Annotated in this window: 51 protein-coding genes (2 of these 51 running past the window's edge); 42 read left to right on the top strand and 9 right to left on the bottom strand. The window is 64.6% G+C overall.

What is annotated here, in order from left to right:
- The 7 genes from JSO19_RS06245 to JSO19_RS06215 form a co-directional block, all read left to right on the top strand.
- Window positions 1–783, top strand: partial view of an ABC transporter substrate-binding protein gene (locus JSO19_RS06245; RefSeq protein ID WP_270910460.1) — the 3' portion only. The gene continues 228 nt to the left of window position 1, outside the view; the window shows 783 of its 1,011 coding nt (coding positions 229–1,011); its start codon lies off the left edge, out of view; its stop codon occupies window positions 781–783.
- Window positions 784–815: 32 nt separating this feature from the next.
- The gene (locus JSO19_RS06240) at window positions 816–2,576 is read left to right on the top strand and encodes a siderophore-interacting protein (protein ID WP_270910458.1); all 1,761 of its coding nucleotides are present in this window, start codon (window positions 816–818) and stop codon (window positions 2,574–2,576) included.
- A gap of 8 nt (window positions 2,577–2,584) precedes the next feature.
- Entirely contained in the window at window positions 2,585–3,595 is a 1,011-nt protein-coding gene (locus JSO19_RS06235; RefSeq protein WP_270912106.1) for an iron chelate uptake ABC transporter family permease subunit, read from the top strand.
- Window positions 3,592–4,623, top strand: a complete 1,032-nt coding sequence (locus JSO19_RS06230) for a FecCD family ABC transporter permease (protein ID WP_217133062.1) — start codon at window positions 3,592–3,594, stop codon at window positions 4,621–4,623. Before JSO19_RS06235 ends, JSO19_RS06230 begins: the two co-directional genes overlap by 4 nt.
- Window positions 4,620–5,435, top strand: coding sequence for an ABC transporter ATP-binding protein (locus tag JSO19_RS06225; RefSeq protein ID WP_270910456.1), 816 nt, complete (start codon window positions 4,620–4,622; stop codon window positions 5,433–5,435). The genes JSO19_RS06230 and JSO19_RS06225 overlap by 4 nt, the downstream gene beginning before the upstream one ends.
- Window positions 5,436–5,680: 245 nt before the next feature.
- A complete protein-coding gene (locus tag JSO19_RS06220; RefSeq protein WP_270910455.1) occupies window positions 5,681–6,073 on the top strand; it encodes a hypothetical protein in 393 nt (130 codons plus the stop codon).
- A gap of 241 nt (window positions 6,074–6,314) precedes the next feature.
- A complete protein-coding gene (locus JSO19_RS06215; RefSeq protein WP_442915703.1) occupies window positions 6,315–7,466 on the top strand; it encodes an IS30 family transposase in 1,152 nt (383 codons plus the stop codon).
- Window positions 7,467–7,597: 131 nt separating this feature from the next.
- Here JSO19_RS06215 and JSO19_RS06210 read toward each other — a convergent pair whose 3' ends face one another.
- Window positions 7,598–8,503 (bottom strand): Lrp/AsnC family transcriptional regulator, encoded by a 906-nt coding sequence (locus JSO19_RS06210; RefSeq protein WP_270910454.1) that lies wholly within the window; start codon window positions 8,501–8,503, stop codon window positions 7,598–7,600.
- A gap of 231 nt (window positions 8,504–8,734) precedes the next feature.
- Between JSO19_RS06210 and JSO19_RS06205 the strand changes: the two genes are divergently transcribed.
- The 13 genes from JSO19_RS06205 (at window position 8,735) to JSO19_RS06145 (ending at window position 23,303) form a co-directional block, all read left to right on the top strand.
- Window positions 8,735–9,595 (top strand): ABC transporter substrate-binding protein, encoded by an 861-nt coding sequence (locus tag JSO19_RS06205; protein ID WP_270910452.1) that lies wholly within the window; start codon window positions 8,735–8,737, stop codon window positions 9,593–9,595.
- Window positions 9,596–9,681: 86 nt separating this feature from the next.
- Entirely contained in the window at window positions 9,682–10,407 is a 726-nt protein-coding gene (locus JSO19_RS06200) for an amino acid ABC transporter permease (protein WP_270910450.1), read from the top strand.
- Window positions 10,404–11,219: an amino acid ABC transporter ATP-binding protein gene (locus JSO19_RS06195; protein ID WP_270910449.1), complete on the top strand. Its 816-nt coding sequence runs from the start codon at window positions 10,404–10,406 to the stop codon at window positions 11,217–11,219. Before JSO19_RS06200 ends, JSO19_RS06195 begins: the two co-directional genes overlap by 4 nt.
- Before the next feature lie 131 nt (window positions 11,220–11,350).
- Entirely contained in the window at window positions 11,351–12,364 is a 1,014-nt protein-coding gene (locus JSO19_RS06190) for a C-terminal binding protein (protein WP_270910447.1), read from the top strand.
- A 9-nt stretch (window positions 12,365–12,373) separates the two neighbouring features.
- Window positions 12,374–14,047, top strand: coding sequence for an amidohydrolase (locus JSO19_RS06185; protein WP_270910446.1), 1,674 nt, complete (start codon window positions 12,374–12,376; stop codon window positions 14,045–14,047).
- A 41-nt stretch (window positions 14,048–14,088) separates the two neighbouring features.
- Window positions 14,089–15,765, top strand: a complete 1,677-nt coding sequence (locus JSO19_RS06180) for a thiamine pyrophosphate-binding protein (RefSeq protein WP_333735042.1) — start codon at window positions 14,089–14,091, stop codon at window positions 15,763–15,765.
- 67 nt (window positions 15,766–15,832) lie between these two features.
- Window positions 15,833–17,407: an amidohydrolase gene (locus JSO19_RS06175; protein WP_270910444.1), complete on the top strand. Its 1,575-nt coding sequence runs from the start codon at window positions 15,833–15,835 to the stop codon at window positions 17,405–17,407.
- A 134-nt stretch (window positions 17,408–17,541) separates the two neighbouring features.
- Window positions 17,542–18,300, top strand: a complete 759-nt coding sequence (locus tag JSO19_RS06170) for a DUF1684 domain-containing protein (RefSeq protein ID WP_270910443.1) — start codon at window positions 17,542–17,544, stop codon at window positions 18,298–18,300.
- Between the two features lie 53 nt (window positions 18,301–18,353).
- Entirely contained in the window at window positions 18,354–19,871 is a 1,518-nt protein-coding gene (locus tag JSO19_RS06165; RefSeq protein ID WP_270910442.1) for an ABC transporter substrate-binding protein, read from the top strand.
- Between the two features lie 24 nt (window positions 19,872–19,895).
- On the top strand, window positions 19,896–20,858 hold the full coding sequence (locus JSO19_RS06160) for an ABC transporter permease (protein ID WP_270910441.1): 963 nt from the start codon (window positions 19,896–19,898) through the stop codon (window positions 20,856–20,858).
- A gap of 20 nt (window positions 20,859–20,878) precedes the next feature.
- Window positions 20,879–21,685 (top strand): ABC transporter permease, encoded by an 807-nt coding sequence (locus JSO19_RS06155; RefSeq protein ID WP_270910440.1) that lies wholly within the window; start codon window positions 20,879–20,881, stop codon window positions 21,683–21,685.
- Window positions 21,682–22,527 (top strand): ATP-binding cassette domain-containing protein, encoded by an 846-nt coding sequence (locus tag JSO19_RS06150; protein ID WP_270910439.1) that lies wholly within the window; start codon window positions 21,682–21,684, stop codon window positions 22,525–22,527. The genes JSO19_RS06155 and JSO19_RS06150 overlap by 4 nt, the downstream gene beginning before the upstream one ends.
- Entirely contained in the window at window positions 22,527–23,303 is a 777-nt protein-coding gene (locus JSO19_RS06145; protein ID WP_270910438.1) for an ABC transporter ATP-binding protein, read from the top strand. The genes JSO19_RS06150 and JSO19_RS06145 overlap by 1 nt, the downstream gene beginning before the upstream one ends.
- Here JSO19_RS06145 and pepE read toward each other — a convergent pair.
- Together pepE and JSO19_RS06135 are read right to left on the bottom strand one after the other, a co-directional pair.
- Entirely contained in the window at window positions 23,300–24,001 is a 702-nt protein-coding gene (gene pepE, locus JSO19_RS06140; RefSeq protein WP_270910437.1) for a dipeptidase PepE, read from the bottom strand. The two genes, JSO19_RS06145 and pepE, sit on opposite strands and share 4 nt — an antisense overlap.
- Window positions 23,998–24,762: an IclR family transcriptional regulator gene (locus JSO19_RS06135; RefSeq protein ID WP_270912104.1), complete on the bottom strand. Its 765-nt coding sequence runs from the start codon at window positions 24,760–24,762 to the stop codon at window positions 23,998–24,000. The genes pepE and JSO19_RS06135 overlap by 4 nt, the downstream gene beginning before the upstream one ends.
- Window positions 24,763–24,989: 227 nt before the next feature.
- On the opposite strand from JSO19_RS06135, the gene JSO19_RS06130 reads away from it, so the two are divergent.
- From JSO19_RS06130 to JSO19_RS06055, 16 genes are all read left to right on the top strand, one after another.
- On the top strand, window positions 24,990–25,997 hold the full coding sequence (locus JSO19_RS06130) for an ABC transporter permease (RefSeq protein WP_217133033.1): 1,008 nt from the start codon (window positions 24,990–24,992) through the stop codon (window positions 25,995–25,997).
- Window positions 25,990–26,895 (top strand): ABC transporter permease, encoded by a 906-nt coding sequence (locus JSO19_RS06125; RefSeq protein WP_217133032.1) that lies wholly within the window; start codon window positions 25,990–25,992, stop codon window positions 26,893–26,895. Before JSO19_RS06130 ends, JSO19_RS06125 begins: the two co-directional genes overlap by 8 nt.
- A gap of 55 nt (window positions 26,896–26,950) precedes the next feature.
- On the top strand, window positions 26,951–28,534 hold the full coding sequence (locus tag JSO19_RS06120; protein ID WP_270910435.1) for an ABC transporter substrate-binding protein: 1,584 nt from the start codon (window positions 26,951–26,953) through the stop codon (window positions 28,532–28,534).
- Window positions 28,535–28,589: 55 nt separating this feature from the next.
- Window positions 28,590–29,870 carry a M20 family metallopeptidase gene (locus JSO19_RS06115; RefSeq protein ID WP_270910433.1) on the top strand — a complete coding sequence of 427 codons (1,281 nt, stop codon included), beginning with the start codon at window positions 28,590–28,592 and terminating at the stop codon, window positions 29,868–29,870.
- Window positions 29,871–29,907: 37 nt separating this feature from the next.
- Window positions 29,908–30,852, top strand: a complete 945-nt coding sequence (locus tag JSO19_RS06110; RefSeq protein WP_270910431.1) for a DUF1177 domain-containing protein — start codon at window positions 29,908–29,910, stop codon at window positions 30,850–30,852.
- A 14-nt stretch (window positions 30,853–30,866) separates the two neighbouring features.
- Complete coding sequence (locus tag JSO19_RS06105) at window positions 30,867–31,703, top strand: ABC transporter ATP-binding protein (protein WP_270910430.1); 837 nt, start codon at window positions 30,867–30,869, stop codon at window positions 31,701–31,703.
- A complete protein-coding gene (locus JSO19_RS06100) occupies window positions 31,703–32,557 on the top strand; it encodes an ABC transporter ATP-binding protein (RefSeq protein ID WP_270910428.1) in 855 nt (284 codons plus the stop codon). The genes JSO19_RS06105 and JSO19_RS06100 overlap by 1 nt, the downstream gene beginning before the upstream one ends.
- Window positions 32,547–33,224: an AroM family protein gene (locus JSO19_RS06095; RefSeq protein ID WP_270910426.1), complete on the top strand. Its 678-nt coding sequence runs from the start codon at window positions 32,547–32,549 to the stop codon at window positions 33,222–33,224. Before JSO19_RS06100 ends, JSO19_RS06095 begins: the two co-directional genes overlap by 11 nt.
- Window positions 33,225–33,303: 79 nt before the next feature.
- The gene (locus JSO19_RS06090; protein WP_270910424.1) at window positions 33,304–34,629 is read left to right on the top strand and encodes a PucR family transcriptional regulator; all 1,326 of its coding nucleotides are present in this window, start codon (window positions 33,304–33,306) and stop codon (window positions 34,627–34,629) included.
- A 154-nt stretch (window positions 34,630–34,783) separates the two neighbouring features.
- A complete protein-coding gene (locus JSO19_RS06085) occupies window positions 34,784–35,422 on the top strand; it encodes an aspartate/glutamate racemase family protein (protein WP_270910422.1) in 639 nt (212 codons plus the stop codon).
- Window positions 35,423–35,426: 4 nt separating this feature from the next.
- On the top strand, window positions 35,427–37,094 hold the full coding sequence (locus JSO19_RS06080; RefSeq protein ID WP_270910420.1) for an OPT/YSL family transporter: 1,668 nt from the start codon (window positions 35,427–35,429) through the stop codon (window positions 37,092–37,094).
- A gap of 3 nt (window positions 37,095–37,097) precedes the next feature.
- Complete coding sequence (locus tag JSO19_RS06075) at window positions 37,098–38,156, top strand: DUF917 domain-containing protein (protein ID WP_217133012.1); 1,059 nt, start codon at window positions 37,098–37,100, stop codon at window positions 38,154–38,156.
- A 17-nt stretch (window positions 38,157–38,173) separates the two neighbouring features.
- Window positions 38,174–39,109, top strand: a complete 936-nt coding sequence (locus tag JSO19_RS06070; RefSeq protein WP_270910417.1) for a DUF1177 domain-containing protein — start codon at window positions 38,174–38,176, stop codon at window positions 39,107–39,109.
- A gap of 10 nt (window positions 39,110–39,119) precedes the next feature.
- The gene (locus JSO19_RS06065) at window positions 39,120–39,965 is read left to right on the top strand and encodes an AroM family protein (RefSeq protein ID WP_270910415.1); all 846 of its coding nucleotides are present in this window, start codon (window positions 39,120–39,122) and stop codon (window positions 39,963–39,965) included.
- 2 nt (window positions 39,966–39,967) lie between these two features.
- Window positions 39,968–40,882 carry an aminopeptidase gene (locus JSO19_RS06060; RefSeq protein WP_270910413.1) on the top strand — a complete coding sequence of 305 codons (915 nt, stop codon included), beginning with the start codon at window positions 39,968–39,970 and terminating at the stop codon, window positions 40,880–40,882.
- Between the two features lie 2 nt (window positions 40,883–40,884).
- Window positions 40,885–41,865 (top strand): nitroreductase family protein, encoded by a 981-nt coding sequence (locus tag JSO19_RS06055; RefSeq protein ID WP_270910412.1) that lies wholly within the window; start codon window positions 40,885–40,887, stop codon window positions 41,863–41,865.
- Between the two features lie 527 nt (window positions 41,866–42,392).
- Here JSO19_RS06055 and JSO19_RS06050 read toward each other — a convergent pair.
- Entirely contained in the window at window positions 42,393–43,397 is a 1,005-nt protein-coding gene (locus JSO19_RS06050; protein WP_270910411.1) for an Lrp/AsnC family transcriptional regulator, read from the bottom strand.
- Between the two features lie 167 nt (window positions 43,398–43,564).
- Between JSO19_RS06050 and JSO19_RS06045 the strand changes: the two genes are divergently transcribed.
- The 3 genes from JSO19_RS06045 (at window position 43,565) to JSO19_RS06035 (ending at window position 46,888) form a co-directional block, all read left to right on the top strand.
- Complete coding sequence (locus tag JSO19_RS06045; protein WP_270910410.1) at window positions 43,565–44,794, top strand: M20 metallopeptidase family protein; 1,230 nt, start codon at window positions 43,565–43,567, stop codon at window positions 44,792–44,794.
- A gap of 30 nt (window positions 44,795–44,824) precedes the next feature.
- On the top strand, window positions 44,825–46,132 hold the full coding sequence (locus JSO19_RS06040; RefSeq protein WP_270912103.1) for an MFS transporter: 1,308 nt from the start codon (window positions 44,825–44,827) through the stop codon (window positions 46,130–46,132).
- 138 nt (window positions 46,133–46,270) lie between these two features.
- Window positions 46,271–46,888: a hypothetical protein gene (locus JSO19_RS06035; protein ID WP_270910409.1), complete on the top strand. Its 618-nt coding sequence runs from the start codon at window positions 46,271–46,273 to the stop codon at window positions 46,886–46,888.
- Window positions 46,889–46,933: 45 nt separating this feature from the next.
- On the opposite strand, the gene JSO19_RS06030 is transcribed toward JSO19_RS06035, so the two are convergent.
- From JSO19_RS06030 to JSO19_RS06020, 3 genes are all read right to left on the bottom strand, one after another.
- Window positions 46,934–47,602: an FMN-binding negative transcriptional regulator gene (locus tag JSO19_RS06030; protein WP_270910408.1), complete on the bottom strand. Its 669-nt coding sequence runs from the start codon at window positions 47,600–47,602 to the stop codon at window positions 46,934–46,936.
- 95 nt (window positions 47,603–47,697) lie between these two features.
- Window positions 47,698–48,321: a class I SAM-dependent methyltransferase gene (locus tag JSO19_RS06025; protein WP_270910406.1), complete on the bottom strand. Its 624-nt coding sequence runs from the start codon at window positions 48,319–48,321 to the stop codon at window positions 47,698–47,700.
- Window positions 48,318–49,271 carry an NAD(P)/FAD-dependent oxidoreductase gene (locus JSO19_RS06020; protein ID WP_270910405.1) on the bottom strand — a complete coding sequence of 318 codons (954 nt, stop codon included), beginning with the start codon at window positions 49,269–49,271 and terminating at the stop codon, window positions 48,318–48,320. Before JSO19_RS06020 ends, JSO19_RS06025 begins: the two co-directional genes overlap by 4 nt.
- Window positions 49,272–49,392: 121 nt before the next feature.
- Here JSO19_RS06020 and JSO19_RS06015 point away from each other — a divergent pair, with 121 nt between their 5' ends.
- The 3 genes from JSO19_RS06015 to JSO19_RS06005 all read left to right on the top strand — a co-directional run bounded on the left by JSO19_RS06015 (window position 49,393) and on the right by JSO19_RS06005 (window position 55,378).
- Window positions 49,393–50,034, top strand: a complete 642-nt coding sequence (locus tag JSO19_RS06015; protein WP_270910403.1) for a helix-turn-helix domain-containing protein — start codon at window positions 49,393–49,395, stop codon at window positions 50,032–50,034.
- A 465-nt stretch (window positions 50,035–50,499) separates the two neighbouring features.
- Complete coding sequence (locus JSO19_RS06010; RefSeq protein ID WP_270910402.1) at window positions 50,500–54,495, top strand: Ig-like domain-containing protein; 3,996 nt, start codon at window positions 50,500–50,502, stop codon at window positions 54,493–54,495.
- Between the two features lie 595 nt (window positions 54,496–55,090).
- On the top strand, window positions 55,091–55,378 hold the full coding sequence (locus JSO19_RS06005) for a hypothetical protein (protein ID WP_270910401.1): 288 nt from the start codon (window positions 55,091–55,093) through the stop codon (window positions 55,376–55,378).
- Here the strand turns inward: JSO19_RS06005 and JSO19_RS06000 are convergent.
- Together JSO19_RS06000 and JSO19_RS05995 are read right to left on the bottom strand one after the other, a co-directional pair.
- A complete protein-coding gene (locus JSO19_RS06000) occupies window positions 55,375–56,877 on the bottom strand; it encodes an SHIRT domain-containing protein (protein WP_270910400.1) in 1,503 nt (500 codons plus the stop codon). The genes JSO19_RS06005 and JSO19_RS06000 overlap by 4 nt on opposite strands.
- Before the next feature lie 107 nt (window positions 56,878–56,984).
- Window positions 56,985–57,671: the 3' portion of a glutathione S-transferase family protein gene (locus JSO19_RS05995; RefSeq protein ID WP_270910399.1), read on the bottom strand. It continues 411 nt past the right edge of the window; only the last 687 of its 1,098 coding nucleotides appear in the window; its start codon lies beyond the right edge, outside the window; the stop codon is at window positions 56,985–56,987.

The raw sequence follows: 57,671 nt of genomic DNA, 5'->3' as shown, positions 1-57,671 counted from the left end.
GACCTTGACGTGCCCGTCGTCGGCACCACCTCAGAAGACTTCGACCACGAGGCCGGTTTCTCTGAGATGTGGGGCGACGGCCCGAAGAAGAACGACACCGAGTTCATCACCTGGGGTATGGACGGCTTCGACCTCGAGGCCATTCTTGAGCTCGAGCCCGACCTCATTGTCGCCGGCGGCATGGGGCTGCCCGGCGGCCTCGCTTCGAAGGGCTACGACCAGCTCTCGCAAATCGCGCCGACCGTCATCGTGAACAAAGACCTCACGACCTGGCAGGAGCAGTTCGAGTTCATCGCCGACGACCTCTTCGGTCGCGCCGACGACTACGCCGATCGACTCAAGGCCTACGAAGATCGCGTCGCCGAGGTGAAGGCGGCGATTGACGTGCCCGCCTCGCCAGCGTCGGTGCTCACGATTACCTCTGACGGCACCCCGTACCTCCTCTTCGAAGACACCGGCCTGCCGCAGGAGCTTGAGGCGCTCGGCTTCACCGCAGCACCGCTCGTCGAAGAGCACGGCCTCGAGCCCTACAACCCGGGTGGCGACATGGCGACGCTCTCGACCGAACAGGTTGGCCAGCTGCTCGCAGACGTTCCAACCCTCTTCATCACGGGCTTCAACACCGACACAACCGATGTCGCGACGCTCGCGAAGCAGCCCGTCTGGGCCGGCACCAAGGCCTTCTCAGACGATCACGCCTACGACCTGCCGTACTGGACCGTGCGCGGTGACTACGACAAGGCGCTCGCTCTGCTCGACATCATCGAAGAGCAGTTCTCGTAGCGAGCACTCGGGGCACCTGAAGGAATATCGCCATGGCACATCACGATCTCATCATTCACCCGCTCGTTCTGCGGTGCGTACACGTCACCCGCATCGTCGACGTGACACCGCGCATGCGCAGGGTCACGCTCTCGGGTGAGCAACTCGCGGCGTTCTCGAACGGGCAGCACGACCTGCCCGCCTTCGCGAGCCCCGGTTTCGATGACCACGTGAAGCTCATTTTTGCGAGTGATAGCGATATTGCTCAGGTGCTGCCCGAGCAGCTCCCGAACGGGATCGAGTGGGCGCCGGCCGAGACAAGGCAGGGCCGCGACTACACCCCGCGCCGCTTCGACGCGGCCACGGGCGAGCTCGATCTCGATTTCGTGATGCACGGCGACGGGCCGGCAGCGAGCTGGGCGCAACGTGCCACCGTGGGCGCTGCGCTCTGGTTCGCCGGCCCCAAGTCGTCGACCGTCGTTCCTGACGACGCTGACTGGGTGCTGCTCGCGGGCGACGAGACGGCGCTTCCCGCGATCGGTCGCTACTTCGACGAGCGGCCGAGCGCTGCCCCAGTGCGCGCGGTGATCACGATTGCCGATGCCCGCGCCAAGCAAGAGTTTTCGCTCGGCCCGAACGATCAGGTCGAGTGGGTGATCGCCCCTGAGCACGATGAGCGGGCGCTCGCCGAGGCGGTTGCGAAGCTGCAGGTGCCCGGCGGAACCCCGTACGTCTGGGCCGCTGCCGAGAGCCGCGCGCTCCTGCCCGTGCGCAAGCTCGCGAAGGCGCTCGGCGCGGCCAAATCGCACACCAACATCACCGGTTACTGGCACAAGACGCCAGAGGCCGACGCCCCCGGCCAGCTCGCGCACGAGCCCACGCTGCCAGAGATGCCCATTACCTGGTTCGCCGTGCGTGCGGCCCTCAGCATCGGCTTGCTCGACGCGCTCGCCGCAGAACCGATCTCGCTCGAGACGCTCGCCGCCAGGCTACGTGCCACCGCGGGCGAGCTCGACGCGCTCACCGAGTTGCTCGTTCAGGCGGGTCTCGTCACGCGCGACGACCAGGGGCTCCTGAGCCTCGACCGCCTGGGCGAAGAGCTCTGCGAAGACGAGCACGAGCAGGAGCATTACGTGGGCTGCGAGGCCGACCAGGTGCTCGCGCTTCAGGCACTGCCCGAGGCGCTCGGCAGCGACCGCTCGGCCTGGGAACACGTGAGCGGATCATCGCTGCGCACCTCGGTCGAAACGAACACCGAATACTACGAAGAGCTCGTCGACGAGGCCCGCGGCCTGCCGCACGTGCTCACGGGCCTCACGCGCCAGGCCGTGTGGGGCGAGGCGCCGAAGGTCGCGGTGACGGGGCCGGGGGCGCTCGAGGTCAGCGAGGTGCTGCAGGCCGAGGTTGGCGCGAGCATCACGGTGTTCGAGTCGGCTGGCCCGCTCGCGGTTCTGCGTCAGGTCGCTCACGAGGCTCCGTGGGCGTTTGCCCAGGGCGTGCCCGAGGGTGCCGATCTCGTGGCGACGGCCCTTGCCTTCGGCCACCGCAGCGACGCCGAGGTCGTTTCGCTCCTGCGCTCGCTCGCGGGTGCTGCCGAGCGACTCGTGCTCATCGAGCGGCTAAGCCCAGACGGGCTGAGCCCCGCGGCGAGTGCCGCGCAGGCCCTCGTCGATTACGCGGTGCTCGGCGTGCCGACCCGCACTCCCGAGGCGACCCTCGCACTCGTGGAGGCTGCCGGCTGGTCACTGGTTTCACGTGAAAAGCTTGGCTGGGGCATCGAGAGCCTCGAAGTGATTGCGACGGCCGGGCGCTAGTGCCCGCTATGACGCCGGTGCCGAAGTCGCGGCACCGTATCGCTTGGCTGTGCGTTTCGCTCGTTGTGCTCGCTTGCGTGTGCGCAGCGAGCATCGCGATTGGGTCGGCGAAGTTGCCGCTCAGTACGGTGTGGGCCGCGCTCACCGACCCCGATGGCAGCATCGACCACGCCACGGTGCTCACGCTCCGGGTGCCCCGCACGCTGCTTGGCCTGCTCGTGGGGGCGGCGCTCGCAGTCTCGGGCGCACTCATGCAGGGCCTCACGCGCAACCCGCTCGCCGACCCCGGCATTCTCGGGGTGAACGCGGGCGCCGGTTTCGCGATCGTGCTCGGTGTTTCGCTCTTCGGGGTGACTCGCATCTCGCAGTACCTCTGGTTCGGGTTTATCGGTGCTGTTGCCGCTGGCATGCTCGTCTACTTCGTGGCCGCCAGGGGCGGGGGCGGCGCGACGCCGCTGCGCCTCACGCTCGTCGGTGTTGCGCTGAGCGCCGTGCTTACGGGCTTCTCGCACACCCTCGCGATGCTCAATACGCGCACCTTCGACCGCATGCGCTTCTGGGGCGCTGGCAGTCTCGCCGACCGTCCCGAGGGCACGATGCAGGTCGTCTTGCCCTTCATCGCGATCGGCCTCGTGCTCGCCTTCACGACCGCGCGAGGCATGAACGCCCTCGCCCTCGGCGACGACCTTGCGCGCTCGGTCGGCTCACGCGTGGGCTTCACGCGCGCCCGCGGAATGATCGCGGTCACCCTCATGTGTGGTGCCGCAACCGCGGCCGTCGGCCCCATCGGCTTCGTGGGCCTCATGGTGCCGCACGCCGTGCGCTTCATGGTCGGGCCAGACCAGCGGTGGATCCTCCCTTTCTCTCTCGTCTTGGGCCCCACGTTAGTGCTGACCTCTGACATTCTTGGGCGCGTGATCGTCTCGCCAGCCGAGCTGCAGGTCGGCGTCGTCACCGCCTTTCTCGGTGCCCCCGTGCTCATCGCGCTCGTGCGCCGTACGAAGGTGGCTGCCCTATGAGCGCAACGGTTGTTCTTCGCGCCGGTCGCTTCAGCCGCCGCACGACACGACGCGCGATCGTCGTGCAGGTGCTGCTCGTCATCGCCGTCGTCGCCTGCTCGCTTGCGGCGCTCACCCTCGGGTCGCGCTCGCTCTCCATCGAGCAGGTGTTTAACGCGCTCTCACCCGGCGCAACAGGAATCGACCGCATGGTCGTCGTTGAGTGGCGCGCCCCGAGAGCCCTCGCGGCCGTGCTCTTTGGGGCCTGCCTCGGCGTGAGCGGTGCGATGTTCCAGTCGCTCACCCGCAACCCACTGGGTAGCCCAGACATCGTGGGGCTGAACACCGGTGCCTACACGGGCGTCGTCGTCATGCTCATGATGGGCAACACCGGCTACGGTTCGCAGGCCGTTGGCGCAATAGTCGGCGGAATCGGCGCTGCCATGATCATCTACCTGCTCGCCTACCGCCGCGGCATGGGCGGATTCAGACTCGTGATCGTGGGAATCGCGGTCTCTGCGATGCTCGCCTCGGTCAACGTGTGGTTCTCAGTGAACGTCGATCTCGAGCTGGCCGCCGAAGCCGCGGTGTGGGGTGCGGGCAGCATTAACGGCGTCGAGTGGCCGGTCGTCATCGCCTCGGCGGCCGTCGCCGTGCCGCTCGTCGTGATGCTGCCGATGCTCGCCCGAAGGCTCAGGCAGTTGCAACTCGGCGACGACACCGCGGCGGCGCTCGGCGTGCCGCTCGAGCGTAGCAAGGCCCTCATCGTCATTGTCGGCGTTGCGCTCACCGCCCTCGTGACCGCGGTCGCGGGCCCTGTCGCCTTCATCTCGCTCGCGGCGCCGCCCATCGCAACCCGCATCACGGGGCGCAAGGGAACCCTCGATCTCGTGGGTGCGGCCCTCGTCGGCGCGCTCTTGCTCTCGGCCTCCGATCTCATCGCCCAGCACGCGATTCCGGGCGCGACGCTGCCCGTCGGCGCCGTGACGGTGTGCCTCGGCGGTCTGTACCTCATCTGGCTCCTCTTTCGTGAAAGTGCACGCTCATGACCGATCTCGCACCACCCGCCGCAGCCGCCGCCGAGGCGCGCCTGACAACCGAGCACGTTTCGGGCGGCTACGAGCGCACCGTCGTTTTGCACGATGTCACCGTGCGGGTGCCAACGGGCTCGTTCACCGCGATCATTGGCCCGAACGCCTGCGGAAAGTCGACGCTGTTGCGCATGCTCTCGCGCCTGCTCAAGCCGAGCGAGGGCAAAGTGCTGCTCGACGGCGCAGACATTCGCCGCACCTCGGTCAAGCAATTCGCGCGCCAGCTCGGCCTGCTCCCGCAAACGCCGATCGCCCCCGAGGGCATCACCGTCTCAGAGCTCATCGCGAGGGGCCGCCACCCGCACCAGGGCGTGCTCGCCCAGTGGAGCCGAGACGACGAGGCCACCGTCGAGCGTGCCATGCAAGACACCGGCGTCACCGAGCTCGCCGAACGACACATCGATGAGCTCTCCGGCGGCCAGCGGCAGCGGGTGTGGATTGCGATGTCGCTCGCCCAAGAAACCCCGATTCTCTTGCTCGACGAGCCCACCACCTACCTCGATATCGCCCACCAACTCGAGGTGCTCGAACTCGTCGTTCGCCTGCGCGATGCCGGCCGAACGGTCGTCGCCGTGCTGCACGACCTCAACCAGGCCGCGCGGTACGCCGACCACCTCATTGCGATGCGCGACGGCGAGGTCGTGGCGCAGGGCTCACCTCGCGAACTCATGACCGAGGCCACCGTCGAGCGGGTCTTCGGGCTCGTCTCGCGCGTCATCACCGACCCCGATACGGGCTCGCCGATCGTGCTCCCGCGCGCGAAGGTCTGACGCGTCGCTGGGCGCCCGCACGCCCGGGAGGCGCTAGGGCGGCCGGGCGCTGGGGGATGATCCGCCGTCTCGCCCTCGCCCTCGCCTTCGCCCTCGCCCTCGTGTGGTCACTTCTCGCCCTCGTGTGGTCAAAAAGTGTCGAAAATCTCGCCGAAATCGACACTTTTTGACCACACGGCGAGCGGCGACGAGCGCCCACACAGAAACCCGTGCGCAGGCGGGCGAACCTGTGCAAAAATGAGGGCATGAACCGCATCAACGGCAGAGCGCTCGGCCTCTGGAGCCTGCGTTTCGACGCCATCTACTGCGCGCTGCTCGGCGCCGCCGTCGCGGTGGCCTCGGCGCAGATCGCCCGCACGATCGCGCTGCCGGCGTGGCTGCTCGCAGTCGCCGGCATCGTCGTCGTGGTGTGGGCCGGACTCGTGATGGTCATGGTCGCGAAGCTGCGGTTGCGCATCGCGCTGCGCCTCGTCATGGGCGTGAACATCGTGGCGGCGCTGCTCGTGGCCGCGTGCTCGATGACGGCCGGGTCGATGCTGGCCGCGCTCATCGTGGTGGCGATCGCCATCGACATTCTGCTCTTCGCGGTGAGCCAGGCCCTGGCCCTGCGCACCTTACCGGCGCCCGCGGGGGTTTAGCGAGGGGCACCCGGGGCGGATCTTCCCGGTGCTCACCATTTTCGTGCGGATCACCTCGGTGCGCGCTATTCCCGTGCGGATCCTCGTCGGCGCGCGCCAATCCCGTGCGGATCCTCCTCGTGTGGTCACTTTTCGCGCTCGTGTGGTCAAAAAGTGTCGAAAATCCCGCGCGGGTTCTAACGGTGGTTGCAACACCCGAGACAATACAAGGGTGGACACTGACATGAAGTTCTCAAGGAACATGCTTGCTGAGCATGTGAACACGATCTGGGATATGCGAGCTGCTGGCTTCACCGCACGAGAGATTGGTGAACGGGTAGACAAGAGCGAAGCCGCGATCTTGTCACATATTCATTCGCAGGGCGGGGTGAGACCCCGAAGAGTAGCCCGGGTGTCGTCGTTATCGTTCGAGGAGCGTATCGAGATTCAGGCGTTATGGACGGCAAAGGCTGGGATTCGTGAGATCGCGAGGAAGTTGGGGCGTGCCCCGTCAACAGTGAGTCGTGAGATTCGGCGGAACGCGTTCTTTTCTTCTGAACGGGCTCGTAGGCCGAGGTATCGGGCAACACAGGCACAATCGCAAACGTTTCAGCGCGCCCGCAGACCGAAACCGTCGAAGCTGGTAACGAATCCGCGGTTACGGCGTTTTGTGGAGGCTGAACTATCGTTGAAGCGGTCACCGGAACAGGTTGTGGGCAGGCTACAGCGCGAGTTTCCGGATCAGCCGGAGATGCGAGTGTCACACGAAACGATCTATCAAGCGATCTATCTCCTTGCCAGGGGTGGGCTCAAACGCGAGCTTGAGGTTCGGGTTCGTACGGGGAGGAAGATCCGACACAGTCACCGTTCTGGCCAGTCTAGGCAGGGCCGAATTGCTGGGATGGTGAACATTGTTGACCGTCCCGCAGAAGCACTTGATCGGGCTGTTCCTGGGCATTGGGAAGGTGACTTAATTATCGGGAAAGATGGCAAGAGCGCTATCGGGACGGTCGTTGAACGCCACTCGAACTATCTATTCCTTGTTTGGTTAGACCCCTCGTTACCGCGGGTAGAAGCAGTCACTGAGGGGCTTATCGCGAAGATGAAAGAGTTACCTGATGTGCTTCGTCGGACTCTCACCTGGGACCAGGGCAAAGAGATGAGTAAGCATCAAGAAGTCGCTATGGGAGCTGATATTGATGTGTTCTTTTGCGACCCGCACTCGCCCTGGCAGCGGCCGACGAATGAGAACACGAATGGGTTACTGCGGGAGTATTTCCCCAAGGGCACTGATCTGAGTGTGTTCAGTCAGGCAGATCTCGATTATGTTGAGTGGGAGATGAACGACCGGCCCCGGAAACGGTTAGCGTTCGCGAAGCCGGCCGAGGTCATCGAAGAGATACTGTTGCGCTGACCGCTAGAAACCGCCCGCCGAAATCGACACTTTTTGACCACACGGCGAGCGAAGCGGGGGGGGGGGGGGGGGGGGCTCGCGGCCGACCAGCCGGCAGGCAGACGCCCAGCCAGCCCAGCCAGACCGCCCGACTACTCGTGCGTGACCCAGGAACCGCTGTGCACGTACCGCTCCATGTGAATGCGGGTGTGCAGCCACGTTTCGACCGTGCGCACCTCGTCGATCGTGCGAATGGCCTGCAGTAGGGTCGCGAACTGGGGCAGGGAGTTGAACGAGATGGTGGTGACGAGGTCGTAGCGGCCGACGGTGCTCGAGAGAAACTCGAGGCCGGGTTGGGCACGCAAGAGCTCGAGCAGCTGGGGGTGCGGCGTCGCGGTAGTGAAGCCGAAGCCGAAGACGAGCTCTGAACCGGCAGAGTTGCGGCCGCGCACGACGCCAATTTGCATGGCGCCGGAGTCGAGCAGGCGGGCGACCCGGTCGCGGGTGGCGCTGATCGAGAGGCCGGTGTGCTCGGCGAGTTCGGCGTAGCTCTTGCGGCCGTCGATTTGTAGCTGTTGGGCGAGCAGCTGGTTCGTCTCGTCGAGCTGGAAGCCCTGCAGGTCGGGCTCCTCGCCGAGGAAGAAGCTTGAGTAGACATGCTCGTACTGCAGAATGTGGCCCTCGATGACGCCGTCGAGCGCGCGAATCTCGCCGATGTCCCGGTGCAGGTCGGTGAGGCTCGGCGAGTGCAGCTCGACGATGACCTGGTACGAGCCGGTTGCCTCAGAGAGGTACACCGCCGAGGGCAGCTGCGTGAGGTGCTCGATGATGTGGGCGGGCGATCCGTACACCCGCAGGCTCACGTGGGCGAGCACCTCGAGGCCGAGAATGCGGGGGTGAATGGCGGCGATGACGCGCAGCGAGCCCGACTGGAAGAGCGGCGAGAGGCGGCTCGAGACGTTGGCCCTCGTGGTGTCGAGCTCTTTGGCAATGGTGCTGTACGAGGCGCGGCCGTCGCGCCTCAGGTACGTGATTGCTCGTTCGGTGAGGAAGTCCATGCTCCCCATCATAACCAGAGATGAGTGAGGCAAAAAGTGCAACTTGTCGGTCAATAATGGCAAGATAAAAAAATCGTCAAGAAAATCGGTGCCGAACGGCACGCTTTTTTGGTTTGTCGTGAGTCACGCCGAAAATATGTTTTGACAAAGTGGCTTCAGTGGCCGTACAGTCACACTTACGAACACTTGAGTCGTAACCCACCCCATCATTTCGGCATCAACGGAGAAGTCATGAAAAAGATTATGCTCGCGACCGCTAGCGTCGCCTCAGCGGTGTTACTGCTTGCCGGTTGTGCAAGCTCGAGCGATTCGAACGAGGCGAAGCCCAAGCCGGCCGCCAACGAAAACGCTCCCGAGGGCCTCGTCAAAGAGGGCTCACTCACCGTGTGCATCGACCCCGAGTACCCGCCGCTCGAGTACTACGCTGACGGCTCAGGCGGCGACATCGTAGGCTTCGACGCTGATTCGGTGCGGGCGCTCGCTGATCACTGGGGTCTCGAGGCCAACTTCGAGGTCACCTCGTTTGACGGCCTCATGCCCGGCGTGCAGAGCGGCAAGTGCGACATGATCTTCGGCGGCCTCTACGAGAGCGCCGAGCGCGCAGAGATTGCTGACTCGGTGACCATCATGGCGGCGGGCCCCGCGGTACTTGCGGCACCCGAATCGGCCGACAAGATCTCAGACGGGATGTCGCTGTGCGGCATGCGCGTGGTTTCGCAGGCGGCTTCAAGCAACTCGATGAGCGTGCAGAAGCTCAGCGAAGAGTGCGAGGCTGCAGGCAAGTCAGCGATCACCCACACCGAGTACCCGAAGACGGCCGAGACCGTGCTCGCCGTCATCAATGGCAAGGCCGACGCGCTCGTCGAGACGAACGTTGCCGCGAGCTACATGGCCACCCAGAACGAGGGTCAGCTTGAGATGGTCAACACCGTGTTCGATCCCGACACCACCTTCGGCGCGTTTACAAAGCCGGGCAGCACGCTCATCGATCCGCTCACTGAGGCACTCAACGCGCTGCAGGAAGACGGCACGCTCGCGAAGATCGCTGCCGAGTACAACCTCGACGAGTCAATTCTCGACGTCACCCGCTAGGGCCGAAGACGTTACCCGTTCACCCGATTCGGGGCGGGGCTTAGGCTCCGCCCCGCTTTCACCCCGGTACACCGATAGAGGCACCCATGCTTTTTGATCCCGAAATTTTCTTCGAGCAGCTGAAGAGTAGCGCTTACCTGTACGGCGCGCTGCTCTCGATCGGCGTCGCGATCGTGTCGCTCATCATCGCGACCCTGCTCGGCTTCTTCGTCGCCCTCGGCCGCACCTCTGACAAGTGGGCGCTCAAGGGCCCCGCGAACGTTTACACCTGGTTCTTCAGGGCGTTGCCTGCACTGCTCGTGCTGCTCATCATGTGGAACGCGCTGCCGCAGGTTATCCCAGCGCTCAAGTCAGACTGGTACACCCCGTTCATTGCGGCCTCGGTGGGCCTTGGCCTCGTCGAGTCGGCGTTCATGGCCGAGATTATTCGCTCGGCGCTGCAGAGCGTCGACGAGGGCCAGGCACTCGCGGGCCGCGCGCTCGGCATGAAGCCGGCCGCCGTCATGATGAAGATCACCCTGCCCCAGGCGTTGCGCGTCGCGCTGCCGCCAACCGGCAACGAGTTCATCGGCCTCATTAAGTACTCATCGCTCGCGTCGGTCATCTCGCTCAGGGAGCTGCTCACGACCGCGCAGGTCGGCGTGAACATTACCTTTCGCTACGCCGAGTACTACCTCGTGGCCATCATTTACTACCTCATCATCGTCTCGGTGATCACGCTCATTCAGAGCCAGATTGAGAAGAAGTTCGCGTGGACTTCACGGCAGACCGTGAAGAGCGCGAAGAAGCAGGAAGCAGAGGCAGTCGCATGAGTGACGATGCAATCACCCGAAGCGTTATCGTGGGCGAAGACCTGCCCTATGCAGGCCCCACCCTCACGGTACAGAACTTGCACAAGAGCTACGGTGACAACCAGGTGCTTGCGGGCGTCGAGTTCGAGGTCAACAAGGGCGAGGTGAAGGCCGTGCTCGGCCCCTCGGGCTCTGGAAAGTCAACGATGCTGCGCCTCATGGCGCTGCTCGAGCCGGCCGATCAGGGCGCGATCCTCTTGCACGGCGAGCGGATCGGCGCCGAAGACCGCGGCGGCAAGCTACACTACTTGCCAGAGCGCAAGCTCGCGATTCAGCGCCGCGAGATTGGCATGGTGTTTCAGCGCTTCAACCTGTTCCCGCACATGACCGCGCAGCAGAACGTGATGATCGCGTTGCAGTCGGTGCAGGGCGTCTCGAAGGCTGAGGCGAGGGAGCGCGCGTTTGAGATGCTGAGCCGCGTTGGCATGAAGGATCGCGCGGGCCACTACCCCTCAGAGCTCTCTGGCGGCCAGCAGCAGCGCGTTGCCATCGCGCGGGCCCTCGTGCTCGGGCCGCAGGTCATGCTGTTTGACGAGCCGACCTCGGCACTTGACCCGGAGCTCGTGGGCGAGGTGCTCGAGGTGATGGAGCAGCTCGCTGAGTCGGGCATGACGATGATCGTCGTCACGCACGAGGTGCGCTTTGCGAGGCGCGTTGCCGACGAGGTCACGCTGTTTGACAGCGGCGTCATCGTCGAGCAGGCAGCCCCTGAGGAGTTCTTCGAGAACCCGCAGCACGAGCGCACGAAGCGCTTCCTGAGCCACGTGCACTAGGCACGAGAGCCTCGATCGTCCCGTGAGCCCGCAGCAGCGCCCTCGCTGCTGCGGGTCTCACAGGTGATGAACAAAGCTGGCGCACGAGCGCCGGCGAACGAACCCCAACCACCCTCGAAGGAGTGAGCAGCATGGCCCCAGAGCCCCACCAGAACCGCCCCGTCGCGGTGTATACCGACATCGAAGACACCGATGTTTCGGCGGGCGTTGCCCTGCTCGAGGCCGCTGGCTTCGAGGTGCGGGTGCTCGAGACCATGGACCCGGAGCGCATCATCGAGGGCGCGGCAGACGCCACGGCGCTGCTCGTCGGCTACGCCGAGATTGACCGTGCGACGCTCGAGCGGCTCCCGTCGGTGCGCATCGTGTCGCTCATGTCGATGGGCTTCAACAACGTCGACATCGACGCCGCGAGTGAGCTCGGCAAATGGGTCACGAACGTTCCAGGCGTCGCGACCGAGGAGGTCGCGGCCCACGCGCTTGCCCTCGCGCTCGGTGCGCTTCGGGGTGTCAAAGAATATGCCGAAGCGGTGACGGCTGGCGAGTGGAACAGTCGCTCTGAGATCGTGCAGCCCCGCGTGAGCGGCCTCACCCTCGGGCTCGTCGGCCTCGGCAAGATCGGAGCGCAGCTCGCAGCGTACGCGAGGCCGCTCTTTGCCCGCGTGCTCGCCTACGACCCCTTTGTGCCCCGCGACGAAGAGACGCTCGCCGGGCTTGAAGCCCGCGGTATCACTCTCGAAACGCTTGAGACGGTGCGGCGCGAGTCGCACGTGCTCTCGATCCACACCCCTCTTACGGCCGAGACCGAGCGCATGGTCGACGAGGCCTTCATCGCCAAGATGCCGCGCGGCTCGTACCTCGTGAACGTGAGCCGGGGGCAGCTCATCGACTCGCACGCCGTGCGCGCCGCAGTCGAGTCGGGCCACCTCGCGGGGGTCGGGCTCGACGTGCTCGACGAAGAACCGCCCACAGCAGATCACCCGCTGCTTGGCCACCCGCGCATCACGGTCACGCCACACATTGCTTATTTCTCAGCCTTCACCGCAGCCGAATACGTGCGCGTGCAGGCACAAAACCCCGTGACGCTTATGCTCACGGGCACCCCAGACTCGCCGGTTGCCGGCCCGAACACCGATCACACGCGTTAGGAGAACGTCATGCGCAAGCTCTCAGGGCTCAAGCCCGCACCAGAAGCAGCACCACGAATTGTGGTGGCCGACACGATCTATACCCTCTCGAGCGCGGGCGAACGAGCGACCGCGATGCTCGTGATCGGTGGCCGCATCGAGCACGTGGGCGATCTCGCGGGCTGCGAGGCTCGCGCCGCCGAGCTGAGCCCCGTCACCCCAGAGGTGGCCGAGTTCGCCGGCCACACGATTGTGCCCGGATTCATCGACGCGCACGCGCACCCGCTCATGCTGGGCCAGATGATGAGCTGGATCGACTGTGGTCCAGAACAGGCCACCTCAATTCCCGAGATCGTCGCGCTGCTCAAGAAGGGCGCCGAGGCATTGCCTGCGGGTGCGCCGATTCGTGGCTATGGCTACGAGCAGCGCAACCTTGTCGAGCAGCGTCACCCAACCCGCTTCGAGCTCGACGAGGTCTCGACCGAGCGCGAAGTGTACCTCATGAACGCCTCGGGCCACGGCGGTGTCGTCAACAGCCTCACGCTCGACTCAAACGGCATTACGCGTGACACCCCGAACCCCGATGGCGGCGAGTTCTTTCGCGATGCCGAGGGCGAGCTCACGGGCGAGCTCTCAGACGCTGCGTGCAACATTCTCACGGGCGTGCACGGTGTGAAGATCGGGCACCACGGCCCCAACTTTCACCTGGGCGACGAGCCTGAAGAGCATCGCAAGCAGATGCTCGCAGCTCAAGACAACTTCTTGCAGGGCGGGGTCACGACCATCGGCGACGCCCAGGTGTCAAAGCGTGAGTTCGAGGCCTACCTGCGCATGCACGAGGCCGGCGAGCTGAAGATGCGCGCGAACATGTACCTGCTCTCGCACCTGCTCGACGACGTGCTCGAGATGGGCATGAACGGGCAGTTTGGCAACGAGCAGCTGAACTTCGCTGGCATCAAGTTCTACTCTGACGGCACGCTCGGCGGCTGGACGGCATACTTTCCCGACGGCTACCTCGGCGACCCCTGCCGTAAGGGCCAGCTGTACCACGACCCGCGCGACTACACCGAGATGATCGTGAAGGCGCACCTCGCTGGCCTGCAAACCGCAACGCACTCGCAGTCGCCCACCGCGCTCGAGATGGTCATTAGCGCGATCGAAGAGGCGCTCAGGCAGCGCCCCGACAGCGACGCGCGTCACCGCATCGAGCACTGCGGCCTGCCCACCCCCGAGCAGATCACGCGCATGAAGGTCGCGGGCATCTACCCCGTGAACCAGCCGCAACACCACTTCAACTGGGGCGAGGGCGTCGAGCAGGCTATCGGGACGCCGGGCGAGCGCTTCAACCCGCTCGGTGAGTTCGAACGGGCCGGGGTGCCGGTGACGATCTCGTCAGACGCTCCCGTGGCCGATCCGCGCCCCCTCGAGGCGATCCAGGCAGCCGTCAGCCGGGTGACCCGCCGCGGCACCCAGCTCGGCCCCGACTCGCTCGCCGTTTCGGTCGACACCGCGCTTCGCGGCCACACGATCACGGCGGCACACGCGCTCGGTCGCGAAGACGATCTCGGCTCGCTTGAGCCGGGCAAGCGCGCTGATTTCGCGGTGCTCTCGGCCGATCCGCACGAGACGCCGGTGCACGACATCGCCCAGATCACTGTCGCTGAGACGTGGATCGGCGGCACCCGAGCCTACGCGAACGCCTAAGCACCGCCAACCGCACCGACCGAGAACGAAGGGAAGACACCGTGACACAGGGAGCAAGTGCAATGATTCCGCAGGCTGAGAGTGAGGCGGCGCTCGCCGCTGGCGTGACCGCCGACAACGTGGGGCTCGCGATGCTGAAGGCCATTCGCGGCTACGGGGTCGACACCGTGTTCGGCATTCCGGGCACGCACAACCTCGAGTTTTACCGGCACTTCGAGCGGCTCGGCTTTCACGCCGTGACCACTCGCCACGAGCAGGGCGCGGGCTACGCGGCCGACGCGTGGAGCCAGCGCACGGGGCTTCCCGGCGTCGTCATCACGACCTCTGGCCCGGGGCTCTTGAACGCGCTCTCGGCCGCTGGTACGGCCTACTGCGAGTCGCGCCCGATGATCATCGTCTCGCCCGGCGTGCCACAGGGCGAGGAGTTTGCCGACATCGGCTCGCTGCACGAGACGAAAGATCAGGTGGCCGCGGCCGCCGCGATCGTCGAGTGGGCACGCCGTGTGCAGACCGCCGAAGAGGCCATCGAGGCCGTGCACGACGCGTTCCAGCTCTTTCACACGTCGAGGCCGCGCCCCGTCTACATCGAGGTGCCGCTCAACCTGCTCGAGGGTCCCTGCGACGTGCCCGCCGAGGCGCTCGAGGCGCGCGTGTTCGAGTCGGGCCAGGCGCTCGACCCCGAACTCGTGCGAGCCGCTGCCGCGACGCTGCGCGACGCGAAGCGTCCCGCGATTCTTGCCGGCGGCGGATCAGTCTCTGCCCACACCGAACTCAGGGCGCTTGCCGAGCGACTCGGTGCTCCCGTGGCCACGAGCCTGAACGGCAAGGGCGCACTGCCCGAGGCGCACCCGCTCTCGCTTGGCTCAGACCTCAGGCTCGAGAGCGTTCGTGCGGTGCTGAATGAGGCCGATGCGCTGCTCGTCGTCGGGTCGAAGATCGGCCAGTCTGAGCTCTGGGGCGGCGAGATCGCACCGTCTGGCGAGCTCATTCGCGTCGACATTCTCGAGAGCCAGCGGCACAAGAATGCACGCTCGACGCAGGCGCTCATCGGTGATGCGACCGAGGCGCTCGAAGCCCTGCTCGCCGAGCTCGGGGCGGCCGAAACCTCACCCGAACCGGTCATCGACGTCGCTCGCGTCAAGCAGCGTTCGTTCGACGAGTCGGCGGCCTTCGCCCCGCTCGAAGACGGGCTCGCGAAGCGCATCGCGGCGATTCTGCCCGAAGACGCGATCGTCACGGGCGACTCGTCGCAGATCACCTACTACGGCATGTCGACGCACGTGCGCTCGGCCGAGCCAGGGGCCTTCATGTACATGGCCGCCTACGCGACTCTGGGCTACGGCCTTCCCGCCGCAATCGGCGCCAAGGTGGCCTCGCCCGAGCAGCCCGTCATCGGGGTCATCGGCGACGGCGCCCTCATGTTCTCGATTCAGGAGCTCATGACCGCCGTCGAGCAGGGGCTCGACATCACGATCGTGTGCGTCGACAACGGCGGCTACGGCGAGATTCAGCAAAACGAAGCCGACCGTGGCATCGCCCCCGTCGGGGTGCAGCTCGCGCAGCCGAACTGGCCCGCCCTCGTCGAGGCCTTCGGCGGCAAGGGCTTCGCGGTCACCACCGAGGCCGATCTCGAACCGGTCATTCGTGAGGCCATTGCGGTCACGGGTGTGACGCTCGTGCACGTGCCGCTCGCGCTCTTCGCGGCCGAACTGGCGTAGGTCGAACCCTCTTCAGCGCTCGCCCCCAGGGGCTCACCTTTTTCTAGCAACCACCAAGGAGAACACCGTGGCTCACACCACCACGACGCTCGGCGTCGAAGCGAAAGCAACCGCACAGGCCTGGATCGACGAGAACCTCGACCGACTCACCGACTGGCACACGCACATTTGGGAGCTCGCAGAGCCCGCATGGCGCGAGTACCGCTCGGTTGCCTGGTACGTCGAGCGCCTCACCGAAGAGGGCTTCACGGTCGAGGCTGGCTCGGCCGGCATGCCAACCGCCTTCAGCGCTGAGTGGAGCCAAGGCGAGGGGCCGACCCTGCTCACCTATGCCGAATATGACGCCGTGCCGGGCAACAGCCAGGCCGCCTCGACGAGCGAGCAGCCCAAAGAGGGGCTCAGCCGTTTCGCGCCCGGCCACACCGATCCGCACTCGGTTCTTGGTATCTCTACCCTCGCAGGCCTGCTCGGCACGAAGCACGCAATGCAGCAGCACGGCATCGCAGGCACCCTCAAGTACACGGGTGAGCCCGCCGAAAAGATGCACGGCTCGAAGGTCATTCACGGCCTGCGCGGCTACTACGACGACGTCGACGCGATCGTGAGTTTTCACCCCTTCTACATGCTGCCCTTGTGCAACACGGCTCGCTGGGACACGCAGTGCGGCGCCTACTACAGCAAGGTCTACACCTTCACGTGTGACAACCCAGAGCAGTGGCAAATCTCGGCCGACCCAAACTCGCCCATTCCGGCGTCGCACTCTGCGGCCAGGGCGCCGGGCGCAAACGTTGCCCTCATGCAGATGTACACCGCGTCGCGGGTCATGCACGACGCCATGCTGCCGAGCGTTGGCGGGTGGAGCCTCTCTGACGCGATTCTGACCGACGGCCAGGCGACCGCCGACAACCTGCCCGCCCGCGTTGCCCGCATTCAGTACTCGTGGCGCACCCCCGACATCGAGATGGCCGAGCACGTGCTCGCGGTGCTCGACCGGAACGCCGAGCACGCCGCGGCAATGGCCCACTGCGAGGTCGAAGAGCGGTGGATCGCCCGCAGCCGCCCCGGCATCACGAACCACGTGATGACCGACGTGCTCTACGACAACCTCTCGGCCGTCGGCGCCCCGCGGTACGGCGACGCCGCGATCAAGATTGCCCAGGAGATTCAGGAAAACCTCGGCATCGAGCCGATGGAGAAGCCGTTCTTGCGCGAGACCGAGCAGCTCATCGAGCCGCGCGAGGCCGAGCGCCTGCTGCGCGAAGAGATGCCCGCATGGCAGCAGAACTGGACGAGCGACGACTACGTCGAGATGACGCACTACGCACCGACCGTGCGCTTCTACGTCTCGCGCCCCGCGCTGCAGCCGGTGCCGGGCAAGGGTGCGTACCCGGCCTGGGTCATGAACGCCCTCGGCGGTTTTCCCGAGACCATCAGCCCCACGATCGACGTGGCGGGCAAGACCGTCGCCGGCACCTTCATCGACCTGCTCACGCAGCCCGAGCGCCTCGCCGAGGCGAAGGAGGAATTCGCCTCGCGACGCGAAGCCTTCGGGCGCGGGCCGCTGCTGCCCACCGACTTCGAGCCACCGATCGACCTGCCGTGGCCTGATTACCACGCCGAAGAGGGCGAGCGCCGCTGGTAGCTCGCGAGACGTCATGAAGCGCCAGGGGGCGGGGTCTGTAAGGGCCTCGCCCCCTGGTGCTAAGGCGCCGACACCTGTCACTCTTCGCAATGAATTGGCATTCGCTTTACTTATGTAAAATAATAGACAGTATTATGAGTGATTCTGTTTTGAGTGCCGCGATCGAGCAGTCGCGAGAAGGCCACGACGCGTGGCATTCCGAGCGCGCCGCCGCGGTGACCGGGCCAACCGGCAACCTTGCTCTCGTCGAGACGCGCTGGTTTGGTGCTGGCGAAACCGTCGATGTCGAGGCTGAGCAGGCATCGGCGCCAGAGGGCGTGACGGTGACCTCGCTCGCGCGTCGCTCGCTGAGCACCGGCGAAGCCGAACACGGCCTGCGTCGCTGGGATGCGAACTCTGCCGCGATCCGCGCGTTCAACGGCATCAGTGCCTTCGCGTTTAACCCCGACTGGGTGATCGCCGCGAACTTCACGCCGGTCTCAGCCGACCGCACCGTGCCCTTCGAGCACATTCGCGACAACGGCGGCACGCGAGAGCTCGTGGTGCCGGGAGACATCACCTTCACGCTGAACGACGTCGAGTACCGCTTCGCGGCCTTTGACGACGGCGGTGTGTTGCTGCTCGTGTTCGGTGATGCGACGAACGGCGCCGAGGGCGCCGACGCAACCTATGGCGCCGGCCGCTTCCTGTTCGTCGAGCGCCCAGACGGCGGCAGCGACGCCGAGGCGGGCACCGTGATTCTTGACTTTAACCGGGCCTTCGTGCCCCCGTGCGGCTTCTCGGCGCAGTACAACTGCCCGATGCCGCCCGCCCAAAACCGCTTCGCCCTGCCCGTTCACGCCGGTGAAAAGCAGGTTCTCTTCGCTGAGGGTTTCGACCTGTACGCCGCCTAAGGCGCACCGAACGCTCTTCTTCTCACTCACCACTTCACCCACTGGAGGCTACTGTGGCCAATGTATCTCGTGGCGCCCGCAAACACCGCGGCGCTTTCTTCCTCGCGGCCGGCACCGCGCTCGCCCTGCTCGTGACGGGCTGCTCGTCGCAGGCCGCCTCGGAGGGCGGGGCTGACGCCGTCATCGCGGTTGGCTCGCTCTACGAACCCGTGAACCTTTCGAATACGGCTGGCGGCGGCCAGGGCGTGACCGAAGCACTCACCGGTAACGTCTACGAGGGCCTTTTCAAGCTCACCGACGACGGCGAGGTTGAGAACCTGCTCGCCGAGGGCTTTGAGGTGAGCGAAGACGGCCTCGTGTACACCGTGACCCTGCGCGAGGGCGTGACCTTCCACTCGGGCAAGGCGCTGACCTCGCAAGACGTGAAGGCGAGCGTCGAGGCGGTCACCGCTGAAGATTCGCAGTCGGCGCGCAAGTCGAGCTTCGCCGTGATCGACGCCATCGAGACCCCCGACGACCACACCGTCGTCTTCACGCTCTCACAGCGCGCCATCTCGTTCATCTACAACCTCAGCTACGTGTGGATCGTGAACGCCGACGCGACCGACCTCAACACGAGCGAAGACGGCACCGGCCCGTACGTGCTCGACGAGTGGAAGCGCGGCAGCTCGCTCGCGCTCACGCGGTGGGACGATTACTGGGGCGAGCCAGCGAAGAACGCGGGCGTCGAGTTCAGCTACTTCACCGATGCCACGGCGCAGAACAACGCCCTGCAAACCGGGCAGCTTGACCTCATCACGAGCGTGCAGAGCCCTGACCTGCTCGAGCAGTTCGAGGGCAACGACGACTACACGATTAGCGCCGGCGACTCGACGACCAAGGAGCTGCTCGCGTTCAACGACCGGGTTGCGCCCTTCACCGACGCTAAGGTGCGCAAAGCGATCTACTCGGCAATCGATACCGAGAAGCTGCTCACCTCGATCTGGGGCGAGTACGGCACGCAGATTGGCTCGATGGTGCCCCCGACCGACCCCTGGTACACAGATCTCACGAACATGAACCCCTACGACCCTGAGCTGTCGCGCTCGCTGCTCGCCGACGCGGGCTTCGCCGATGGCTTCAGCTTCACGCTCGACACCCCGAGCTACGACCCGCACCCCGTTGTGGCCGAGTTCGTCCAGTCTGAGCTCGCCAAGGTGGGCATCACGGTGAACATCAACACGATTAGCGCCGATGAGTGGTACTCGAAGGTGTTCCAGGACCGCGACTTCGAGGCGACGCTGCAGGAGCATGTGAACGACCGCGACGTGGTCTGGTACGGCAACCCCGACTTCTACTGGGGCTACGAGAACGACGATGTCGTGCAGTGGGTCGCTGAGGCCGAGCAGGCGCTCACCGAAGACGAGCAGACCGAACTGCTCACGAAGGTGAACGAGCAGATTGCCGAAGACGCGGCGAGCGTGTGGCTCTACCTCTACCCACAAATCGTGGTCTCAGCGAAAGAGGTCAGCGGTTACCCCGTCAACGGGCTGAACTCGCAGTTCTTCGCCTACGACATTGTGAAAGAGTAGTTCGCGAGGAGAACCCGCACCCGCATGCTTCGATACTTAACACGCCGCTTCGGCTTTCTGCTGCTCTCGTTTGCGGCAGCGATGGTTGTGATCTTCGTGCTGCTCAGGCTCCTGCCTGGCGACCCGGCAAACGCGCTGCTCTCGGTCAACGCGACCCCAGAGCAGATCGCCGCCGCGCAGCGCCAGGTGGGGTCAGACCTGCCGGTGCTCACGCAGTTCGGAGCATGGGTGGGGGCGATCGCCCGGCTCGACTTCGGCACCTCGTTCATCAGCGGGTTGCCGGTCGGGCCCGAGATCGTCTCGCGGCTCTCGGTCACCCTGCCGCTCACGCTCCTGTCGTTTGCGCTCGCCGTCGTGCTCGCGCTCGTCATTGGCGTGACCGCGGCGGTGAAGGCCGACCGCTGGTATGGCGTGCTGCTCTCTGGCTTCTCGCAGCTCGGCATCGCGGTGCCGACATTCTGGGTAGGCATCTTGCTCGTCTGGCTGTTCGCGCTCTCGCTCGGCTGGCTTCCCTCGGGCGGGTTTCCGCGGGCGAGCTGGTCAAACCCGGGTGCCGCCTTCACGGCGCTCGCCCTGCCCGTTCTCACGATCGCGATCGTCATGAGCGCGTCGCTTGCCCGGTACGTGCGCACGGCCACGCTCGACGTGCTCGGCAGCGGCTACCTGCGCACGGCCCGCGCCCACGGTTCAGGAGGCGCCGAGGCCTTTCTGCGGCACGGCCTGCGCAACGCATCGGTGCCCGTCATCTCGATTCTTGGCATCGAGCTCTCGACGGCGCTCATTGGCGCGGTGGTCGTCGAGAGCGTGTTCACGCTGCCCGGTCTCGGCAGCCTCCTGCTCGGTGGCATTAACCAGCACGACTACATCACCATTCAGGGGGTTCTCGTGGTCAGCACCTTCTTCGTCTTGTTTGTTGGCTTTGTCGCCGACGTGCTGCAACGCATCGTCGACCCGCGGCTGCGTCAGACGGTTTCGGGCAACCGATGAGCGGCCAGCGTCGCGCTCGCGTGAGCGCCACCCTCGTGATCGGCGTCGTGCTCGTGAGTATCGTGGTGCTCGTGGCTGTGGTCTCGCTCTTCTGGCTCCCGTTTGCGCAGGGCGATACGAGCGGATCGCGTCTCGAGGGGCCGGGCGCCGAGCACTGGCTCGGAACCGATAAACTCGGCCGCGATCTCTTCACCCAGCTCATGGTCGGTGCGCGCATTGCCCTGCTTGTGGGAACCGGTTCGGTGCTCATCGCCGCGGTGCTCGGCATCGCGGTGGGGCTCGTGGCCGCGTTTTCAAGGCCGTGGATCGACGACACCGTCTCTGCCTGGCTTGACGTCGTCATCGCCTTTCCCGTGTTGTTGCTCGCGATGCTCATCGTCGCGGTGCAGGGCTCATCGATCTGGTCGGTCATTCTCGCGATCGGGCTCGGAATGTCGGCCGTCGTCGCGAGGCTCACCCGCATTCTCACGAAGCGCGTCTTGCAACAGCAGTTCATTACGGCCGCGCGCACGAGCGGAACGGGCCTTTGGGGCATCGTCTTTGGCCACGTGCTCCCAAACATCACCCCGATGCTCAGCTCGGCGCTCGCCCTGCAGTTCGGCATCGCCGTGCTCGCCGAGGCGAGCCTCTCGTACCTCGGCTTCGGTGCGCCGCCGCCCAACGCCTCGTGGGGGCGGCTCTTGCAGGAGGCGCAGGGAACCGTGATGACGGCCCCCGCCGGTGCGATCGCGCCGGGCATCGCCCTCGTCGTGCTCGTGCTCGGCGTGAACTTTATTGCCGACGGCATCGGCGACGTAACCGACCCGAAGCGAAAGGTGCGGCGATGAACGACGTGACCTCTGAGCGGCCTGCACGCGAGCAGGCGCTGCTCGACGTGCGCGGCCTGACGGTTCTGGCGCCCTCGGGCGCGACCCTCGTGAGCGACGTCACCTTTTCGGTTGGCCGTGGCGAGCGGGTCGGCCTCATCGGCGAGTCGGGCTCTGGCAAGTCGGTGACGAGCCTCGCCCTGACGCGCCTGTTGGCTCCCGGCTTTTCGACCAGCGGCAGTGTGCTGCTCGACGGGGTCGCGACGCTCGATGCCGATGAGGCGAGCCTCAGGAAGCTTCGCGGGCCGGGCGCATCAATGGTGTTTCAGGAGTCGCTGAGCGCGCTCGATCCGCTCATGCGCGTCGGCAAGCAAATTGCCGAACCGCTCAAGCGCCACCGGGGCCTGCGTGGCGACGAGCTCGCCGCGGCCGTGAGCGATGCGCTCGCGGAGATGCGACTCACCGATTCGCGTATCGCACGAGCCTTCCCGCACGAGCTCTCGGGCGGCCAGCGCCAGCGCGTCGCGATCGCGATTGCACTCGCCTCGCGCCCGGCGCTGCTCATCGCTGACGAGCCGACGACGGCGCTCGACGTGACGGTACAGCGCGAGGTGCTCGCGCTGCTCGACCGGCTCGTGGCCGAGCGGGGCATGTCGCTGCTGTTCATTAGCCACGATCTCGCGGTCGTGGCGCGCATGGTCGACCACATCGTGGTTATGCAGCAGGGTGGGGTGGTTGAGCAGGGAGCCGCGGCCGACGTGATTGACGCGCCCCAGCACGCCTACACCGAGCAGCTCATCGCGAGTGCCCGTGCGTTTGACGACGCCCTGGGCGACGCGTTCGAAGGGGAGGGTGAGGTCTGATGACGGTTCTTGAACTGAGCGATGCGAGCTTCGCATACGGCTCGCACCAGATTCTTCACGGGGTGTCGCTCGCGCTTAGCGAGGGCGAGTCGGTGGGGCTCGTCGGTGAGTCTGGCTCGGGCAAATCGACGATGCTTTCGTTGCTGCTCGGCCTAAACTCGCCCCAAACGGGCGAGGTGCGCTTTGAGGGGCAGCGCCTCGAGCGGCGCAACCGCGAGCAGATGCGGGCCTTTCGCGCGGCCGTGCAGGCGGTGTTTCAAGACCCCGCATCGTCGCTCAACCCCAGGCAGCGCGTGGGCCGCATCGTTGGCGAGCCGCTGCGCTCACTCGGGCTCGCGACGGGGGCCGATGCCGAACAGCGGGTGCGCGAGGCGCTCACCTCGGTTGGCCTTCCCGCTGATGCGGCCCTGCGCTACCCGCACGAGTTCTCTGGAGGGCAGCAGCAGCGCATCGCGATCGCTCGCGCCACCGTCTCGTCGCCGCGCGTACTCCTCGCCGACGAGCCAGTGAGCGCCCTCGACGTGACGACCCGCATTCACATCATTGACCTGCTCGCAGAGCTCAGAGAATCGCAGGGTCTCGCGCTGCTCATGGTCTCCCACGACCTCGGGAGTGTCGCGGCGCTGTGCGAGCGAACGGTGGTGCTGCGTGATGGCCGGGTGGTCGAAGAGGGCGCAACGCGAGAGCTCTTGCGCGCACCCCAGAGCGAGTACGCGCGCGAGCTCATCGCGGCGGTGCCGAGGCTGCCGGCCGGTGGCCAGCAACCGGCTCGTTAGCCGAGCACCCCAGAAATCTCACGCGGCGCCTCGCCGGGCGTGAAGAGCAGTGCCGGGCCGTACTGCGTGTTGACCGCGGCTCCGCCGATCTCGGTGACGCCGCCGTGAACCCTGATCCACACGCCCTCACGAATAGCGACGACGGGCGTCGTGTTCTCTTCGTGAAACTCGGTGAGGCGCAGCTCGCGGGTCTCGCCGGCGTGGGTCGAGTTCGGGTCGGCGTCGAGGTAGTGGCAGTTGATCTGGAAGGGCACGAGGCCGAGCGCGTCGAAGCCCTCGGGAAAGATGATGGGCATGTCATTCGTCGTGCGGATCGTGGGGGCCGCGACGTTCGTTCCCGCGCTCGCGCCCATGTAGAGCTTGCCTGCTGCGACGTGGTTGTGCAGCTCGACGATGAGGCGCTCCTGCTTGAGCCGGTCGAGCAGGCGGAAGGTGTTGCCGCCGCCGACGAAGATCGCTTGCGCCTGGCGCACCGTCGCGACCGGGTCGCCGTCTTCGTGAACGCCCTTCACCGTGATGCCGTGCGGTGCGAAAGCCTCGCGCACCTTCTGCGTGTAGGCGTCGTGGTCAGCGAGCGAGTAGGGCACGAAGACGAGCTCGGTGACGCCATCGAGTGCTGGCAGAACAGCCTGCCACGCGTGTTCGAGGTAGCCCATGCCGGCGTTCGTCGAGTTTGAAAGGAGCAGAAGGTTGTTCATGATGACCTCGCATCGGGGGTTTGGGTTGACAGGAGTGCGCCGATCTTGGCGGCGGTATGCAGGAGCGGATCGACGTGCTCGCGAATGTCGCCTCGGTCTTCACGCTTGGCTTCACCGAGGCTCACGGTGCCAACGGGGCGGCCAAGCACGAAGACGGGGGCCGAGATGGCTCGCGTGTTGCTGTCGTATTCGCCCTCTGAGTAGGCCCAGCCCTTCTCGGCAACGAGCAGCATTTCTTGCTCGATCTCGTGGGCATCTTGCGAGGTCAGGTCACTGAACTTCGCGAGGGGCCGATGGTACATGAGCGCCTGCCGCTGCGACGACGAGAGGAAGGCGAAGTAGGCGCGTGAGGTGGCCCCGGCGTGCGCGGGGTAGAGCTCGCCCACGAGGGGGTGGTCGCGCATGGGGGCGTTGCCGCCATCGACCGCGGCGACGCAGCGCACGTACGAGCCGTCGGCGAGGTTGAATGAGGCGGTGCGGCTCGAGCGGTCGGCGAACTCTGAGAGCAGGGGCTCGACGAGCAGGGCCATGCCACCGCGTCGCTCCCAGGTGCCCGCGATGCGCCACATTGCGGGGCCCATGCGGTAGCGTCTCGTCACCGGGTCGGCGTACAGGAAGCCGCGGTGTGCCAGAGTGCTGAGCAGTCTCTGGGCCGCCGATTTGTCGAGGTCGAACTCTTCTGCGAGTTCCATGACGCCCCACTCGGTGCGTCTCGTTGAGAACGAGAGCAGTACGGCGAGGGCGCGGTCGACGGTCTGCAGCGCTGGGCGACGCGATCGTGAAGCAGAGGTGTGAGTGTCGATGTTGACGCTCCTTTCTGCTTTGAATCATAACCACCGTGAGAAAACCGTGCACCACTGTCTCATATAGTGAGAATGAGTTGTGCATCTCGCAACCCTCCCTCGATAATCGGTTTTATTCCACCTCTGGGACCCGTGTAAGGGCGCTCAGGGGCGACCTGACCCAGGCGAACTCAAAGAGGAGAGAAGTGCAGACCATAGTTCGGCGCATACTTGCGATGATCCCCACGCTGCTGGGTGTCATCGTCAGTATCTTCGTGATCACGCGCGTATTGCCCGGTGATCCTGCCCGCACGCTCGCCGGTGAAAATGCCGCAGACAGCGTGGTTGAAAAGCTCCGGGTGCAGATGGGGCTCGACAAGTCGGTATGGCAACAGTTCGTTGATTACTTCACCGGACTCTTCCGTGGCGACCTCGGCTTTGCCTGGCACACCGGAAGGCCCGTCGCTGAAGACTTCGCGACGCGCTTCCCGGCCACCGTCGAGCTCGCCCTCATGGCGCTCGCGATCGGCATCATCGTCGGCATCCCGCTCGGCATCCTCGGCGCGACGCAGCGTGACCGCATCGCCGATCACGCGACGCGCATCATCTCGCTGCTCGGCGCCTCGATGCCGTTGTTCTGGCTCGGTCTGCTCGTCATCTCGGTCTTCTACGGCACGCTCGGCTGGGAGCCAGCGCCGGTTGGCCGCATCGATGACGCGATCAACCCGCCGACGCACATCACGGGGCTCTACCTCATCGATAGCGCACTCACGGGCGACATGATCGCCTTCAAGAGCGCCTTCTCGCACCTCATCTGGCCCGCCATGGTGCTCTCGGTGGGAGCCCTCGCGATCATCTCGCGTATGACGCGCTCGGCCATGCTCGAGGTGCTCGGGCAGGACTACATTCGCACGGCGCAGGCCAAGGGCATGAGCCAGACCCGAGTGATCGGTGGCCACGCGCTCAAGAATGCTTCGCCCTCAATCGTGACGGTCGTCGGCCTCGAGCTCGGCCAGCTGCTCGGCGGTGCCGTGATCACCGAGACGATCTTCAACTGGCCCGGTATCGGTGGCTACGTCGTCGAGTCGATTGAGGCGACCGACTACGCGCCGGTGCAGGCGATGACGTTGCTCGCTGCCGTCATCTTCCTCGTCGTGAACCTCATCGTCGACCTCTCGCAGGGAATTTTTGATCCGAAGGTGCGCAATGCCTAATACATCAACGGTTGCCATTCACACTCGCAAGCTTGAGGCCAAGCCAGAGCAGAAGGCGGTGAGCGCCTTCTCGCTGCTCATTCGCAACCCATCGGCCATGGTGGGCGCCGCGGTGATTCTCTTCTGGACCCTGGGCGGCATCATGACGTCGTTCTGGAGCCCATACCCGCCGAACCTCACGGGCGCGGGGCCGCTGCTTGAGCCACCGAGCTTCGAGCACCTCTTCGGCACCGACAACTTTGGCCGCGACATCTTCTCCCGCGTGCTCGCGGGGGCGAGGGTTTCGCTCTGGACGGGGCTGCTCGCGGTCGCCCTCTCGCTCGTCATCGGTGTTCCGATCGGCGCGATTGCCGGCTACTTCCGCGGAGCCGTGGGCATGGTGCTCATGCGCCTCATGGACATGCTGCTCGCCTTCCCGTCGCTGCTGCTCGCCATGACGCTCGCCGTCGCACTCGGCCCCGGCCTCTCGTCGGCCATGATCGCCGTCGGCATCGTGGGCATTCCCGAGTTCGCCCGCATTATGTACGGGCAGACGGTCTCGCTCCGAGAAAAAGACTACGTTGAGGCCTCGCACGCGATCGGCCTGAAAAACACGGTCATTCTCTTCCGCCACATTCTGCCCAACGGCATCGTGCCAATCATCGTGCGCTGCGCGCTCGGCATGGGCTACGCGATTCTCACCGCTGCGGCGCTGAGCTTCATCGGCCTCGGCGCTCAGCCGCCGCTCGCCGAGTGGGGCGTCATGATCTCAGACGGTCGCGGCTACATCATCTCGGGTGAGTGGTGGATGACCTTCTTCCCGGGCCTCGCGATCGCCTCGTCGATTCTCGGCTTCAACCTCTTCGGTGACGGGCTACGGGACGTGCTTGATCCGCGTCTTCGTACCTCTGCGAAGTAACCAGACCTTTTTCCTAACCCCATTCTCACCACTCACTCCTTATTGAAAGGGAACCATGAGAACCAAAAAACTGCTCACAACGGTTGCCGTTGCGGCGAGCATGATGCTGGCCTTCACCGGCTGCGCGCAGAGTGCAAATAACGCGAATGCTGGCGGTGGCGGCGACACCGGCTCGGCCATCAGCATCGCATTTTCAGAGGGTGGCACGACGCTCGACCCCGCTGAGGCCAACGATGGCACCAGCGACACCCTCGTGCTTGCCGCCTACGACCAGCTCGTGACCTACGGCACCAAGGAAGAAGACGGCAAGCGCGTCTCTGACACCGCCACGATCGAGCCAATGATCGCTTCGGAGTGGGAGGTCGACGACACGAACACCGTGTACACCTTCACCATTCGCGACGACATCGAGTTCCAGTCGGGCAAGAAGCTCACCGCCGATGACATTGTGAAGTCGTTCGAGCACATCAAGGCTTCGGCCTCGGCAAGCTTCCTGTACGAGATGGCCGGCATCGACAGCGTTGAGAAGACCGGTGATTACGAGGTCAAGATCACGCTCACCGCGCCGAACCACCTCTTCCTGCAGATCATCCCGATGTACTCGTTCTCGATCATCGACATGGACGTCGTTGAAGAGAACGGCGGCGCCGAGTGGCTCAAGCAGAACACCGCTGGCACCGGCCCCTACATTCTTGACAGCTGGGACCCCGCGAGCGAGGCCAAGCTGCACGTCAACGACAAGTACTGGGGCGAAGCGCCAGACATCGAGAAGGTCAACCTCAAGTTCATCGGCGACGCCTCGAACCGTCTGCAGCTCATCAGCAAGGGCTCGGTCGACATGGCGCTCGAGATCGCACCGAAAGACCTCGAGGGCCTCGACGGGAAAGACGGCGTTGTGGTCGACTCGCGCCCGAGCAACAAGGTGCTCTTCTTCGCGATGAACAACAACATTGCTCCGTTCGACAACGAGAAGGTGCGCCAGGCCGTGACCATGGCGATTCCCTACGACAAGCTGCTCACCGACGTTATGAAGGGCCAGGCAAGCGAGATGCGCTCGTCGGTCGCCTCATCGACCCCGGGCTGGACTGACAAGGGCAACCAGGCCGAGCACAACCTCGACAAGGCAAAGGAGCTGCTCGCAGAGGCCGGCTACCCAGACGGCTTCGAGTTCGACTTCACCCTCGGCTCAGGTTTTCCTGACTGGAACGACGACGCCGTGCTCATTCAGGCAGAGCTCGCCAAGATCGGCGTGACCATGAACATTCAGAACATGGCCCGCGCCCAGTTCCTCGACGCACTCGCCGAGAAGAACGTCCAGGCCTACATCTCACGCTGGACCTCGTTCGTGAACGACCCCGGCTACCACCTCGGCCTCCTGCTCGTCGACTCAGGCACGAGCAACTACGCCAACTACGACAACGCCCGCGTCAATGAGCTGTGGGCCGAAGCTGCAACCGAACCCGATGCTGATGTGCGCAACAAGCTGTATGGCGAGATGCAAGAAATCATCAACGTCGAGTCGCCGTGGGGCTACCTCTACGAGTACAACATCGCTGTGACCCACCGCGACAATCTTGAGGGTTACACCTCATACCCTGATGGGCTCGTGCGCTTCGCACAGCTCAGCAAAACCGACTAGTCGTTCAGACTCGTCACCGTTCACACCGCCCCTCAACCGCAGAAAAGAGTTTTCAATGTCAACCGCATCATCTTGGGAAGAACGAGTACTTCAGGCGATCGATGAGTCGTCAGAAGAATTGCTGAAGCTCGCGGGTCTGCTCATCCAGACCCCGAGCGAGAACCCTGAGGGTGACTGCACCGAGATCGCCAACGTGATCTCGGGCTACCTCACCGAGGCGGGCATCGAGACCGAACTCCATGACGCGGGCGAGGGGCGTGTGAGCGTTGTTTCGCACCGTGGCGAGAAGGGCGAGGGCGACCGCCACCTCGTATTCTCGGGCCACCACGACGTCGTGCCCGTGGGCGACGAGAACCGCTGGGATTTCCCTCCCTTCGCGGGCGACATCGTCGACGGTTGGCTTCGTGGCCGTGGCGCGAGCGACATGAAGGCTGGCCTCGCAGGCCTCATGCACACGTACATTATTCTTGAGCGCCTCGGGGTGCCGCTGAAGGGCAAGCTCTCGTTTGCCTCGGTGCCCGATGAAGAGACGGGCGGCCCCCGCGGCGCCCACTGGCTGCTCGAGCAGGGTGTGCTTGATGGTGCGACCGGCGGCATCATTGCTGAGCCCGCCGAGCGCGATCACCCGACGATCGGCCAGAAGGGCAGCAACTGGTTCCGCCTCACGATCCAGGGCACGCCAGGTCACGGCAGCCTGCAGCCCCTGCACGGCGTCAGCGCAAACCTGCTCGGCGCCCGTGCGATCATGGCGCTGCAGAAGCTCTGGGACATGAAGCCCGTGCAGTCAGAAGAGCTCAAGCAGCTCATCGCCGACTCGAAGCAGTACGCCGAAGAGCGCGAGGGCTACGGCCCTGGTATCGGCGACGTCTTCGAGCACGTCACGATCAACGTTGGCAAGATCGAGGGCGGCACCTCGACGAACGTCGTCGCCGACACCTGCGTGATCGAGTTCGACACCCGCGTGCCCCTCGGCCTCAGCCGCGCCGAGGTCAACGAGCGCGTGCGTGAGATCCTCGCCGAAGAGGGCATCGAGGCCGAGATCGAGTACCTCGGCTTCATGAGCGAGCCGAACTGGACCCCGCCCACCGATCCCATCGTCGAAACGCTCGTTGACGCGCTTCGTGACCTCTCCGATCCGCAGGCACAGGGTGTTCTGCAGTGGGCCTCGTCAGACGCCCGCACGTTCCGCAGCCACGGCATTCCCGTCTTGCAGTACGGCCCCGCCGACCTCAGCACGATTCACAACTTCAACGAGCGCGCGCTCGCCGCTGACGTGGTGCTCGCCGCCAAGGTATACGCGCTCACGACGCTGCGCTACCTCGGCATCACCGAATAATCACGCCACACCACCCACGCACAGAAAGAAACAACGAATGCTTCGTTACGTAATTGACGTCGTCGAGATGCTCGACACCCCCAAGACCTCGGGCGCATCGCTCGCCGAGTTTTTGCGCTCGCAGGGCGCCGAGAACGCCGAGATCATGGTCAAGACGATCGAGGGTGAAGAAGGCCTCTCGACCGACTTCGTGCGCGTCTTCATTCCCGGCTCACGGGGCAAATCAAGCGGCGGATCGGCGCCAACGCTCGGCATCATCGGTCGCCTCGGCGGCGCGGGTGCGCGGCCAGAGCGCATCGGCTTCGTGTCAGATGGCGACGGCTGTGCCGCCGCGCTCTCGGCAGCCGCAAAGCTGCTCAACATGTCGGCGCAGGGCGACGTGCTCCCGGGCGACGTCATCATCACGACCCACGTGACCGGCTGGGCGCCCACCGAGCCGCACGACCCCGTTCCATTCATGGGCTCGCCCGTCGACATGGAGACGATGAACGACTTCGAGGTCGAGCCAGAGATGGACGCGATCGTGTCGATCGACACCACCAAGGGCAACCGCACGATCAACCACCGCGGCATTGCGATCTCGCCGACGGTCAAGTCGGGCTACATTCTGCGCCCGAGCGAAGACCTCGTGAGCGTGACCGAGACGGTGACGGGTGTGAGCGCCGTCGTCTTCCCGCTCGCAACGCAAGACATCACTCCATACGGCAATGACCTGCACCACGTGAACTCGATTCTGCAGCCCGCGGTCGCAACCGACGCGCCCGTTGTTGGCGTCGCGATCACGACCGCGGTGCCCGTCGCAGGCTGCGCAACCGGCGCGAGCCACGCGACCGACATTGAACTCGCGTCGCGCTTCGCGATCGAGACCGCCAAGTACTTCGGTGCGGGGCAGATCTCGTTCTACGACGCCGACCAGTTCGCACACCTCGTCAACCTGTACGGTGAGGCAACGCACCTGCAGACCCTCGGCCGCACCAAGTAAAGCGAGCAGAAGCCATGTCAGCACTCCTCCAGGTTGAAGACCTCGTCGTCGAGGTGCAGGCCCGTCGCGGCACCAGCACCCCGGTCGACCGCATCAGCTTTGCCATCAACCGCGGCGAGACCCTGGGCCTCGTCGGCGAGTCGGGGTCGGGCAAGAGCCTGACCGCGATGTCGATCATCAAACTCCTGCCCACCCGCGCGGTGCAAATGGCGGGAGGCCGCATCGTGCTCGACGGTGTTGACATGGCTTCGTACTCGAACAAGCAGATGCGCGACATTCGCGGCAAGCGCATCGGCACGATCTTTCAAGAGCCCATGACGGCGTTGAACCCTGCCTTTACGATTGGGTTTCAGATCGCTGAGCCGATCCGCCGCCATCTTGGGCTCAGTAAAAAGGCCGCACGCAAGCGCGTCATCGAACTGCTCGAGATGGTGGGGATCGCGCGAGCCGGCGAGATCGCCGACTCGTACCCGCACCACCTCTCGGGCGGCATGCGCCAGCGCGCGATGATCGCGATGGCGATGTCGTGCGAGCCCGACCTGCTCATCGCCGACGAGCCCACCACGGCGCTCGACGTGACGACACAGGCGCAAATTCTCGACCTCATTCTTGACCTGCAAGAGGAGCACGGCACCGCGGTACTGCTCGTCACCCACGACCTCGGGGTTGTCGCGCAGGCCTGCCAGAACGTCACCGTCATGCGCCGTGGCATCATCGTCGAGCAGGCCCCCGTGATCGACATTTTCGAGCGCCCCTCGCACCCCTACACCGAGGCATTGCTCGAGTCGATGCCCGCCCGCAACACCGGCAAAGAACGCCTGCCCTACATCGCTGAAGGAGTGTTTGAGTAATGACTGTTCTCATGAGCGCCCGCAACATCGTCAAAGAGTTTCAGCGTCGCGTGGCAAAGCGAGGCGCCGAGCCATTTCGCGCCGTCGACGACGTGAGTTTCGACCTGCGCAAGGGCTCGACGCTCGCGATCGTCGGCGAATCGGGCTCGGGCAAGTCGACCACGGGCCGCTGCGCCCTGCGCCTCATCGAGCCCACCTCTGGCGAGGTGCACTTCGACGGCGTGAACCTCGTCGACCTGCCAGCCGAAGAGATGCGCAAGCGCCGCCGCCAGATGCAGATCGTGTTTCAAGACACTTACGCCTCGCTCGACCCGAGGTGGAGCATCGGCCGGCTGCTCGCCGAACCCCTCGCACTGCACGAAAACCTCACGAAGGGTGAGCAGAAAAAGCGGATCGCCGACATGCTCGTGCGCGTGGGTCTCGAAGCGCAGCACGCCGACCGCTACCCGCACGAGTTCTCGGGCGGCCAGCGCCAGCGAATCGGCATTGCCCGCGCCCTCATGCTGAACCCGCAGCTCGTCGTCTGCGACGAGCCGGTCTCGGCCCTCGACGTTTCGGTGCAGGCGCAGGTGCTGAACCTCATGAAAGACCTGCAGGAGGAGCTGGGGCTCAGCTACCTCTTCATCTCGCACGACATCTCGGTCGTCGAGTTCATTGGCGACGACATCATCGTCATGAACAACGGCAAGGTCGTCGAGCAGGGCGTGTGCCGCGAGGTGCTCACCAACCCGCAAGACGCATACACGAAGGCGCTGCTCGCGGCGGTTCCGGTGCCTGACCCCCGTCAGGTCACCGACCGCGAAGAGCGCCGCCGCATCATTGCCGCCGGCCTCAGGGGCGGCGATGCAGCCTAAAACACTCGCCCTCGTCACGATCGGTCAGGCCCCGCGCGACGACGTGACCCCCGACATCGCGCCGCTGCTCGAGGGCTACCGGGTCATTGAAGCCGGAGCGCTCGACGAGCTCAGCGCCGCCGAGATCGCCGCCCTTGCGCCCGCCCCGGGCGAGGGCGTGCTCGTCTCGCGACTCCGCGGTGGCGGCAGTGCGGTGCTCGCCGAGGAGCGCCTGCACCCCCTCATTCAGGCCGCGGTCGACCGAGCCGTCGCCGCAGGCGCCACCGCCGTGCTCGTCATTTGCACGGGCGACCTCGTGGGCATCACGGCCCCCGTGCCGCTGTTCATGGCCGAGTCGCTCGCTCACGGAGCCGTCGCGGCCCTCGTCGGCGCAGCACCCCTCGTCGTGGTCGCCCCCGAGTCAGAGCAGGTTGCCGGCATTGAGGCGCGTTGGGTTTCGCGGCTCGGGCGTCCCGTCACGGTCGTCGACTGCGACCCGTACACGGCGTCGCTCGAGCGCTTCGCTGAGGTGGCGCGAGGCCTCGACGCCGACCCCGCTGCCTGGGTCTTTCTCGACTGCATCGGCTATTCAGAAGCCATGGCACAGGCCATGCGTGACGAGCACCCTGGCGCCCCCGTGCTCACCGCGCGCTCACTTGCCGCGCGGCTCGTCACCGCTGCGCTCTAGCGTTGCCAGGCCGCGCCCCTCAGCCCCGCACACATTGTTTCGCGCGCATGAAAGCGCCAGCGAGTACGCTGGAGCGTAAGTGGGCGCACATCACGGCGCCCGCACGCACGAGGCCCGCGAGAGCGGGGCTGATGGGGGAAGAGTGAGCGAGAAGAACGCGCCCGTAACCACGGCGTTGTTTGAGAGCGAGCGGTACACGCGCGTGCAGAGTACCCTCGACCACATCAGCGAGCTCTTCGACTGCCAGGTCTACGTTGAAGATTCGGGCGGCAGGCTGCTCTACACGAGCGCTGGCAACACGCCTGATGCGTGGCGCAGCGGGTTCGCGCCCTTTTCGACTCCGACGCACGCGAATGCGCAGGAGCTGCTCGGTAAATGGCAAACAAACATGCAGATCTACCGCCTGCAGAAGGTGGTGCTGAGCGAGGGCGAAGAGCGCATTCTGCTGCCGCTCGCCTACCAGGGCAATGTCTTTGCGATCGTGCACTACGTGGCGCGGGCCGGAACGGGGCTCTTGCAGCACTTTCTCGACCAGGAGTTCGCCAAGGCCGTCAGTGACAAAATCTATATCGTCGTCATCGGGTCGATCAACATCATTCGAAAACGGTACCTGCCGATTGAGTCGGTTGCGGGATTTCTTGAGGTGCTGCGTGGGCTCGATGAGCATCGCGGGCGCACATACCAGGTGGCGTATATTGATTTTGGCGGGGTCGATCCGCAACAATTCTCGTCTTCGGTCGTCGACTACGCGAGCGTCGCCATGCGGCACACGAAGGACATTGCGAAGCGGCTCGTGGGGCTATACCGCGAGGCGGGGCAGTACGGCGACGAGCGATTCGCGACAAAGCAGAGCGTCGGCCCCCGGTTCTACCTGTTGCACCGGCGCGAAGACCTCTTGCAGACGGTCATTCTCATCGTGCACGACTCAGGGGTGGCGCCAGACCCGCTCGAGGCGAGACTCACGGGCGAGGCGGGCGACTCTCTCGAGGTGCAGATGGGGCTCAGCCCCCTGTTCACGAACGTCGACGAGATGGGCGACCGCATCGAGCAGGCGCAGCGCATTCTTGAATTTGGCAGGCACAACGGCGACGAGAAGCTCGTGTTCTCAGAGCATGACCTCGGGTTCGACGCGTTCGTGTGGCAGCTGTTCAACACCCAGCAGGCGAGGGCATACGCGGGGGCGGCACTCAGGCCGCTCGAGCGGCACCCCGAGCTCATGCAGACGCTCGAGACCTATCTCGGCAACGATGGCAACGTGACGAAAACCGCCGAGCAGCTCGTGGTTGATCGGCGCACGATTACCTACCGACTCGAGCGCATTACGAACCTGCTCGGTCGCCCGATGAGCAGCATGGAGACGCGCGTGCTCTTATTTCTCGCGCTGAAGGCGCAGAAGCGACTGTAGCGATTTCCCATGTGGGAAATTCTCTTGAACAACAGTTCACGCTTTGCCAATGAAACGGGTGAAGTCTTGGCCTTAGGCTCTGATGGTCCGACACGGTACGGGCGTTAACGCAGACCCCGGGCCACAGAGCACGGAAAGATGAAGGTGTCGTTTCATGCTGGGAATCATACGGGTGCTAAGCACCACCGATGAACAGGTGTTGCAAGAACACGCGCGACTCATGGAAGAGTCACACGGGTTTATCGCGCACACCGAGTGCATCGCAGACCAACCGCACGGTATCTATGACGATGCGTCAGAGGCCATCGCGGTACCCAAAATTGTCGAGCTCGCACACAAGCTCGAGGCCCGCGGCGATATCGACGCCGTGAGCATTAGTTGCGCGGCAGATCCCGCGCTTGCCGCCGCCCGTGAGGCCGTGCGCATTCCCGTGCTTGGCGCGGGGGAGTGCGGGGCACACGCTGCGATGATGGTTGCCGACAAGGTCGCGGTCATCGGCATCAGCGACGATACGCCACCGCGTATGCGCGCAATTCTCGGCGACCGCTTTCACTCGTACCGAGTGTCAGAGCGGCACCGTCGTTCAACCGATCTTTTTGCCGATGACGCGCTCGAGGCGCTTCACGTCGAGGCCCAGCACGCGGCCAACGGGGGCGCAAACGCGATTCTCTTCGCCTGCACCGGGTTCTCGACGATCGGCCTCAAAGATTACCTCGCACCGAGGCTCCAGATTCCTGTGATCGACCTCGTGCAAGCCCAAGCCAACGCTTACTCATTGATTCAAAAGGCGTAACCACATGTCTCCTCAAGAAACCCAAGCCCCAGAGGGGCGCAAACAGCAGCGCACGTTCAACATCACGTTCGTGATCATTTCGGCGTTCGTCGCGATCTTCGGGTCGATCATCGGCATTCAGCTCATCACCACGCTCGGCATTAGCCCGAACACCTCGATCATTGGCGCGCTCATCGCGATGATCGTCGCGCGTATTCCGATTCGCTGGTTCCTGCAGTTCCGCAACATTCACAACCAGAACCTCGTGCAGACGACGATCTCGGCGGCCACCTTCGGCGCCGCGAATAGCCTGCTCATTCCGATCGGTATTCCCTACGCGCTCGGCATGCCGAACCTCGTGTGGCCGATGCTGATCGGCGCGGGCATCGCGCTCGCGATCGACGTGTTTGTGCTCTACAAGCTCTTCGACTCGAAGCTCTTCGGCTCGAACGAGATCTGGCCCTCGGGCGTCGCGACGGCCGAGGCGCTCAAGGCAGGCGACGAGGGCGGTAAGAAGGCGGGCCTGCTCGGCCTCGGCATCTTCGGCGGCCTCATCGGCTCGCACTTCGGCGTCTCGATGTCGGCCTTTGGTGTCGCGTTCATCGGCAACATCTGGGCACTGACCTTCTTCGGCGTTGGCCTGCTGGTTCGCGCCTACTCAGAGACGCTCGCGGGAGTCGACGTCAACGCGATTTACATGCCCCACGGCATGATGATCGGTGCGGGCGTCGTGGCGCTCGGCCAGTTCGTCTTCATTCTGCTCGGCTCGAAGCGCAAGAAGGAGAAGGCCGCGCAGGAGGCCGCGTTGAATGCGTCGGCCGAGACCTCGCCCGCAGAGCCCTCGCTCAACCCCGTCGAGAAGGCTGTCTCGCACGTCTACTCACGGTCAGACCGTGACGTGAAACGGGCCTTTGGCCTCGGCGGTCTCATGTACGTCGGCGGCGCTGCTCTGCTCGCCGTCATGGGCGGGCTCATTGCTGAGCTCTCGTTCTGGCAGCTGCTGCTGTTCGTTGTCTTTGCCGCGTTTGCGACCCTCGTCTCTGAGATCATCGTCGGCATCGCTGCCATGCACTCGGGCTGGTTCCCGGCCTTCGCCGTGACGCTCATTATGCTCTTGCTCGGCATGATGATGGGCTTCCCGCCCGTCGCTCTCGCGCTGCTCGCCGGCTACGTTGCGGCGACCGGCCCGGCGTTTGCCGACATGGGCTTTGACTTCAAGACCGGTGTGGTGTTGCGCAAGGGCCAGAACGTGCAGCAGGAACTCTTCGGGCGTCGCCAGCAGCTCAAGAGCGGCATCATCGGCTTCGCCGTCGCGTTCGTCGTCGTTGCCCTGGCGCACGAGTCGCTCTTTTCGCAGGACATGCTGCCCCCGGTTGACCGTGTCTTCGCCACGACGATCGAGTCGGGCCTCTCGGGCGAGGTCGGCATGCAGCTCTTCCTCTGGGCCATTCCCGGCGCAATCGTTCAGCTCATCGGTGGCCCGAAGCGCCAGATCGGCATCATGCTCTCGACCGGTCTGCTCATTCTCAACCCGCTCGCGGGCTGGGCAGTGATCGTCGGCATCATCATTCGCGCGGTCGTGCTCAAGGTGCGCGGCCCCGAGTCAGAGAAGACGATGTACACCCTCGCGGCCGGCTTCATTGCCGGTGACGCACTCTACAGCTTCTTCAGTTCAGTATGGAAGGCACGCTAACCCATGGCATCACGACAGCTCACCCGCACCGACGCACTCAACGCCGTATATGGCGGCTGCATTCTGGGAGGCGGCGGAGGCGGGGTGCTTGAAGAGGGCATCGAGAAGGTCGATACGCTCTTCGACACCTTCGAGGGCCCGAAGCTGGTGACTCCCGACGAGCTCGCTGACGACGCCTACGTGGCGTGCGTCGCGCTCGTTGGAGCACCCTCGGCCGCCGATGCGCACTACGATGCTGGTCAGCTCATCGCGACGGTGCGCATGGTCAACGACGCGCTCGAGACCCCGCTTGCGGCGGTCATGACGAACGAGAACGGTGCGGGAACGACGACGAACGGTTGGCTCCAGGCGGCTGCGCTCGGGCTTCCCGTCATCGATGCGCCCGCGAATGGTCGCGCGCACCCGACCGGCTCGATGGGGTCGATGAACCTGCACGAGCTCGACGGCTACGAGTCGGTTCAGGCCTTCGCGGGTGGCAAGGGCGCGCAGCGCGTCTCTGGCCTCGTGAAGGCCAGGCTCGGGCTCGCGGCCGACACCGCGCGTGCCGTCTCGGTGCAGGCCGGCGGCCTCGTCGCCGTGTGCCGCAACCCCGTGCAGGTTGGGTACGTGACTGAGAACGCCGCGGTTGGCGGCATCACCCAGGCGATTGAGCTGGGCGCCGCTTACCACGCGGCTCCAGAGGGCCGCGCCCGCATCGAAGCCGTCGTCGAATTTCTCGGCGGATCGATCGTGGCCGAGGGCCCGGTCGAGCGCTCAGAGCTCACGCAACAGGGTGGCTTCGACGTCGGCACGGTTGAGCTGGGCGGCGCCGAGATGACCTTCTGGAACGAGTACATGACGCTCGAGATCGACGGCAAGCGCCTCGGCACGTTCCCTGACCTCATCATGACGCTCGACAGCAAGACCGGTGCGCCCGTTGTGACGGCCAGGGTCGAGGTCGGCCAGGAACTCACCGTGATTTGCGTTGACCGCGAGCGACTGCTGCTCGGCTCGACGATGCACAACGAAGCACTGCTCGGCAGCATCGAGCCCATTATCAACAAACCCATTCTGAACGTGTAAGTGAGAGGAACAGAACATTGGCTTTGAAGCATGTACTCGAGGTGCTTGACCTGCTCGACGACGGGGCCGCGAGCGGCCAGCGGGTCGTCGACCTGTTTGCCGGGTTTGAGCACGTGACCGCTTCGACCACGACGGTGACCGGTGAAAAGGGAAGCACCGACTTCATTCGCATCGAGATCGCCGGCACCGAGGGCAAGAAAGCTGGCGGGCCAGCCGAGACGACCGGCATCATCGGTCGCCTTGGCGGCCTGGGCGCTCGCCCAACCCGCATTGGCTTCGTCTCAGACGGCGATGGCGCGGCCGCGGCGATCAGCTCGGCATACAAGCTCGCCGAGATGAGCACGCGCGGCGACCGGCTACCCGGTGACGTCATCGTGACGACGCACGTGTGCCCTGACGCACCGACCCGCCCGCACCAGCCGGTCGAGTTCATGGATTCTCCCGTCGATATTCTCGCGATGAACACCCACGAGGTCGTCGATGAGATGGATGTCATCCTGTCGATCGACACCACGAAGGGCAACCGTGTGGTCAACCACCGCGGCGTCGCCATCTCGGCACCCGTGAAGCAGGGCTACATTCTCAAGTACTCAGAAGACCTGCTGCGCATTCTCGAGACCGTCTCTGGCCAGCCTGCCCAGGCGCTGCCCATTTCGACGCAGGACATCACGCCGTACGGCAACGGCGTCTACCACATCAACAGCATTCTGCAGCCGGCCGTTGCAGCCGAGGTGCCCGTTGTTGGTGTCGCGATCACCGCTCAGTCGGCGGTTCCCGGCAGCGCGACGGGAGCGAGCCACGAGGTCGATATCGCCCTCGCGACGCGTTTCGTGATCGAGGTCGCGAAAGAGGTTGGCGCGGGCACCTGCGAGGTTGTTGACGAGCCCGAGTTCGAGAGCCTCGTCTCGATGTACGGCTCGATGAAGCACCTCAGCACCCTGCCGAACGCGTAGGGAGACCACGGTGTCACAGGTTGGGGTCATCACGATCGGCCAGGCGCCCCGCGACGACATGACGCGCGCCTTTGCCCCGCACTTCGACGGGACGGGGGTCGCGGTTGTGCAGCGCGGCGCCCTCGACGGCTTCACCGCCGCCGAGATTACCACCCGCTTCGCTCCCCGCGAGGGCAGTGCGACCTACGTGTCGAAGCTGCTCACGGGCGAGAGCGTCGAGATTGCAAAAACCGCGATTCTCGGCCGCATGCAGGCCCACGTCGACGAGCTGGCCGCAACCTGTGACGCCATTGTCATTGTGTGCACCGGAGATTTCCCGATGCTCGCAAGCGACACCCCACTGTATTTTCCCGACCGCCTGCTCGTTGACGCGGTGCGGGAGCGCAACCGAAGCGCAGCCACCACTGCAGCTGCTGCCGCCGCAGACGCAGACGCCGGCGGCGCCCCGGCCACCCTCGGCCTCATCGTGCCGCTGCCGGGGCAAGAAGCCGTTATGGCCGAGAAGTGGCAGTCGCTCGGTGTGCCCCTCGCGTTCGCGAGCGCCTCGCCCTACCTCGACTCCGACATCGAGGGTGCGGCCCTCAAGCTCGCAGCCGAGGGGGCGCGCACGATCGTGCTCGACTGCATCGGGTACACGAGAGCGCACGCGGCGAGGGCACTTCGCGCGCTTGTAGCCGGGCCCGATCCGCAGGCAACGATCGAGGTGCTCGTGCCACAGGACCTCGTTCCCGAGACCGTCGCGGCGAGCCTCGGGCTCACTCCGCGCGACTCGACCGGGCTGGGTGCTCGGCAGGCGGGATCCGCCGCTTTAAGCGACACAGAGCGCACCGACGCTCGACTCACCGACAAGGAATAACCATGCAGCAGTACCACGCCGTCGTGCGAAACATTCTTGCGAACAACGTCACGATTGACTCGGGCGACCGGGTGCTCGTGCTCTCTGACCGCAGCACCGAGCCCGTCGCCTCGAAGTTTCTCGACGGGCTGCTCGCGAACGACGTGCACGCCCAGCTCTTCATCATGGCCGACCGCGAGAAGTCAGGCGAGGAGCCGACCCCTGAGGCGCTCGAGCACATTCTCGCCTTCGACGCGACGTTCTGCCTCACGAAGCACTCGCTCACGCACACCTCGGCGCGCAAGCAGGCGGTCGCCGCTGGCAAGCTTTTCGTCACGATGCCCGGTATCACCGAGTACATTCTCACCGAGGGTGCGATGACCGCCGACTCCGTTCGCGTCGAGCGCGAAACGATCGAGATGGCCGAGAAAATCACCCGGGCGAGCGCCGCCATCATTCACTCGGGCGGCGGGTCGCACCGGTTGAGGGTTCCGCTGGAGGGGCGCGACGGCATCGCGAGCACCGGGGTTTTTCGCGGCAAGGGCGTCGGCGGAAACCTGCCGAGCGGTGAGGCATACGTCGCCCCCGTCGAATATGCCGTTTCGGGAACACTCGAGGTCAACGGCTCCATCGCAGGCATCGGCCTCGTCGACGAGCCGGTCGTGCTCGAGGTACGCGAGGGTCGCCTTGAGAGTGCCAGCGGATCGCAGGGCGCGCGTCTTCTCGAAATGCTGGGCGATGGGCTTGGTCGCCAGGTCGCCGAGCTCGGCATCGGTACGAACCACGCCGCGGGGGTGATCGGCGACATTCTCGAGGACGAGAAGGCCTACGACACCATTCACATTGCGTTCGGCTCGAACAACACCTTCGGCGGAACGATCGCTGCCGGCGTGCACATCGACTGCATCGTCGCCGGGCCGACCGTGGAGTGGGTGTGATCGTGTCGGGGTGTGATGACGGGCTCGGCGGCGGCGCTTCGGCGGCTCTGGCTGGCGCGACGACGGCTCCTGCGGCATCGGTTGGCGCGACAGCCGATGCGGTTGCCCATGCCGCGACCTATGACCGCCACAGTGGGCCACTCGAGTTCGAAGCCGAGGCACTCGGCTCGCCAGACCTCATCGAGGCGCAACTACGCAAGTCGCTGCATCGGGTCGAGAAGGGCCTGAGCCTCGCCAAGCCGAGGCGGCCCTTCGGGGAATCGATCGAACGGGACCTCGTGCAGCTCTTGCGTGTTGCACGTGAAACGGTTGGCGGCGGGGAATCGCTCGAATCGGCCATCGCGCAGGCCGAGCGGGCGCTGACGTCGCTGCGCCTGTGGAACGAAAGCGGCCAGCTCGACGATCTGAGCGGCCGCCCGACCCAGGTCGCTGGCCCCTTCACGGGTGCTGCGCGCGACGCGGTCAAGAGCTTCTTCGAGGGCCGCAACTCGACCCGCAGTTTCGCGGCGGGCAAGCCCGTGAGCGACGCCGATATGAACGCTGCGATCGAGACCGCGCTCGCGAGCCCCTCGGTGTGCAACCGTGCGACGGGCCGCGTGCACCTTTACCACGGCGCCGAGATGGTGGCGAAGCTCTTCGCCCTGCAGCAGGGCAACCGTGGCCTCGACGGGGTCGAACACGTCGCGATCGTCACGACCTCGCTGCCGATGTTTACCGGAACCGACGAGTTCGTACAGCCCTGGATCGATGGCGGCATCTTCGCCATGAACCTCGTGTGGGGTTTCGAGCAGCGCGGAATCGCGACCTGCTCCCTCAACTGGTCCATGCCTCACGCGGCATCTACCGAACTGCGCGCCGTCGCGGGCATTCCCGAGGACGAGCTCGTCATCACGCTCATCGCGTTCGGCCACCCGGCGGGCGACCTGCGGGTGACGGCCTCCGAGAAGCCGCCGCTCGACACGGTGGTGACGCGGCACCCGTAGGTGCGGGTTGCTGACGGTTGCTTTCGCGGTTGCTGTCGCTGCCGCTGCTACCGCCGCTGCTCCCCCTGTCGCTGCACGTCGTTTTTGCGCTTACTTGACGAAAAGAAGGGTGTTTGCGCGAAAACACCCTGCTTTCTGTCAAGTAGACGGCTCGAGCGGCCGCAGAGGCGCCCCCATGCGCTGAGCGGCACTCCCCTCGCGCGCGGTGGCATTGCAGCGCGGCCCGGCACTGCCGCAGGCGATCCACTTGACGAAAAGTAGGGTGTTTCTGGCGTTACACCCTGCTTTCTGTCAAGTAGACCGGCTGCCGGGCGAACGAGCCACAATACGGCCCCAGCGCGGCCTCGATCATGCCACGAAGCGCGAAGACGGCCGACAAACAGCGCCAAGCAAACCCCTCAAGCGGCGGATCGCCGACAGCCACAGCCCCTAACCGCGACAGCCCGGCCAGCCCAGCCCGGCCAGCCCAGCCCGGCCAGCCCAGCCCGGCCAGCCGCCAGCCCGACCCAGAGCCGGCCAACCCGGCCTCACCCCACAAACACGGGGCTCACCGGCTCGCCCGTGCGGCGGCCGCGCTCGTCGAGGCGCCAGCCCATGCGCTTGATGAAGCGCACCGTGATCGAGCTTTCGGCGATCGAGAAGCCCGGGATGTGTTCGATGAGGCGGCGCTCGGCCTCGAAGATCTCTTCGGGGGTGCGCACCCAGAGTACGAAGGTGAAGTTCGTTTCGCCGGTGGTCGAGGCGCAGAAGCGCAGATTTGGGAAGCTGCGCAGCGCGGCGGCTGCGGCGGTGTGCTGCTCGGGTGAGAGCCAGCAGAACCACTGGCTGCTGATGGGCTGGCCGAGCAGTTCGGGAGCGAGGTCGCAGCGCAGGGTGACTTTGCCCGAGAGCAGCAGCCGTTGCATGCGGCGAGAGATGGTGCTCGGGTGGGTGCCGAGTGATTCGGCGATGTCGGCGACGGTGGCGCGGCCGTCGCGGTGCAGGTAGGGGGTCAGTTCGCGGTCGCCGTCGCGCAGGGGTGGGGGAGTGGCCGAGGTGTCGGTGCGGGCGAGCTGCACGAGTTGCTGGCGGGCGGTGTGGTCGAGGCTTCCGAGGCGCCACTCGTGGCCGTCGAAGTGCACGCGCGTGCAAATGATCGTCTCGTAGCGGGTGATGCCCGGCAGTTTTGAGATGCGCTCGTTGAGGCTCTCGAGGTAGCTCTCGAAGTCGGGGGTGAGCACGGTGAAGATGAGGTCCCAGTGCCGCGCCGGCTCCTCGATTGAGACGATCTCGGGAATCGCGATAGCCTCTTCGGTGAGGCGGTCGCGGTGCTCGGGTAGGCAGCGCACGGCGACGAAGGTGAGGGTTCCGGGGCGGTTGCGCCCGAAGGGTACGGCCGTGCACCAGGCGAGGCCACGGTCGGTGAGCCGCTGCCACTGCTGCGCGAGCATGAGGGGCGACGCCCCGAGCACCTGCGAGAGCTGCCGCCACGAGGCGCGCGGTGCGATCTGCAGCGCTCCGACGAGCTCGAGCGGGTCTGGGGCATGTTTCATATGTGCAAGAATATCGCGTTATTGCAAGAATCAATGCACGAATGCCCGCTCAAAGAGAAGCAAACGCAGGTTTATCGCATGACTAAGCCAGCGCTCTGCACCGGTTGAATAATGAAAGGAGCAAAAAGTCGCGTGGCCAACCGAGGGCCGCAGTTAGGAAGATCACCGTGGATTTCGTAGCGAGATCGCTTGAACTTGATGGCGCTTTGCGTGCACTGCGCCGCGATCTGCATCAGATTCCTGAGCAGGGGCTTTCCCTGCCACTCACGCAGCAGCGACTGCTCCAAGAACTCGAAGGCCTGCCCATCGAGGTGACGCTCGGCGAATCGCTGAGCTCGATCACGGCAGTGATCCGCGGCACGGCGGGCGAGAAGGCGGGCGCGACCGCGACCCCCACCCCAGCCCCCGCCGTGCTCCTGCGCAGCGACATGGACGCGCTGCCCGTCGTCGAAGAGACGGGCCTCGACTTTGTGAACCCCGACGCGACGAACATGCACGCGTGCGGCCACGACCTGCACATGACCATGCTCGTGGGCGCGCTGAAGCTGCTCGCCGAGCACCGTGACGAGCTCGCGGGCGACGTCGTGTGCGTCTTCCAGCCGGGCGAAGAGGGCTTTGACGGCGCGCAGCACATGCTCGACGAGGGCCTGCTCGAGATCACGGGCGCGAAGCCCGTGGCCGCCTACGCGCTGCACGTCTTCTCGTCGCACATCGAAAGCGGCCGCTTTCTCGTGCGTCAGGGCGCGATCATGAGTGCCTCAGATACCGTGCGCATGGTCGTTCGCGGTCACGGAGGGCACGGATCCGCACCGCATCAGGCGATCGACCCCATCACCGCGAGTGCCGCGATGGTGAGCGCGCTGCAAACGATGGTCACGCGCCGCTTCGACGCCTTTGACCCGGTCGTGCTGTCGTTCGGCATGTTTCGCGGCGGATCGACCGAGAACGTCATTCCCGAGAGCGTCGAGATGCTCGCGACCGTTCGTACCTTCAGCGAGAAGAACCGTGAGCTCATGCGCAGCGAGGTCGTGAAGGTGCTCGAGGGCGTGGCCGACGCGCACAGCGTCACGATCGACATCGACTACGAGATGCTGTACCCCGTCACGAAGAACGACGCCGACGAGGCCGATTTCGTCGCGGGAACCGTTGCCGAGCTGTTTGGCGACGAGAGTCTCGAACGGCCGAAGCAGCCGCTCAGCGCCTCAGAAGACTTCTCGAAGATGCTCGAGCACGTGCCCGGTGTCTTCATTCCGCTGGGGGCGACTCCCGAGGGCGTTGACCTCGAGACGGGCCCCTACAATCACGCCGCCGGCGCGCAATTCGACGAGGCGGTGCTCACGAGGGGCGCGGCCCTGCTCGCCACGCTCGCCGCTCGCCGCCTCAACCCACCTGCTTAATCCCTGCAACGAAGCACCGTAAGGAACATGATGACCACCACCCACGACACGACCGACGGCACGCACGGTCACTACACTCCTGCCGAGCGACGCACCGTGCGCAAAAACCTCGTCGGCATCGGCATGGGCAACCTGCTCGAGTGGTACGACTGGAATGTCTACGCCTCGTTCACGATCTACATCGCGGCCCACGCGTTCAACGATGCCGACCCGGCCTCGGCTCTGCTCTCGACCCTCGCGATCTTCGCCGTTGGCTTCATCGCCAGGCCCTTTGGCGGGTTTGTTTTCGGGTGGATCGGCGACCGCAAGGGCCGCAAATACTCGATGACCCTCGCGATCGTTCTCGCCTCGTTCGGCAGCCTCGCGATCGCGCTGCTCCCGTCGTACGAGACGGTTGGCGCGTGGTCGTCGCTCATGCTGCTGCTCGCCCGACTGCTGCAGGGCCTCGCCCACGGTGGCGAGCTGCCGTCGTCGCAGGTGTTCCTCTCTGAGGTCGCGCCCGCGAAGCACCGCGGCCTGTGGTCGAGCTGGATTTACGTTTCGGGCACCACCGGCATTCTCGCGGGCGTGCTGCTCGCGGCCGTACTGAACCTGACCCTCACGGCCGAGCAGCTCAACGCGTTCGGCTGGCGCATTCCCTTTGCGATTGGCGCCGTTGCTGGCCTCTACACGCTGTACCTGCGCCGCAACATGGAAGAGACCGAGGCGTTCACGAACATCGAGAAGTCGGGCGCCCCGAAGCGCAACATCTTCTCGCAGATCTGGGAGCACCGCCTCGGTGCCCTGCAGGTCATCGGCCTCACGATCGGCATCACCGTGGCCTACTACGCCTGGGCCATCAACGCCCCGACGTACGCCAACACGCAGCTCGGCATGGATCGCGGCCTGACCCTCTGGGCGGGCGTCATCGGCAACATTGTGCTCATCGTGTCGCTGCCGCTGTGGGGCATGCTGTCTGACCGCTTCGGTCGCAAGCCCATCATGATCATCAGCGCTGGCGCTGCGCTCGTGCTCTACCTGCCCATTCAGGCGTGGTTGCGCAACGACTTCCTCGTGCTCGTGCTCAGCGTCTCGCTCATGTCGGCGATTCTCGCCGGAGCGCTCGCGATCATGCCAGCCATGTTCTCAGAGCTCTTCCCGCCCGAGGTGCGCACCTCAGGCATCGGCTTCCCGTACGCCCTCGCGGTCGCGGCCTTCGGCGGCACCGCCCCCTACATTCAGACCTACGCCTCGGGGCAGGACTACAACTGGTTCCCGCTCTACACGATGGCGCTGCTCGTGATCACCCTCATTACGGTGTTCACGGTTCCTGAAACGAAGGGCAAGCACCTGGGTTAAGTTTGTGTGTTCTTGCGCGGGAAATGGATTCTGTGCCGCGTGTTTGTGACGCAGATGAAGCCTCGACTCGTAGACAGAAGATCGACAGGTGTATATGATCCCTAATTGGACGTATGTCGTTTAATCTAAGGAGATGCATTGTCCAATATTTCTTTCGCACCGGGCGAGACGAATGTAAAGTCGTCTAAATTCAGCCCCTCGGTCATTATGTTTTGGCTCAAGACTGAGATCGCGGTCACCAACACACGGGTGGTTTCAAAGGCCCCGAATACGTTGTTCGGCCTTATTCCACTGGGATATAAAGACAGTACCTACCCGCTGAAGAACGTCGCGGGTGTTGGGGTTGAGGTTAAATTTTCTGTCGCCCGTGCGCTGTTTGGCATCATCTTCCTTATTGTCGGAGCAAACTTCACCAACAACTTTTTCGGTTGGGTGCTCATTATCCTGGCGCTCTCGATGATCCTGAACGCTCTGAATGCATCGCTGAAGATTCAGAATAACGGCGGCAGCACGAGCGAGATTAAGGTATCGATTCTTGAAAAATCGAAGCTGGAAGACCTTCGCGATGAGATCAATCACCGCCTTTTTGCTGACCACGACCGCCTTCGTCATGACGAGGCAATGAACGTCAGCAATGCTTCACTTCAGGCCCAGCACGCACAGCTTTTGCTGCAGCAGCAACAGCAGATGCATCAGCAGAACCAGCAGAACCAGCAGAACCAGCAGGGCCAGCAGCAACCCCCACAAACCCCATAGGGGGCCGTTTTCGCCGTGTAGTAAGGCTGTGTCAGTCTGCAAACATCAGATGCCAGGTTGATCTGTCTGCCCCGCCTCTGCACTCACCCCGATGCGCCGCATGAGGGCGGCGACGTCGGGGTGTTTGCGTTCGCCGCTCGTGAGGTCTGCGACGACGCGCTCGTGCACGTCGGCGGGCATGTCTTGGCTGAGCTTAAACATCGCGCTCTCGGTTTCGACCTCGATGGTGAAAGCGACGATCCCCGGCAAAATCTTCTCGTAGATCGGGAACGAGGGGCTCTGCTCCCACGGCTCCGAGCGGGCGCTCTCGAAGTGCGAGACCGTCTGCTTCACGACGTCGAGGCTCAGCGCATCGTCTTCGATGATCGTGACCTTGCCCGTAAGGTGCACGGTCGCATAGTCGAGGGTGGGCACCGCGTCGGCGAAGCCGTAGTTGCTCGGCGAAACGTAGGCGTGCGAGGTGCTGAACGCGAGCAGCGTCGAGGGGTTCTCGGCGAAGAGCTGCCAGTGCGGGTTATCGCGGCCCATGTGCCCCCACAGGGTTTCGCCCACGAAGGTGCCCTGCGGCTCAAAGCCCGGCTGAAACACGATCGGAACGTGCGTGGCAACCGGCGCCCCCGCGGTCGAGGTCGCGACGATGGCGAAGGGGTTGGCGCGCACAAACTCAACAATCGCTTCGCCAGAGGGGGCAATGTAGCTGGGGTAGGTGTGCACGCTGTTCTCCTTTGGCCGTTGCACACACAGTGTAACTCGCGGCGGGGGCCTGCCGTGCGCGCAATACCTCGCTCGAAAGGCAGGCCCCGCCCCGGTTACTCGCCGCTGAGCCTGCGTGCCCGAACGACGACGTCGCGCAGTTCAACGCTCGCCCCACCGGGGTGTGCGGTGCGGGTGTGCTCGGTGCTCGTCTCGATGGTCCAGGCGGCCTCCGCAAACAGCCCCGTGATGGCCTCTCGCGTGACGGTAGCTTCGTGCGGATGCTGAGCGTGTTGCGCCTCACCCGCGTGCTCGCTCGCCGCGTGCCCGACGATGAGCAGCGTACCGCCCGGCGCGACCCACGAGGCCAGCCGCTGGTACAGCGCGAGCTGGCCGATCTCGGCGTGCGCGTAGCTCGTGACCACGAGACTCCAGGTACGGTCGGGGTTCCAGCGTGAGAGGTCGGCTTCGATCCACTCGATGGGGGTCGTGGGCCCGGCCACTGCCTCGTGCCGTCTCGCCTCGTCGAGTGCGCTCGCCGAAATATCGGCCGCAGTCACGCGCCAGCCCTGCCTCGCGAGCCACAGCGCCTCGGCACCAGCCCCGCACCCCGCGTCGAGGGCGGTGCCCGGGGTGAGCTGCGCCGTCTCGGTCGCGAGATACGGGTGTGGCGTCGGGGCTCCCCGGCTCTCGCGCTCGGCCCAGTGCCGCTGCCAAAAGTCGCGGTCGAAGTCGGTCACGAGGCAGCCCCCGCAGCGACCGCCGCGTTGGCGCGGGCGAACACCATCTCGGTGTTCAGCGTCATGGCGACGCGCCCTGCCTGCGCGGCCGATTCGCTCACCTGCGTGGTCGGGTTCGCGACGTTGCCCGCCGCCCACACGCCCGCGACCGAGGTGCGCCCCGCCTCGTCGGTCGTGACGGCGACGCCCATGGGGTTCTCGGTGACGTCGAGGCCGAGCGGCTCAAGCCCCTCGAGCCTAGCCCTCGCAAACGTCGGAACCGCCAGTGCGTCAGCCCCCAGCCGCCCACCGCTTGCCAGCAGGGCCCCGGTGATGCGATCATCGGCGACCTCGACGCGCGAGACCGTGTCGGTCACGACGTCGATGCCGAGGGCAGCGAGCATCTCGAGGTCGTCGCCGCCGAAGCTGAGCCCGCTCGTCACGAGCGTCACGTGTGCGCTCCACTGGTGAAACAGCATGGCCTGCTTGGCCGACATGGGTCCGGTCGCGATGAGAACGATGCGTTGATCGCGAATCTCCCAGCCGTGGCAGTACGGGCAGTGCACGACGTCGCGCCCCCACCGGGCCGCGAGCCCCTCGATCTCGGGCAGCTCGTCGCGCGTTCCGGTCGCGATGATGAGTTGCTGTGCGACGACGCGGGCCCCGTCGCCAAGCTCGACGGCGAACCCGCCCTCTTCGAGGCGCTCGGCCGACCGAACCTCGGCGTGCGCGATCGTCGCCCCGTACGCCGATGCCTCGGCACGCCCCTTCTCGAGCAACCGCAGCGGATCGACCCCCTCATTTCCCAGCAGGCCGTGCGCCGCGGCCGCCGGTGCATTGCGTGGCTGGCCGTGATCAACGACGATGACGCTGCGACGGGCCCTCGCGAGCGTGAGGGCGGCGCTGAGCCCGGCCGATCCGCCGCCGAGAATGGCGACCTCGTACTCGCGGGTTTCGTGTGGGTGGTGCATGGGGGCTCCTTGTGTTGATCGATGGCTTTGCTTGGTCGGTCTCGGGTGACTGGTCAGACACCGAGTCTCGCGGTCTCGGTGCGATTTGGCAAACATATTTGCCGAATGGCAATATGGAGGAATGAATAACACCGCCGACGAAACCCTCGACACGGTTGGTCCGAGGCTCAAGAACCTGCGCCTGCGCCGCGACGTGACCCTCGTGGCGCTCGCCGAAGCGACCGGCATCTCGGCCAGCACCCTCTCGCGCCTCGAAGCCGGGGTGCGCCGCCCAACCCTCGAGCAACTGCTGCCGCTCGCCCGGTACTACGGCGTCACCCTCGACTCACTCGTCGACGCCCCGCGCACCGCAAACCCGCGCATCGACCTGCGGCCCATGACGATTGATGGCGGTGCGATTGTGATTCCGCTGACCCGCCGCCCCGGAGGCGTGCAGGCCTACAAGTTCGTTCTGCCCGCCGGCAACGACGACGAAGTGCCCGAGCCGCGCACCCACGAGGGCCACGACTGGGCCTACGTGCTGAACGGCACCCTACGGCTCGTGCTCGGCGACCAAGACCTCAGGCTGCAAGCCGGCGAGGCGGTCGAGTTCGACACCCGCACCCCGCACTGGTTCGGCGCCACGAGCGCCGGCCCGGTCGAGTACCTGAGCCTCGTGGGGCGGCAGGGGCAGCGGGCGCACGTGCGGCCAGCCATCGGCGGGCCGGCGGGTGAGTTGCCGGGTGGGCCGGCGGGTGAGCCGGCGGGCGAGGTGCCGGGCTGATCCGCTCGGTTGTGCTCGCTTGGCGACTGTCGGCTGCCGCTCGCAGCACCCCTGTCTGCGATTTCTCGGCCTACTTGACGAAAAGCAGGGTGTTCAGCCAGAAACACCCTGCTTTTCGTCAAGTAGACCCCGAACTCTGCCTTTCTAATACCCCGAAAGCTAGCTAAGCTACTCGAAGCATAGACGGGGGTTTTAACGGGGGTCAGTCGTCGCTGACCGGCGCCCGCTTCGTCGCCATAGTTGTCGCTTATAGGGGAAGAGCAGATCAACATGAAACAAACCATGGGTCGCACGTCAGGGGTTCAACGAACCAAAAGAACTGCTCGAAGAGCTCTCCAAGTAGCAATGGCTAGCGCGCTCGCGAGCCTCTTGTTGCTCCCGGGCTTGCTGGCTCCGGCACCGGCGCAAGCTGCCCCACGCGTGGTCACACTGCCCTGGAGTTACGATAGTTTCTACGGCGAATTCGTGGAAGACACCGATGTCAAGATTCCTGGCGGGGTTGAAGAGGTCAAGGTTCTTGCCGAATCTGCCTCAGGTGGAGACGGCGCCGCGGTGAAAAATGGTGGTAGCGGCGGTAAGGGCGGTGCAGGCTACCGCGGCTATCTCGACGCATGGAACCCGCAAACGTTGCCCGTCGAGCCTGGTGGGGTGCTTCAGGTGCGCGTTGGCAAGAAGGGGGAGGACGCTCGGGGTGATCGCGGCGGCAAGGGCGGTTCGGGAGGCGTCGCTGGTGGCAACGGCGGCAATGGCTTTAACAAGGGAGGCGGTGGCGGCGGTGGCGGCGGATCAACGAGCATCACCTATCTCAAGCCAAATGGCACACAGGGTTGGTTTTTTGAGCTCTCTGGCGGCGGTGGCGGCGGTGGCGGATCATCCGACTACCCCAATGTCCCGCTTCACGGCGGAGACGGAGCCGTTGCTGGCAAAGCTTCGTCGAATGGAAAACCAGGGTCTAACCCACATAACGCATACATAAACTGCGCCTATGACTCAGAGACGAAGCATGGAACGACCTTCGCCGGCAACCAGGGTATGTCGGGTGGCGGTGGCGGCGGCGGGGGCAGTAGGAATTCCTACGGCTGCGGCGGGCACAGCGTGCAAGATTCGAGCGGTGGTGGTGGATCGGGTAGTGCTTTCATCTCGAGTGATTCAGAAATGATTGATAACGCACTGCGCTTTGACGATTACGATGGAACAAGCGGCAACGGCTGGGTTTGGATTAGCGCAGAGCCCACTTCAGTGGTCAGTCTCGATACCAGTAAAACGAACCTGTGCGTAGGCAATGAGCAAACCGTCGATATTGTTGTCAAAAATGATAGTGGTGCGGCGCAGCCCCTGCTGCTTCTGAACCTTTGGCTTGAGTCGCCGGGTAAGGAAAAGAAACTCGTGCTGAGCAGACACTTTGGTGCTGTTGTCGAGACGCACAGCCTCGGTGATCTGCCGATTGGCAAGCACAAGGCGAGCATCGAGATGAAGCCTGATTCGAGGGACTGGAACTTTCGAGGCGAAAACCTGGCGGCTGAATTGAACGTTATCGGCTGCGGTGAGGCAACTGAGACCGCGATCGAAGTCGCAGAAGATGGGCTGAAAGCAGCCCAAAAAACAACCGTTCAGGCTCACGTTCACACAGCGGCGGGGGCCCCGGTTCGTGAGGGGCAGGTCGCTTTTTGGGTCGCTCCCCCTGGAAGCGATGCAAACGAGCCCGAACCTTCAAACCGGCTGCTCGTCGCGGTTGGGCCTGACGGGGTTGCCTCGGCAGATATTGCACCACTGGGCCGAACAAACAGTTTTTACGCTGAGTATCTCGGCAGCGAAAACTTTTCGGGTTCTCTCGACAGTGTCGACCGAAAGGCTGCGGCCAGGTGGAAAACGGAGTTGAGCTTCACGCACCCAGAGACGATTCTGACTGGTAAAATGATTAAGTTTTCGATGCAGGCACGGGCTATCAAGAACCCTGGCGACCCGGTGTATTGGGGCGAAAACGATCGTGTCACGACACGGTTATCACTCGATATGGTGGGCCAGAAGACAGGCCACAGAGAGAACTACAAGGGTTTTTCGCTACCAAGCTTTAACCGTTCCGAGGGGGTCAGCTTTCTCAGCGCCAATGACCTGGTACTGCCAACTCCCGTCGATGTCTACGATTACACACTCAGTTTTTTGGAAGAAGACCCACTGTTTGATGCTGACCCGATACACGGCACCTTCACGATTGTTGAGCCCAGCAATAGTATCGATCTGGTTGTGCCCGAAACGGTAGAAGCGAGTGCAAGCGATGTGTTTGCCGAGGTTCTGGTGCAGTGGCAATCAGGCCTCGAACTCGCTGACGGTGAGGTATTCGTTGAGATTGACGGCGCCCCTGTCGAGAGTCAGGGCTTGACCAACGGGAAAGGCTCATGGCCGCTAAACACCGATGCGCTGGGCAAACACACGGTCACTGCAACGTACACGCACTCTGATGATAAAAGTGTGTTGAGCGCGAATGCAGAGTACGAGGTCACCAAGATTGAATCTGTGACGAAGCTTGCGCTTGATGAAGAAACGCTTGTGTACGGTGACGATGCACGCGTCACGGCACAGGTATCGAACGCTGTCCCGGCCGTGCAGCCTGAAGGCACCGTCACCTTCTATATAGACGACGAAGCCATCACTTCAGCTGCTCTGGAAGACGGTGAAGCAACGGCGACCTTCGAGGCAGGTCTTTTTGACCGGCTGGGAGATGTGGCGATTCACGCCGAGTTCACTCCCAGCGCCGAGTTGCCAATGGTTGGGTCAAAGTCGAGCGCACAGGTGCTCACGGTTGTTGCACGACCGACAACAGCGGCTGCAACCGCGCCCGAGTCGCTTACCTACGGCGAAGCACTGCGCGTTGAGGTTGCTGTTGATGGAGACGGGCTTGAGCCGAAGGGTACCGTGCTCTTCACCTCTGACGACGATCTTCGTGAAGAGGTAGAGGTGCGCGACGGCGTAGCAACCCTTGTGATCGATCGCCCAGGTGTTGCCCTTCACACGATCGAAGCCAAGTTTGTTCCGGCCATGGGGCACCCGCAGCTTGGCTCGGTGGCCAAGCCTGTGACGGTTGACGTGCAACCGAGAGCGACCGAGCTGACACTCGCTTCTGAGAGGCCCGCGCTCACCGTGAAAACGTCTGAAACGATGAGGGCTGAGGTCTCGACAGATCTCGACGGGGTAGTGCCAGAAGGCACGGTCATTTTTGAGGTCGATGGTCAGGAGGTGGCTGCCGAGCACGCCCCGAGCCGTGTTACTGGTTCAACGGCCGTGTTCGAAACAGACATCACCATCGACCTGGTGACCAATATCACGCTTTCAGCGCGCTTCGTGCCCGAGCCAGAATTTATCGAGAGCTCAGCCGAGGCAGTGCTTGCGGTGCAGCCTGTGCAGAGCGAAGTGACCTTGGCTCTGCACGGCCCTCTGACCTATGGAGAGAGCCTCTCATTGCTTATCGCGGCAACGACTCCCGAATCTGACTGGGCAAAGGCGAGCGGTGCCATCACGGTGACGCTGAACGGTGAAGACATTTTCGAGCCGCATCTTAGTGAAGACGGTACGGCGACCATGCCGCTCGTGGGGCTTCCTGCTGGTGAGCACACTGTCGTTGTTGAGTACCCGGGCACCGACGACATCGCTGCGGCGTCGTTCAGTACGTCGTTTGTTCTGAAACGGGCTCAGAGCAGCGTTTTCGTCGAGATTGATCCCGCTGAGCTTGCTCTGGGCGAGCCCTTCTCTGTCACTACAACGGTGAATAGGAGCAGCCTCGGTTCATTGCCGAGGCTTGCGACGCTTCCCGCTGATGGCGACGTTGAGCTCTTCGTAGACGGAGTCTCGTCGGGTACCGTGACGCTGGTTGATGGGCAGGCCGAGGCGGGTCTTCCAGGTCTCTCTGGCGGTGCGCACGTCGTGACTGCGCGATATCTTGGCAACCAGAACCACGAGGCATCAGAAGCTCAGGTCGATGTTGAGGTTCGTTTGGCCGAGACTACTGTTTCGGTTGAGGCCGCTCCGGTCATGCTCGACGAGGGTGACACGACCGTCTTGACCGCAACTGTTGGCGGGCTGCTCGAAGGCTTTGACGTAACCGGAGCCGTGCAGTTCGTTGTCGACGGCAAGAACTTCGCAGAGCCCGTTGCTTTGACCAGTGGGTCGGCAGCCCTCACGGTGAAAGACCTCACGCCCGGAGCCCACACGGTCACGGCAGTGTTCAGCGGCGACGGTAACTACGAGGCCTCGGCCGCTGACCCGATTGAGGTGGCGGTTACGCCCGCGCCAGGCTCGAAAAGCCCTCTCGCTGGCGGAGGATCACAAAATACCAACGGCCAAGGTCACCTCGCTCACACCGGTGGGTCTCCCCACGAAGCGTTGCTGCTAGCCGCGGTGATGCTCCTAACTGGCGCTTCATTGCTGGTGGCGCGGCGCAGCTGGCTGACGCGCGGGCGGCGTTAGCCAGCTGCGCGGGAGTCGCTAGCCATCGAAGAACGGGGCGATGATCCGCCTTCTGGCTCTGGATCATCGCTTCAGCGTTCACTTGACGAAAAGCAGGGTGTTCAGCCAGAAACACCCTGCTTTTCGTCAAGTAGACCGCGTTCGGGCCCCGCGCTCGCGATCGGCCCGGTCCCCCGGCGATCGGCCCCGCCCCGGGACCCCGAAATCGCTCACGGCGCCCTCCGCGGCAGGCAGCCCACGCGCTACACTCAGCGAGAACGCCCACCGCCCTCCGCGCAGAAAGGAGACCACAATGCCCAGAGCGAAAAAACGGCGCAAAGCCGAGATTGTGGATCATCGCGCCAGAGAGGCAGGCCCGGCGCTGGCCGGCGCGAGCGGTGAGCCCGTACCCCGGCGCAGGCGAACTGTCACCGAGTACATCGAATATTCGATACGGTGGTCAGCTGCGTTCAACGGGCCCGGCGCTCGGGTGTGGCGCTGGGGTTTTGGAGTGGCCTCGGTGTACTTGATCTGCATACTCGCTCGAGCGCTCTGGTTTGGCCAGAGCTCGCACACTGCGTGGGCGTTAACGCTGTTGGGCATAATTTTCACCCCAATGACCCTGTTCACCTCCGTCATTCGTGCCGAGCCTCCTGGGCGAATGACCTGGAAGTTATTGCTCGTGAGTGGGCTGATGATCGCCCTCTCACCCATTCACACCCTCATCGATCGAGGCTGGGGTGGCGAAGCGTATTTGCCGACCGCGTTTCTGTACGGGCTCTCGGTTGCCCCCGGCGTGCTCACGCTCTGGGCGTTCGCGCTGCTCTTTATTGTCCCTGCGGTGCTCGGGCTGAGACGAACGCGACCGCAAAGCCCGAGCGAGGCGGCTGCCCACCAACCCTAGGGTTTTCGAGCGGTCACGACGATGCCGGTGACGCCGGTGAGTATGAGCGCGATGCCCGCGATGCCCCACCCGATGAGGCCCGCTCCGCCGGTCGTTGCAAGCGGCACCTTCGGGGCAGGGTCGTGCCCTGGCTTCGGAGTGACGGGGCCGGGCTTGGTAGGGTCGGGCTTCTTGGGATCAGGATCAGTCGGGTCAGGATCAGTTGGGTCTGGATCGACCGGATCTACCGGCGGCGTGACCGCCTTCTTGAAGCTCCAGGTGCCGGTGAAGGTGACGTCGGCTCCATCGATCGTGGCGGTCTCAGGCTGCCAGCCGGTGAATGACCACACCCCGGTCGCGATTTTCACCGAGGTGGTCGTGAGCGGGGTGGGCGTAACGGTGTTGCCCTGTGTCGCCATGACGCTCTCGGGAGCGAGGTCGAGAACCTCGTCGGGGAGCTCGGTCTCATCGGCGCTGACGAAGGTGTGCCGTACGGTGAATGTGGCGTCGGGGTCGACCTCATACACCCATGTTCCGGTGAAGCGCACGTTCGCGCCCTCGATGAGTGCTGATTCGGGCTGCCAGCCGGCGAAGATCCACACGCCTTGCCCGTCGCGCACGTTTGTCTCGGTCGGTGCGGTGGGGGTTGCCGTGGTTCCGTTCGTGAGCATCGTCTGGGTTGACGGCAGGAGGTCGGTTACCGCGGCCGGTAGGGTGCGGCCCGGGGTTCCGCTGACGAACGTGTGTTCGGCGTCGTAGGTTTGCGTCATTGTCAGGGCGACGTCGCTTCCAGTGGCGTCGAAGGTGATGGGCATCATGCTGTGAAAGAACGCATCCATTTTCATTTCGCCAGAGACATGTGGCTTGGTCATGATGAATGTTTTGCCAACTTCAAAGCTTGACTGCTTCACGTAAAAGGCCTGCGCTGGGGTGGTCAGGTGCAGCGACGTGGGCTGGTTTTCGTCGAGCTGCTTGCCAGTCACCTTGCTACCGTCGGGGTTGACGAGCGTAAAGTGGGCCGTGTATAGCCCGGTGGCATCGTCGTAGGCGACATCGCTGCAGCGAATGAAGGTTCCGAGCAGTGTTGACGGGTTTTGGGCTTCGATCTCGGCTTGCAGGGCCCCGCACTCAACGAAAGACGGGTCGCTCGAGACAACGCTCGAGTCGACGCGAAACGATATGTCCCATTCGCCGCTGAAGGTCTTGCCGTTCCACGCCGTTTCGGGGTCAGGTTTGCCGAATCCCCATGCGAGTTTGAAGAGTCTGTACGAAGACCACATTTTATCGAGCTTGAGATTGCCGCGGTAGGCAATCTGGTAGGAGTTGCCAGGGTCGTCGCCCTTCGCGGAGTCGTAGAGAAACTCGCTATCGCTGGTGATCTGCCCGCTGCCGTCAAGCGCATACGCGTCGGCGGTCACGTTGATGTCGACGGGAGTTGCGGCGCTCGCGGGGGCTGCAACTGCCAAGAGCAGGACAGCTCCCGCGAGGAGTGTCACGAAAAGAGTACTGAAACGTTTCACGGCTCATCCCCCTAGATGATCGTCTTGGGGCCAAGCTATCTCCGTTCGTGACTCAAGGCAATGGCTATAACCGACAATGACCGGAAAGTTTCGTTGGATGCGATTGACTACCGCGCGATGAGCAGCGGCCGCGCCTCGGGTGGCGTCCCGTCGCCAAAGGGCTCGCCGCCGAGCCGCTCGCGGTCGTGCGGATCGAGCCAGTTCGAAAGGTCGGGCCCCGCCGGAACGATCTGTGTCGGGTTCACGTCTTCGTGCGTGATGTAGTAGTGCTTCTTGATCTGTTCGAAGTCGATCGTGTCACCGAAGCCCGGGGTCTGGAAGAGGTCGCGGGCATAGCCCCACAGGTTCGGCATCTCGCTGAGCTTGTTGCGGTTCGTCTTGAAGTGCCCGTGGTAGACGGCGTCGAAGCGCGCGAGCGTCGTGAAGAGACGCACGTCGGCCTCGGTGATCGTGCCACCCATGAGAAATCGGCGGGTCGCAAGGCGCTCTTCGAGCCAGTCCATCGCGATCCACAGTCGGTTGTATGCCTCGTCGTAGGCGGCCTGCGTGCCCGCGAAGCCGCAGCGATACACGCCGTTGTTCACCTCGGTGAACACGCGCTTGATCACCGGCCACATGTCTTCGAGCTCGCCCTCTGGCAGCAGGTTCGGGGCGCCGTCGCGGTGAAACTCGCGCCATTCGGTCGAGAAGTCGAGCGTGATTTGCGGGTAGTCGTTCGTGACGACCTTGCCGCTTGCGCCCTCGACGATCGCCGGAACCGTAATGCCGCGCGGGTAGTCAGGAAACCGCTTGAA

This window comes from Leucobacter sp. UCMA 4100, assembly GCF_027853335.1.
GTDB lineage: Bacteria > Actinomycetota > Actinomycetes > Actinomycetales > Microbacteriaceae > Leucobacter_A.
Note: the sequence above shows the minus strand (reverse complement) of the source record. Positions and strands in the feature narration are given on the sequence as shown.

Bases quoted from the DNA above. Each gene is read 5' to 3' on its own strand.
- JSO19_RS06220 (WP_270910455.1), top strand. From the start codon at position 5,681: ATGAACCGCATCAACGGCAGAGCGCTCGGCCTCTGGAGCCTGCGTTTC.
- JSO19_RS06085 (WP_270910422.1), top strand. From the start codon at position 34,784: ATGCTGGGAATCATACGGGTGCTAAGCACCACCGATGAACAGGTGTTG.
- JSO19_RS06110 (WP_270910431.1), top strand. From the start codon at position 29,908: ATGCTTCGTTACGTAATTGACGTCGTCGAGATGCTCGACACCCCCAAG.
- JSO19_RS06120 (WP_270910435.1), top strand. From the start codon at position 26,951: ATGAGAACCAAAAAACTGCTCACAACGGTTGCCGTTGCGGCGAGCATG.
- JSO19_RS06125 (WP_217133032.1), top strand. From the start codon at position 25,990: ATGCCTAATACATCAACGGTTGCCATTCACACTCGCAAGCTTGAGGCC.
- JSO19_RS06060 (WP_270910413.1), top strand. From the start codon at position 39,968: ATGCAGCAGTACCACGCCGTCGTGCGAAACATTCTTGCGAACAACGTC.
- JSO19_RS06240 (WP_270910458.1), top strand. From the start codon at position 816: ATGGCACATCACGATCTCATCATTCACCCGCTCGTTCTGCGGTGCGTA.
- JSO19_RS06015 (WP_270910403.1), top strand. From the start codon at position 49,393: ATGAATAACACCGCCGACGAAACCCTCGACACGGTTGGTCCGAGGCTC.
- JSO19_RS06225 (WP_270910456.1), top strand. From the start codon at position 4,620: ATGACCGATCTCGCACCACCCGCCGCAGCCGCCGCCGAGGCGCGCCTG.
- JSO19_RS06235 (WP_270912106.1), top strand. From the start codon at position 2,585: ATGACGCCGGTGCCGAAGTCGCGGCACCGTATCGCTTGGCTGTGCGTT.
- JSO19_RS06115 (WP_270910433.1), top strand. From the start codon at position 28,590: ATGTCAACCGCATCATCTTGGGAAGAACGAGTACTTCAGGCGATCGAT.
- JSO19_RS06005 (WP_270910401.1), top strand. From the start codon at position 55,091: ATGACCCTGTTCACCTCCGTCATTCGTGCCGAGCCTCCTGGGCGAATG.
- JSO19_RS06150 (WP_270910439.1), top strand. From the start codon at position 21,682: ATGAACGACGTGACCTCTGAGCGGCCTGCACGCGAGCAGGCGCTGCTC.
- JSO19_RS06080 (WP_270910420.1), top strand. From the start codon at position 35,427: ATGTCTCCTCAAGAAACCCAAGCCCCAGAGGGGCGCAAACAGCAGCGC.
- JSO19_RS06215 (WP_442915703.1), top strand. From the start codon at position 6,315: ATGCTTGCTGAGCATGTGAACACGATCTGGGATATGCGAGCTGCTGGC.
- JSO19_RS06105 (WP_270910430.1), top strand. From the start codon at position 30,867: ATGTCAGCACTCCTCCAGGTTGAAGACCTCGTCGTCGAGGTGCAGGCC.
- JSO19_RS06200 (WP_270910450.1), top strand. From the start codon at position 9,682: ATGCTTTTTGATCCCGAAATTTTCTTCGAGCAGCTGAAGAGTAGCGCT.
- JSO19_RS06050 (WP_270910411.1), bottom strand. From the start codon at position 43,397: ATGAAACATGCCCCAGACCCGCTCGAGCTCGTCGGAGCGCTGCAGATC.
- JSO19_RS06020 (WP_270910405.1), bottom strand. From the start codon at position 49,271: ATGCACCACCCACACGAAACCCGCGAGTACGAGGTCGCCATTCTCGGC.
- JSO19_RS06190 (WP_270910447.1), top strand. From the start codon at position 11,351: ATGGCCCCAGAGCCCCACCAGAACCGCCCCGTCGCGGTGTATACCGAC.
- JSO19_RS06205 (WP_270910452.1), top strand. From the start codon at position 8,735: ATGAAAAAGATTATGCTCGCGACCGCTAGCGTCGCCTCAGCGGTGTTA.
- JSO19_RS06170 (WP_270910443.1), top strand. From the start codon at position 17,542: ATGAGTGATTCTGTTTTGAGTGCCGCGATCGAGCAGTCGCGAGAAGGC.
- JSO19_RS06075 (WP_217133012.1), top strand. From the start codon at position 37,098: ATGGCATCACGACAGCTCACCCGCACCGACGCACTCAACGCCGTATAT.
- JSO19_RS06095 (WP_270910426.1), top strand. From the start codon at position 32,547: ATGCAGCCTAAAACACTCGCCCTCGTCACGATCGGTCAGGCCCCGCGC.
- JSO19_RS06145 (WP_270910438.1), top strand. From the start codon at position 22,527: ATGACGGTTCTTGAACTGAGCGATGCGAGCTTCGCATACGGCTCGCAC.
- JSO19_RS06195 (WP_270910449.1), top strand. From the start codon at position 10,404: ATGAGTGACGATGCAATCACCCGAAGCGTTATCGTGGGCGAAGACCTG.
- pepE (WP_270910437.1), bottom strand. From the start codon at position 24,001: ATGAACAACCTTCTGCTCCTTTCAAACTCGACGAACGCCGGCATGGGC.
- JSO19_RS06210 (WP_270910454.1), bottom strand. From the start codon at position 8,503: ATGGACTTCCTCACCGAACGAGCAATCACGTACCTGAGGCGCGACGGC.
- JSO19_RS06185 (WP_270910446.1), top strand. From the start codon at position 12,374: ATGCGCAAGCTCTCAGGGCTCAAGCCCGCACCAGAAGCAGCACCACGA.
- JSO19_RS06230 (WP_217133062.1), top strand. From the start codon at position 3,592: ATGAGCGCAACGGTTGTTCTTCGCGCCGGTCGCTTCAGCCGCCGCACG.
- JSO19_RS06160 (WP_270910441.1), top strand. From the start codon at position 19,896: ATGCTTCGATACTTAACACGCCGCTTCGGCTTTCTGCTGCTCTCGTTT.
- JSO19_RS06040 (WP_270912103.1), top strand. From the start codon at position 44,825: ATGACCACCACCCACGACACGACCGACGGCACGCACGGTCACTACACT.
- JSO19_RS06100 (WP_270910428.1), top strand. From the start codon at position 31,703: ATGACTGTTCTCATGAGCGCCCGCAACATCGTCAAAGAGTTTCAGCGT.